Source organism: Streptomyces sp. AV19 (assembly GCF_015999245.1).
Lineage (GTDB): Bacteria > Actinomycetota > Actinomycetes > Streptomycetales > Streptomycetaceae > Streptomyces.
In genome coordinates this window covers 887,454-944,579 of sequence record NZ_JAEAMR010000022.1, presented here as the reverse complement: position 1 = coordinate 944,579, position 57,126 = coordinate 887,454, and the positions used below count along the sequence as shown (strand labels likewise).

The following is a 57,126-nucleotide window of genomic DNA, read 5'->3' as shown; positions in this document are numbered from 1 at the left end:
AGCCCCAACGCCCACACCGCCGAAACCCCCGACGCCGTCTGGACGTTCGCCGACCGCCTCGTCGTGGTGGACCACCTGGAGGAGAAGACCTACGTCCTGGCCGTGACCACCACCGGCGAGGAGGAGACCGCCGCCGCCCGCGCCTGGGTCGCGGAGACGGCACGGCGCGCCCGCGCCCTGCCGGACCCCGCCCCGGCCGGCGCGACCGCCCCGGCCGCCCCCGCGCCGTCCGAGCGGGGCATCGCCCGCGACCGCGCCGAGTACACCGGCGACATCGGCGCCTGCCTCGACGAACTGCACAGCGGCGAGAGCTACGAGATCTGCCTGACCAACCGCATCCACCTGCCGGCCGTCGAGGACCCGCTCGGCTACCACCTGCTGCTGCGGCGCCTCAACCCCGCGCCCTACGGCGCCTTCCTGCGCCAGGGCGAGGTGAGCGTCGTGTGCTCCTCCCCGGAACGGTTCCTGCGCATCGACCCCGACGGCGTCGCCGAGAGCAAGCCGATCAAGGGCACCGCGCCCCGGGGCAAGGACCCCGTCAGCGACGAGGCGCTGCGCGCCTCGCTGACGAAGTGCTCCAAGACCCGGGCCGAGAACCTCATGATCGTCGACCTGCTCCGCAACGACCTGGGCCGGGTCTGCGAGGTCGGCTCCGTCGAGGTCCCCGCCTACATGGTCACCGAGACCTACGCGACGGTGCACCAGCTGGTCACCACCGTCCGCGGCCGCCTGCGGCACGACGTGGACCCGGTCGCCTGCGTCCGGGCGTGCTTCCCCGGCGGCTCGATGACCGGGGCCCCCAAGCTGCGGACGATGGCCATCATCGACCGGCTGGAGCAGGAGGCCCGCGGCATCTACTCGGGCACCATCGGCTACTTCGGGCTGTCCGGCGGCGCCGACCTCAACATCGTCATCCGCACCGCCGTGACCTCCGGTTCCGGCACGGTGATCGGCACCGGCGGCGCCATCGTCCTCGACTCGGACCCGGACGAGGAGTTCGACGAGGTGCTCCTCAAGGGCCACGCCCTGGTGCGGGCCCACGGCCTGCTGGACGGAGCCGGCGTACCGGCCGGCCCGCGGGCGGCCGCCCGGTGATCCGCCGCGGAGCCCGTGCCCCCACGGGCTCCAAGATCGCATCAAGTTTCGTCGCACAGAATGCGGGGCGGCAGCTCGCTCCCGTACGCCGAGGGAAGGACCGAACATGTCGACCACCGCTCACTTTGAGCCGTCCTGGGCGGATCTGCCGTACCTGGACTTCACCGACCCGCAGTTCGCCTGGGACTCGCCCGCGGTGGCCGAGGCCCGCGAGAAGTCCTGGGTCGCCCGCACCCCGCTGGCCCTGCTCGTGCTGCGCTACGCCGAGGCCGACCAACTCGCCCGCGACAAGCGGCTGATCTCCGGCTTCCGCGGCCTGGTGGAGACGGTCGGCACCCCCGAGGGCCCGGTGCGCGACTTCATGGTCGACTTCCTGCAGAGCCTGGACGGCGCGGACCACCGCCGGCTGCGCGGGCTGGCCACCCACCCGTTCACCCCCCGCCGGATCACCGAGGTCCGGCCGTTCGTCCGCTCCACCGTCGAGGAGTTGGCCGCCAAGCTGCCCTCGGGCGAGTTCGACTTCGTGCAGCACTTCGCCCACCCGCTGCCGGCCCTCGTCATGTGCCAGCTGCTCGGCTTCCCCCTGGACGACTACGACGCCGTCGGCCGCCTGTCCATGGAGACCAACCTCGGGCTGGCCCTCTCCAACGACCGGGACGTGCTCGCCAAGGTCGAGCAGGGCCTCGGCCGGATGTTCGACTACCTGGTGGCCGCGATCGAGAAGCGCAAGGCCGACCCGGGCACCGACCTGACCTCCGACATCGTGCGCGCCTTCCACGACGGCGTCCTGGACGACTACGAGCTGCGCACCCTCGTCGCCACCGTGCTGGTCGCCGGGTACGAGACCACCCTCCACCAACTGGCCCTGGCCATGGTGGACTTCGCCCAGCACCCCGACCAGTGGATGCTGCTCCGGGAGAACCCGGAGCTGGCCCCCCAGGCGGTCGAGGAGGTGCTGCGCTGGAGCCCCACGCTGCCCGTGACGGCCACCCGGATCGCCGCCCAGGACTTCGAGGTCAACGGCGTGCGCATCCCCAACGGCACCCCCGTCTTCATGTGCGCGCACGCGGCGCAGCGCGACCCGCGGGTGTTCGCCGACGCCGACACCTTCGACATCACCGTCAAGCGCGAGGCCCCGGCCATCGCGTTCGGCGGCGGCCCGCACTTCTGCCTGGGCACGGCGCTGGCCAAGGTCGAACTCGCCGAGGCCCTCGCGGTGCTGCCCTCCCTCCTGGACCCGCCGCGGATCACCGGCGAGATCACCTGGCGTCACGAGCTCGGTGTCGCCGGGCCGGACGTTCTGCCGCTGCGCTTCGGCGCGTGACGCCGGGCCGATGGTGAACCACCGGGGATCCGGCGCCCTCGACGGCGGGTTCACGAGGCCCTGAACTCCTTCCGGAGGTCCTGGCCTCCTTCGCCCGCACCTCCTTCGCCTCCACCTCCTTCGCCTCCACCTCCTTCGCCTCCACCTCCTTCGCCCGAATCTCCTTCGAAGGGCAGCACGTTCGACATGACCAATGACGCCAAGACGCTCGACTACCTCAAGCGCCTGACCGCCGAGCTGCTGGACACCCGTGAGCGCCTGCGCACCGCCGAGGCGGCGGACCAGGAGCCCGTCGCGGTGGTGTCGATGGGATGCCGCTATCCCGGAGGCGTGGCGTCGCCGGAGGAGCTGTGGCGCCTGGTGGCGGACGGGACGGACGCGATCGCGCCCTTCCCGTCCGACCGGGGCTGGAACACCGAGGACCTCTTCGACCCGGACCCCGACCGGCCCGGCCGGACGTACACCCTCGAAGGCGGATTCGTCGACGGCGCCGCGGAGTTCGACGCGGACCTCTTCGGGATCAGCCCGCGCGAGGCCGGCGCGATGGACCCCCAGCAGCGGCTGCTGCTGGAGACCGCGTGGGAGACCTTCGAGCGGGCGGGCACCGACCCCGAGTCCCTGCGCGGCCGGCCCGTCGGGGTCTTCGTCGGGTCCCTCTTCGTGGCCGGCGGCAGCGGCGTCGGCGTGGCCGAGGGCGCCGAGGGCTACCACATGACCGGCAACGCGGCCAGCGTGCTGTCGGGGCGCCTGGCCTACGCGTTCGGCCTCGAAGGCCCCGCCGTCACCGTGGACACCGCCTGCTCGGCGTCCCTGGTGGCGGTGCACCAGGCCGTCCAGGCGCTGCGGCAGGGCGAGTGCGCCCTGGCGCTGGCCGGCGGGTCCACGGTGATGACGACGCCGGGCGTCTTCACCGAGTTCAGCCGGCAGCGCGGGCTGGCACCGGACGGACGGTGCAAGGCGTTCGCGGCGGCGGCGGACGGCACCGGGTTCGGCGAGGGCGTCGGCCTGGTGCTGCTGGAGCGGCTGTCGGACGCGCGGAAGAACGGGCACCCGGTGCTGGCCGTCGTCCGCGGCTCCGCCGTCAACCAGGACGGCGCCTCCAACGGCCTCACCGCCCCCAACGGCCCCTCCCAGCAACGGGTGATCCGCGCCGCCCTGGCCGCCGCCCGGGTCCCCGCGGACGAGGTCGACGCCGTGGAGGCGCACGGCACCGGCACCGGGCTCGGCGACCCCGTCGAGGCCCAGGCGCTGCTGGCCACCTACGGACAGGACCGGCCGGCCGGCCGGCCGCTGTGGCTGGGCTCCATCAAGTCGAACCTGGGCCACACCCAGGGCGCGGCCGGCGTCGCCGGCCTCATCAAGATGGTCATGGCCCTGCGGCACGGGGTGCTCCCGAAGACCCTGCACATCGACGAGCCCTCCGCGCACGTGGACTGGGAATCCGGCGCCGTCCGGCTGCTGACCGGCAACCGCGACTGGCCGGAGACCGGCCGCCCGCGCCGGGCCGGCGTCTCCTCCTTCGGCATCAGCGGGACCAACGCCCACCTGATCCTCGAACAGGCCCCGGAGGACGAGGAGGCGGACCCCGGCGCCGTCGTTCCCGCCCGGATCCCGTGGGTGCTCTCGGCCCGCGGCGACCAGGCCCTGCGCGGCCAGGCACAACGGCTGCTGACCGAGGTCCGGGACCGGGCGGAACTGCGGCCGGTGGACGTCGGCCACACCCTGGCGACCGCCCGCGCGGCCCTCGACCAGCGGGCCGTGGTGTGGGCGGACGGCCGCGACGGCCTCCTCGCGGGCCTCGAAGCGCTGGCCGGCGACCGCCCCGCCCCCGGCGTCGTCCGCGGCACGGTGGGCGACGGCCGCCTGGCGTTCCTCTTCTCCGGCCAGGGCAGCCAACGGCCCGGCATGGGACGTGAGTTGACCGAGGCGTTCCCGGTGTTCGCCGAGGCGCTCGACGAGGTGTGCGGCCACTTCGACCGGCACCTGGACCGGCCGCTGCGGGAGATCCTCTTCGCCGCCGAGGGCACGCCCGGGGCCGCGCTGCTGGAACGCACCGCTTACACCCAGGCCGCGCTGTTCGCCCACGAGGTGGCGCTGCACCGCCTCCTCGCCCACTGGGGGATCGCCCCCGACCTGCTCCTCGGCCACTCGATCGGCGAGCTGACGGCCGCGCACGTCGCCGGCGTCCTGTCACTGGAGGACGCCTGCGCCCTGGTCGCCGCCCGCGGCCGGCTGATGCAGGAACTCCCCGGCGCCGGCGCCATGGTCGCGGTCCAGGCCACCGAGGCCGAGATCCTGCCGTGGGTGACGGACCACGCGGACGAACTGTCCGTCGCCGCCGTGAACGGACCGGCCTCGGTGGTCGTCTCCGGTGCCGAGACCGCCGTCCTGGAGTTCGCCGAGCACTGGAAGGCCCAGGGCCGCAAGACCAAACGCCTCCGGGTCAGCCACGCCTTCCACTCCCCGCAGATGGACGGCATGCTCAAGGAGTTCGGCCGCGTCGCGGAGAAGCTCACCTTCCACCCGCCCCGCATCCCCGTCGTCTCCAACCTCACCGGCGAGATCGCCACCGCCGGCCAGCTGTGCTCGCCGGCGTACTGGGTCCGCCACGCCCGCGAGGCGGTGCGCTTCCACGACGGGATACGACGGCTCGTCGCGGAAGGGGCGCACACCTTCCTGGAGGTCGGACCCTCCGGGACGCTGACGGCCATGGCCCAGGAGTGCCTCGCCGGAGAACCGGGCGCCGTGACCGCCGCCGTGTCGCGCGGCGGACGGCACGAGGCCGACGCCGCGCTCGCCGCGGTGGCCGAGGCGTACGTCCACGGCGTCCGGGTCGACTGGGACCGGTTCTTCGCGGACACCGGCGCCCGCCGGGCCGACCTGCCCACCTACGCCTTCCGGCGCCGCAGCTTCCCCTGGGCCCGTCCGGCCCAGGACGCCGACGTGGCCTCGGCCGGCCTCGCCGGGCTCGGACACCCGCTGCTCGGCGCCTCGTTGGAGCTCGCGGACTCCCAGGGCGTCGCCCTCAGCGGGCGGCTGGCGCGGCGGACGGAGACATGGCTCGCCGACCACGTCGTCCTCGGCTCCGCGCTCGTCCCCGGCACCGCCGTCGTCGAGATGGCCGTCCGCGCCGGCGCCGAGACCGGCTGCGGCCGGCTCGCCGAGCTGACCCAGGAGGCGCCGCTGGCCGTGCCCGAGCGGGGCGCCGTCCACCTCCAGGTGCGGGTCGGCCCGGCGGGGGAGCGGGGGCACCGTCCTCTGGGCGTGTACTCCCGGCCCGAGGACGCCGGGGCGGACGACCCCTGGGCGTGCCACGCCCGCGGCGTCCTCGCCCCGGAGACCGCCCCCGCGCCCGCCGGCCACGGCGGCGCCTGGCCGCCCTCCGGCGCAGAACCCGTCCCGCTCGACGGGTTCTACGAGCGCCTGGCCGCCGACGGCTTCGCGTACGGCCCCGCGTTCCGGGGACTTGCCCGCGCCTGGCGGCTCGGCGACGAGGTGTTCGCCGAGATCGCGCTCCCCGAGGGGGCACGCTCCGGCGCCGACCGCTACGGCGTCCACCCGGCGCTGCTCGACGCCGCGCTGCACACCGCACTCCTCGACAGCGAGGCCGACGCCGCGCAGGTGCGCATCCCGTTCTCCTGGCACGAGGTGTCCTTCCACGCCGGGAGCGCCCCGGCGCTGCGCGCGCGGCTGACCCGGACCGGGACCGACACCGTCTCCCTCGCCCTGTGGGACGAACACGGCACCCCGGTCGCGTCGGTCGGTTCCCTGGTGAGCCGCCCCGTCTCCGCCCAGCAGCTCCGCGCGGGCCGCACCCACGACACCCTCTTCCGCCTCGACTGGGTCGAGACCACGATCGCCCCGGCGGCCGTGAGCTGCGCCGTTCTCGGGGACGACGAGTTGGCCGCCGCCCTGTCGGCCCCGGCCTTCGCGACCCCGGCTTTCGCGGACCTGGGCGCGCTCGGCTCCGCCCTCGACTCCGGCGAGCCCGTGCCGGACCTGGTGCTCCTGCCCTGCCATGCCGGAGCCGGTGACGACCGCGCGGCCGCCGCCCGCGCCCTGACCGCCCGCGTCCTCGACGTCCTCCGGTCCTGGCTCGCCGACGACCGGCTGGGCTCCGCCCGCCTGGCGCTGGTGACCCGCGGCGCCGTGCCCGTCGCCGACGGGGAGCCGGTCGCCGACCCGGCCGCCGCCGCGGTCTGGGGGCTGGTGCGCTCGGCACAGGCCGAGCACCCCGGCCGCTTCGTCCTGGCCGACACCGACGGGCACGCCGGCTCGACGGCCGCCCTGCCCCGGCTCCTGGCGGGGGACGAGCCCCAACTCGCCCTCCGCGAGGGCCGGGTGCTCACCCCCAGGCTGGCCCGCGGCATCCCGTCCGGCACCCTCGTACCCCCGCCGGGAACCCGCGCGTGGCACCTGGACCTCACCGGCGGCGGCACCGTCGACGACCTCGCCCTCACCCCGTTCCCCGAGGCCGCCGCCCCGCTCGCGCCGGGACAGGTCCGGGTCGCCGTGCGCGCGGCCGGGCTCAACTTCCGCGACGTCGTCATGGCGCTCGGCATGGTGCCCGACCAGCGGGCACTGGGCGGCGAGATCGCCGGCGTGGTCACCGAGGCCGGGCCGGACGTGACCGGATTCGCCCCCGGCGACCGGGTGTTCGGGATCGCCGACGGCTGCGTCGGCCCGGTCGCGTCCGTCGACCACCGCCTGATCGCCAGGATCCCCGAGGGCTGGTCCTTCCCGCAGGCCGCGTCCGTCCCCGTCACCTTCCTCACTGCCTACTACGGCCTGGTGGATCTCGCCGGGGTGCAGCCGGGGGACCGCGTGCTGGTGCACGCGGCCGCGGGCGGCGTCGGCATGGCCGCCGTGCAGCTCGCCCGGCACCTGGGGGCCGAGGTGTTCGCGACGGCCGGCCCCGCCAAGTGGGACGCCGTGCGCGCGCTCGGCGTCGACGACGCGCACCTCGCCTCCTCCCGCACGGGCGAGTTCGAGACCCGCTTCGCCGCGGCGGACGGCGGCCGGGGCATCGACGTCGTCCTCAACTCCCTCGCGGGGGAGATGGCGGACGCCTCGCTGCGGCTCGTACGGCCGGGCGGCCGGTTCGTCGAGATGGGCAAGACCGACATCCGCGACGCCGACGAGGTCGCGGCCGCGTACGACGGAGTCGCCTACCGCGCGTTCGACCTGATGGACGGCGGGGCCGGGCGCATCGCCGGGATGTTCGCCGAGCTCCTCGCGCTCTTCGCCGACGGGAAGCTCCGGCTGGCCCCGGTGACGACGTGGGACGTCCGCCGGGCGCCCGCGGCCTTCCGCCACTTCGCCCAGGCCCGGCACATCGGCAAGATCGTCCTCACCGTGCCCCCCGCCTGGGACCCCGAGGGCACCGTCCTGGTCACCGGCGCCTCCGGAGGCGTCGCCGCGCACCTGGTGCGGCACCTGGTCGGCACCCACGAGGTGCGGCACCTGCTGCTGGCCAGCCGCCGGGGACCCGACGCCGAGGGAATGGCCGAACTGGCCGCCGAACTACGGGAGTCGGGCGCGCGCACGGTCGACGTCGTGGCCTGCGACTGCGCCGACCGCGACGCCGTCGCCGACCTGCTGGCCTCGGTGCCCGACGAGCACCCGCTGACCGCCGTCGTGCACACGGTCGGAGTGGTGGACGACGGCGTCCTGGAGACCATGACGCCCGACCGCGTCGACACGGTCTTCCGGCCCAAGGCCGACGGCGCCTGGCACCTCCATGAGCTGACCCGCGACCGGGAGCTCGCCGCCTTCGTCGTCTGCTCCTCCGTCGCCGGCACCCTCGGCGCCGCCGCCCAGGCCAACTACGCGTCCGCCAACGCCTTCCTCGACGCCCTGGCCGCCCACCGCCACGACCTCGGCCTGCCCGCCACCTCCCTGGCCTGGGGCATGTGGTCCGGCACCGCGGGCATGGCGGCCAACCTGGACCGGGCCGACCTGGACCGCATGAAGCGCTCCGGCATCACCGGCCTGTCCACCGAGGACGGCCTTGCCCTCTTCGACGCGGCCCTCGCCGCCGGCCGGCCGGTCTGGCTCCCGGCCCGGCTCGACACCAAGGCCCTGCGCGCCGCCGCCGAGGGCGGCACCCTCCCGGCCCCGCTGCGCGGCCTCGTCCACGTCCCCGCGCCGGAGACCGGACCCCTCCCGGCCGCCGACGCGCTGCGCGCCCGCCTGGCCTCGCTCGCGCCCGAGGAACGCCACGAGGCCGTCCTGGACCTGGTGCGCGGCCAGGTCGCCCTGGTCCTGGGCCACGGGACGCCCGAGGGCATCGACGACCGACGTGCCTTCAAGGACCTCGGGTTCGACTCCCTCACGGCCGTGGAACTGCGCAACCGCCTCAACGCCGCCACCGGCCTGACCCTGCCCGCCACGCTGGTCTTCGACCACCCGACACCGGCCGCCCTCACCGACAGCATCGAAACCGCGCTCCTGGCCGGCCTCGGCTCGCCGGCCGACCCCCTCCTCGCCCGCCTCGACGACTGGGCCGCGGGACTCGCCGCCACCCCCCTCGACGACGACGGACGCGCACAGGTGGCGGCCCGGCTGCGCGCCCTCGCCCTCCAGTGGGGCGGGGAGACGGACGCACAGGACGACACGACGACCGTCGCCGACGAACTCGACGCGGCGACCGACGACGAAGTCATCGACTTCATCAGCAATGAACTCGGCATCTCCTGACCCCGTGTCGCATCCCGGATGCGAGGGGACGACGATGACTTCGACACGAGGTGGTTTCTGAAATGGCTACGGATGACAAGATCCGCTACTTCCTCAAGAAGGTGACCGCCGACCTCCACGAGACGCGCGGCCGCCTCAAGGAACTGGAGGACGCCGCCGCCGAACCGATCGCGGTGGTGGCGATGGGATGCCGCTTCCCCGGGAACGTCCGCTCCCCGGAGGACCTGTGGCGCCTGGTCGTCACCGGACAGGACGCGGTCACGCCCTTCCCCGACGACCGGGGCTGGGACCTGGACGGCCTCTACGACCCGGACCCCGACCGCCCCGGCCGCACCTACGCCAAGGAAGGCGGCTTCCTCGACGACGTCGCCTCCTTCGACGCCGGCCTGTTCGGCATCACCCCGCGCGAGGCCCTGGCCCTGGACCCGCAGCAACGCCTGCTGCTGGAGGTCTCCTGGGAGACCTTCGAACGCGCCGGGATCACCCCGTCCGCCCTGCGCGGCAGCCGGACCGGCGTCTTCGTCGGCACCAGCAGCCAGGAATACGCCTACCTGGTCCGCGAGTCCCGGGAGAACCTCGAGGGCTACTCGACCGGCTTCCTCGCCTGTGTGCTCTCCGGCCGCCTCGCCTACACCTTCGGCCTCGAAGGCCCCGCCGTCACCGTCGACACCGGCTGCTCCGCGTCCCTCGTCGCCATGCACCAGGCCGTCCAGGCACTGCGGCAGGGCGAGTGCGGCATGGCCCTGGCCGGCGGAGCCGCCGTCATGGCGACACCGGGCATGTTCGTCGAGTTCAGCCGGCAGCGCGGCATGGCGGCCGACGGCCGCTGCAAGGCGTTCTCCGCCGCCGCCGACGGCACCGGCTGGGGCGAGGGCGTCGGCATGGTGCTCCTGGAGCGGCTGTCCGACGCGCGGAAGAACGGGCACCCGGTGCTGGCCGTCATCCGCGGCTCCGCCGTCAACCAGGACGGCGCCTCCAACGGCCTCACCGCCCCCAACGGCCCCTCCCAGCAACGCGTCATCCGCGCCGCCCTCGCCAACGCCCGGCTCGCGGCGTCCGACGTGGACGCCGTCGAGGCCCACGGCACCGGCACCTCCCTCGGCGACCCGATCGAGGCCCAGGCCCTGCTCGCCACCTACGGCCAGGACCGCGCCGACGGCGAACCGCTGTGGCTCGGCTCGCTGAAGTCCAACACCGGCCACACCCAGGCCGCCGCGGGCGTCGGCGGCGTGATCAAGATGGTGATGGCGCTGCGCAAGGGCGTCCTGCCGCCCACCCTGCACGCCGACGAGCGCACCCCGCACGTCGACTGGGCCTCGGGCGCGGTCGAGCTGCTGACCGAGGCACGCGACTGGCCGGGCACCGGCCGCCCGCGCCGGGCCGGCGTCTCCTCCTTCGGCATCAGCGGCACCAACGCCCACCTGATCCTGGAACAGGCCGAGGAGACTCCCGCGTCCGAGGAGACCCCCGCGTCCGAGGAGTCCCCCGCCGCCGAGGAGGCCGGCGACCAGGGCGGCCCCGCCCCCTGGCCCTGGGCCGTCTCCGCGCGCAACGCCCGCGGACTGCGCGAGCAGGCGGCCCGGCTGCGCGACCACGTCTTCGACCACCCCGAGCTCTCCCCGGCCGACGTCGGCCACTCCCTGCTGGCGTCGCGCACCCTCTTCGACCACCGCGCCGTCGTCCTGGGCACGGACCGCGACGACTACCTCACCGGCCTCTCCGCCCTCGCCGAGGGCAGGAGCGCCCCCGGCACCGTCGAGGGCGTCGCCGCCGACCCCGGCAAGCCGGTCTTCGTCTTCCCCGGCCAGGGCTCCCAATGGGTCGGCATGGCCGCCGAGTTGTACCGCGACTCGGCCGTCTTCCGCGACAAGCTCCACGAGTGCGCCGCCGCCGTGGAACCCCACGTCGACTTCTCGCTCGTCGACGTCGTGTGCGGCGCCGACGGCGCCGAATCCCTCGACCGCGTGGACGTGGTCCAGCCCGCGCTGTGGGCCATGATGGTCTCCCTCGCCGCACTGTGGCGGTCCTACGGCGTCGAACCCGGCGCCGTCGTCGGCCACTCCCAGGGCGAGATCGCCGCCGCCTGCGTCGCCGGCGCGCTGTCCCTCGAACACGGCGCCCAGATCGTCGCCCTGCGCTCCCGCCTCGTCGCCAAGCGCCTCTCCGGACGCGGCGGCATGGCCTTCCTCGCCCTCCCCGCCGACCGGGCCCGCGAACGCCTCGCGCAGTGGGGCACGCGCCTGTCCGTCGCCGCTGTCAACAGCCCCTCGTCCGTCGTCGTCTCCGGCGAACCCGAGGCGCTCGACGAACTCCTGGCCGCCGCCGAGGAGGACGGAGTACGGGCCATCCGCGTCGCGGTCGACTACGCCTCCCACTCGGCCCAGGTCGCCTCCCTGGAGGCCGAACTCGCCCCGCTGCTCGCCGGAATAGACCCCCGCTCCTCGAAGATCTCGTTCTCCTCGACCGTCACCGGCGACCTGCTCGACACCTCCGGCCTCGACCCCGCCTACTGGTACCGCAACCTGCGGCAGACCGTCCGCTTCGACCCCGCCGTGCGCCGCCTCGTCGAGGCCGGCCACCGCACGTTCGTCGAGATGAGCCCGCACCCGGTGATCGCGGTCTCGGTCGAGGAGGTCCTCGACGACACCGCCACGGACGGCGTCGTGCTGGCCTCGCTGCGCCGCGGCGAAGGACACCTCCGGCGCTTCCTGGCCTCCGTCGCCGAGGCCCACGTACGCGGCGTCCCGGTCGACTGGTCCGCCCACCTCGGGCCGCGCCGCCGCACGGTGGACCTCCCCACCCACGCCTTCCAGCGCCGCCGCTACTGGCTGGACGCGGCCCCCGCGGCGCCCGGGCGCGAGGCCGCGGCCCCGGTGCGGGAAGAGGAGGCCGAGGAGACCGAATCCACCGCCTTCCGGCGGCACTTGGCCGGCCTTCCCGCCGCCGAGCGGGAGCGCCTGGTCCTGGAGACGGTGTGCGAGCACGCCGCCGTCGTCCTCAACCTGGACTCCGCCGCCGACCTCGACGTCACCAAGCCCTTCACCGACCTCGGGTTCGTCTCGATGACGGCGATGGAACTGCGCAACCGCCTCGACACCGCCACCGGCGTCCGCCTCTCCCCGGCCGCCGCCTTCGACCACCCGAGCCCCGCGAAGCTCTCCGCCCACCTGCTGGCCCACCTCACCGACACCGGCGACCGTCCTGCCGAACCGGCGCGCACGGCGCCCGCCGCCGACGAGCCGATCGCCGTCGTCGCGATGGGCTGCCGGTACGCGGGCGGCGTCACCTCCCCCGAGGACCTGTGGGACCTGGTCGCCTCGGGACGGGATGCCACCTCGACCATGCCGCGCAACCGCGGCTGGGACGTCGAGGGCCTGTACGACCCGGAGCCGGGCCGGTTGGGACGGACGTACGTCGACCGGGGCGGATTCCTGCGCGACGCCGACCAGTTCGACCCCCTCCTCTTCGGCATCAGCCCGCGCGAGGCCCTGGCCATGGACCCGCAGCAGCGCCATCTGCTGGAAGTGGCCTGGGAGGTCTTCGAGCGGGCGCGGATGTCGCCCGAGTCCGTCCGCGGCAGCCGGACCGGCGTGTTCGTCGGCATCGCCGGCCAGGACTACCTGCCGCTGATGAAGGCCGCCCCCGAGGAGGACGGCGCCGGCCACCTGATGACCGGCACCTCGACGAGCGTCGCCTCCGGCCGCATCGCCTACACCTTCGGCCTCGAAGGCCCCGCCGTCACCGTCGACACCGCCTGCTCCTCGTCCCTGGTCGCCCTCCACCTGGCCGTCCAGGCCCTGCGGCAGGGCGACTGCACCGCCGCCCTGGTCGCGGGGGCCACCGTGCTCTCGACCCCGGGCGCCTTCGTGGAGTTCAGCCAGGCCGGCGGCCTGGCGCCGGACGGACGGTGCAAGGCGTTCGCCGCGTCCGCCGACGGCACCGGCTGGGGCGAGGGCGTCGGAGCCGTCCTCGTCGAACCGCTCTCGGAGGCCCGCCGCCACGGACACCCCGTCCTCGCCCTGATCCGCGGCACCGCGACCAACCAGGACGGCGCGAGCAACGGCCTCTCCGCCCCCAACGGCACCGCCCAGCGCCGCGTCATCCGACAGGCCCTGGCCAACGCCGGCCTCACCGGCCGCGACGTGGACGCCGTCGAGGCCCACGGCACCGGCACCACCCTCGGCGACCCCATCGAGGCCGAAGCCCTGCTCGCCACCTACGGCCAGGACCGGCCCGCCCACGCGCCCCTGCTGCTGGGATCGCTCAAGTCCAACATCGGCCACACCGCCGCCGCGGCCGGCGTCGGCGGCATCATCAAGATGGTGATGGCACTGCGCAACGGAGTGCTGCCGCCCACCCTGCACGTCGACGACCCGACCCCGCACGTCGACTGGTCGTCCGGCGGCGTGGAACTGCTGACCGAGGCCCGGCAGTGGCCCGACACCGGGCGGGCCCGGCGGGCCGGCGTCTCCGCCTTCGGCATCAGCGGCACCAACGCCCACGTGCTCCTGGAACAGGCGCCGGACGACGCGGACGACACGAACGGGCCGGCCGCCGTCGCCACGCTGCCCGCCCTCCCGTGGGTGCTCTCCGGCCGGACCGAGCAGGCCCTGCGCGAACAGGCCGACCGCCTGCGCCGCTTCGTCGAGGAACGCCCCGCCCTCGAACCGGCCGACGTCGCCCGCTCGTTGGCGGCCACCCGGGCCGCGCTCGACCACCGCGCCGTCGTCCTCGGCCGGGACCGGGACGAGGCCCTGGCGGCTCTGGCGCTGGTGGCGGACGGGGGCGAAGCTCTCAACTCGGTGCGGGGAACGGCCCGTTCCCGTCCCACGGTCACCTTCCTGTTCACCGGCGAGGCCGGCGCGGGCCGGGAGCTGTACTCCCGGATACCGGCCTTCGCCATGGCCGTGGACGAGGTCGCCGCCGCGTTCGCCGCGCACCTCGACCGGCCGGTGAAGGACGTCCTGCTGCCGGGCGAGGACCCGGTCCTCGCCCGGGCCGCGCTCTTCACCGAGGAAGTGGCCCTGTTCCGGCTGCTGGAGCACTGGGGGGTCACCCCCGGCTCCCTCCACGGCCACGCCGCCGGCGAGTTCGCCGCAGCGCACTGCGCGGGCGCCCTGTCCCTGGCCGACGCGGTCGCCCTCGTCGCCGCCGACCGCCCGGAGGACGTCGTCGGGAAGCTGACCGTCCACCCGCCGGCCGTCCCCGTCGTCTCCGGCCGGACGGGCCGCCCCGTCACGCAGGAGGAACTGCGCTCCCCGGAGCACTGGGCCCTTCCGGCCGCCGAGCACGTACCGGACGGGGACGACGTCGTCGTGCTGCCGGTCCCCGACGAGCGCGAACTCCTCGCCGCGCTGGCCCGGTTGCACGTCAAGGGCGTCGCGGTGGACTGGGAGACGATGCTCGCCGAGTGCGGCGCGCACCTGGTGGAGCTGCCCACGTACGCCTTCCAGCACGAGCGCTACTGGCCCGAGCTGTCCGGGGTGTCGGCCCGGCCGCAGGGCGACGCGCGTCCGGGACGTACGGAACGGGGCCGGGAGTTCCGCGAGCGCATGGCCGCGGCGGCGGAGGACGAGCGGACGGAGATCGTGGCGGGGCTCGTCCGCGCCCACGTCGCCAAGGTGCTCAGGCTCGCCGGCACCACCTCGGTGGATGACGAAACACCGCTCCCCGAGCTGGGTTTCGACTCCCTGACGGCCGTGGACCTGCGCAACCGGCTCGGGGCCGACACCGGCCTCCGCCTCGCCCCGTCCCTCGTCTTCCAGTACCCGACCGTCACCGCCCTGGCCCGGCACCTGGCCGGACAGTGGACGACGACGGGCGCGGCCTCCGAAGAGGGGGCCACTGCGGGACCGTCCACCCTGGCACCCCTCTTCGCCCGCGCCGGCGAGCTGGGCCGGGGCGAGGACTTCCAGGAACTGGTCCTCCGCGTCGCGGAGTTCCGCCCCACCTTCGACGCGCCCGAGGAGCGCTTCCGCGTCCCGCACGTCCGCCTCGCGCGCGGGGCCGAGGGCGCGAAGCTGATCTGCTTCCCGACGTTCGCCGGTGGCTCGGGGGCCCATCAGTACGCGCGGCTGGCCGCCGCGTCCGGGGGCGAACGCGACATCTGGGTCCTCCCGGCCCCCGGGTTCAGCTGGCAGGAGCCGCTCCCGTCGTCCGTCGAAACGCTGGCCCGCCTCCAGGCGGACAGCGTGGAGCAGTGCGCCGACGGCGGGCCGGCCGTCCTGGTCGGCTACTCGGCGGGCGGCTGGATCGCCCACGCCACCGCGGCCGCGCTCCAGGAGCGCGGATCGGCCCCCGCGGCCGTCGTCCTCCTGGACAGCCACCGCCCCGACAGCGCGATGCTCCCGCACCTCCACGCCCACATCGACGGGGCCCGGGAGGACGTCCTGTGGACGGAAGGCACCCACGACGACGCGTACTTGACCGCCATGGCCCACTACGCGCGCCTCTTCCGCACCTGGACCCCGCAGGACATCGACGCCCCGACCCTCCTCGTCCGCGCCACCGAGCCGCCCTTCGAGGCGGCACCGGAGGACTGGCGGCCGCACTGGCCCCTCCCGCACACCGCCGTCGACACGGCCGGCAGCCACTTCTCGATCATCCGTGAGCACGGCGAGTCCGCACTGCGGTCGGTACACGCCTGGCTCGACGGCCTCCACTGAGGACACGACGGACACGATGTCCCGACACGACAGGAACAAGATGACCACCACCACTGACACCAGCACCGACCAGCTCCTCGACCAAGCCGTCATCGAAGGGCAGTCCGGCTACACGAAGTCGTTCCTCAACCTCTACGACCTCGCGGTCTTCCGGGGCACCGCGCCGCTGGCCTGGCACTGCCCGCCGGCCGTCTCCCGGCAGATGTACGACACGTGCCTCGGGGCCAACCACGTGGAGATCGGCGTCGGCACCGGCTACCTCCTCGACCACGCCACGTTCCCCGTGGCCGACCCGAAGATCACGCTGGTCGACCTCAACCCCAACTCCCTGGCCCACACGGCCCACCGCCTCCGCCGCTACGACGTGACCACGCTCCGCGCGAACGTCCTGGAGCCCCTGCCCCTCCCCGAGCGCACCTATGACTCGGTCGGCATGAGCTACCTGCTGCACTGCGTCCCCGGCAGCATCAAGGAGAAGGGCATCGCCCTCAAGCACGCCGCGTCCGTGGTCCGCCCCGGCGGCGTCGTCTTCGGCGCCACCGTCCTCTCCTCAGGCATCCCCGTCAGCACCCGAGGCCGCTGGACGATGAACTGGCTCAACAAGCAGGGCGCCTTCCACAACCAGGAGGACAACTACGACGACCTCCGCGACCAACTCGCCCAGTACTTCGACCGCTTCCAGCTGACGTCGCGGGGTTGCGTGGGCATCTGGCGGGCTTGGACGGTGGGCTGAATCGGGGGTGAGGAGCGGGGTGCGGCCCGGGGTTCCGGGCCGCACTGCTCTGCTCTGACTGCGCGTAGCGCATGGGGCGTTGGCGGGACCGTCCATCGGAGCTATCCCAACTGTACGGGAACGACCCGGGGGAACCCTGGCACGTCCAGCGCGATGAACAATCGATCCATTACGCGCCGTTCCTCGACAACATCCGGCCATCCGGGGCTGGAAGTGCGTGCGCCACAAGTGTTCTCTCCAGTGTCATGGGCGGCCGGTGAGTGCATGACTCACCGGTGAGACGCTCAGGGAGTACCTTGAAATTCGCAAGCCCGGCGAGACGAATAACCGGCGCAGTGGCCGCCGCCACAGCGATGGCCCTGCTGATCCCGTCCTCGGCGGCCACTGCCGCCGACCCGAACAACGACGAACTGCGGGCCGAGACCTACGTCGTACCCATTGACACGCCGGCCCCATCGTTCGGCGAACTGCGGGACGGATCGGGCACTGCGCGGCTGGAGGCAGCGGCGCGAGCCGCCGCAGGCGCCGTAACTGCACAAGAGACCGTGGGTCCTGCCGCGCGGTACGCGCCCAAGGCCAAGGAGCCGTCGGCTGCGCCGGCCTTCACCGTGCCAGCGGCAAAGGCCGCTGCGGCAAAGAAGATCGACTACCCGGACCCACCCCGTTCCATGTCGCTGAAGGAGTGCCAGGACAACCTGAAGGGGGGTGCACCCTTCTACGTCAAGTCCCGATTTGCCGCCTGCACCGGCAAGGGCATCGGAGTCACCTACTGGAAGAACAAGAAACTGGTCGGCAGCAGCTTCCTGAAGTTCTACATCCGCGGCTCGGTGGCGAAGGACACCGACCGGGAGATCCGGTTCGACTACGACGTCACCGATTTCGCGGTGACCAAGACCCCGCCGACTTCCGGGCAAATGTTCAGGATCAACTACCAGATCAAGAAGATCTGGCCCGCGAGTGCCAAGGTCAAGAACGGCGGCAACATGCCGCGCGGGCGGTCCTTCGACGACCTGCGGCGAATGAAGCCGGCGCACTTCCTCCACACCGCGTATGTTGACGCCGGGCATGGCTCCGGGCCGGCGGACCTGGTGCAAGCGGTTTATGCGCCGACGGTCAAGGTGGAACTCCCGAAGCCCTATACCGGAGGCGGCACATCTCAGTTCCCTCTGCTCGCACCCAAGTGGGACGCGGCCAAGAACCCTGAAGAACTCCACCGGAGGCGGGAAGCCCGCGCGGCGCGGTGCGGCGAGCTTCTCCTACATCTCGACCTTGCACTACAGCACGAGCCCGAGGGCGCCTGAGAAGGGGGCCGCTGCCCACATCAAGAAGGCATTCACCAACCCCAAGGGAACACAGCCGCCCAACGCCAAGAAGGACGTCCCGGGCAAAGACCTCCGGAAGCCGCTGCACCGGAACCTCGACAGGAAGAGGAACGACGACAACAGAGAGGCCGCCAGGAAGAACTGCCGCAAGTACTTCGGGAAAAACTACAGCCAAGGGAACAAGTACGACTGCGATGAGTTCCCTTTTGCTGCCACCTATGAAGGTTCTGCGCAGCATGACTACGACCGAAACACTCCCGTGAACAACTTCTCGGTGCAGCCGGTCATCAAGAAAGAGAATGGTGCGGGAGGTGCGCTCCTGCTCAGCTTCTTCGCCAAGTACCGCATCCTCGAAGGCAATGACGACGCCTTCATAGTCAAGATCGATCAGCGATGAGGGGCGGTCGTCAAGGCCGCCCCTTGCTTTCGTCAGAGGGCTGCCGGCCAGAACTGCACCAGGTACTTCTCGATGCCGCTCACGGAGTCGCCCGTCTCGTACTCGACACGTTCCGCTTCCCGGCGCCCCGATGACATCGCCCGGACCTGCCAGGTGCCTCCGCTGCCTCCGAGGCGGATGACGTCGGCATCAGCGCGTCCTGTGCCGTCCCAGACGGCCAACTCGCCGCTTGTCGTGTGCAGTGTGGCTTCCTCGGTCTCTTCCCAGTTTTGGCTCGTATTCGGCTCCGGGGTACCGTCCCACACTTCGACCGTTAGAGGCGCGATGTGGGTGTGCGCGGCACTGGAGAGGTCCAGTCGGCCTTGGAACGTCTGGAGGAAGACACCGAACTCGGTGTCGTCGGGGTATTCGACGGACACGAAGGACTCGTCGGATTCTTGCATTCCGAAGCCATGATAGGAGACCAAAACTTCAAACTCTTGCTGGGTCAACCGCTGCGCCATCGCCCTGCCCTTTCGATCATTCGGATGTTCGTGACGGGTGATCGTAGGCGTGCTGACTGCGCCGGGGGAACGATGTCTTCAGCCACGAACTGCGCTCGTTCCATTGGTCCTTCGGTCAGTTGGTGATGAGGTCTCGTTCGGTCACGCGGTGCCAGGTGGGCCGGCCGGGACTCGGAGCTGGGCTGGTACACGGCGAGGGCCGGACAGTTCGTCCGGCCCTCGTGCCGGGAACCCGTTCACATGGTCGTGCTGGCGATATGGGTCAACAGGGCAGTGTTCGCGTTCACGTCATGCCCGAGGGACAGGCTGTGGCGGGGCAGTTCGTCGAGGAGCGCGAGCAGGGGTTCGGTGCCGGGGAGGCCGGCGGGCAGGAGGCCGAAGACGTCGGGATAGCGGTCTTCGGTGCTCGCGGTGAAGAAGTCGCCGGCCTGCGCGCTGCGGTCGTCGTCGAGGACAGCGGGTTCGGCGCCAGGAGTGATCCGGGGAAAGAGAACGCGGGCGGCGTGTCCTTCGGTGGCCAGAGGCAGGCCGAGCCAGGTGTGGAGCTGGTCGGGGAAGAACTGGGGCTTGAGTTCCTTGCCGGAGGTCTTCCACCGGGGTGTACGGCTGCCGGAGAGGAGGGCGTCGGTGACCTTCTGGTGCTGGGTGGGGTGGAGTTGTTCGCCGCGCTCCACGCGGTCGCGGACCTGGTCGTACCAGCCGAGGGCGGCGAGGAGGCCGAGGCCGATGGCAGCGGCGGAGGGCCAGGGCAGGACCCGCAGCCGGTTGTCCTCGCGGCGGATGAAGACACGGTCGTTGGCCAGCAACTGCCAGCCGGCCCGGGCCAGCAGGAGCCCCACGGTGGTCTTTCCGGCACCCTTGTCGCCCAGGGTCAGCACGGCCTGCCCGTCGCGGACGACGGCAGAGGCGTGCAGGATCGACCAGCCGTCAGCCGCCAGTCGGCCGCGGAGGACCTCGCGGGTGAGGCGGGCGGCGGCCAGGGCGACGGGGACGTCGTCGCAGCCGTAGATGTGCAGGGGGTCGCCGGGCCTGGCCCGGTAGGCGAGCTTGTCGTCGGGCTGGGAGGCCAGGATGGTGCCGTCGTCGTCCCGCTGGAAGAGCATGCCCGAGTTCGCGTAGACGGTCTCGCAGTGCGGGTGGTCGGCTACGCGCCGGGCGATCTCGGTGACGTGGCCGGGACTGACGTCCGCGATCACTTGTGAGTCAGCGTCCGGAGTAACGCTGGTGGCGTTCCACCAAGGGCCGAAGTACCGGCGGGCCCATTCGGTGACCACCGGCGTGTTGCTGGTGACGGTCACGGTCTGGACGGCTGTGGCGATGCGGGTAGCGGTCCTGGTCACTGGGGTCTTCTCCTTCCGCGAGGGGCGTGCGGGGACGTGCAGGCGGGCCAGCGGATCGTAGGCGTCGCGGAGTTTGACGTCCGCGGCCACCAGTTGGCGGGTCTCGCCGGCATCGAGCCGGGGGAGGCACACGGTTGGGGTTCCGGCGGTGAAACGCAAGGGGATTCCCATCCACCGGCCCGTGTGGTCGACGGACAGTTCCACCACCGCGTCGTGCAGGCCGAGGCCGGCGCGGAGGGCAGCGACGACAGCGCCGGCGGGGCCGCAGCGGGTGCGGCCGAGCCCTGAGTTGATCCGGGCCGGGCGGTCCGCCAGCTCGCGACGAACCCGTTCGACCGGCACAGCGACCGGGCGGCCGTTCACGCGGGTGGCCGATGCGCACACCACCGCCTGGTCGCCGTGCTCGCCGATCACATGCCCTTCCACGACCTCGGCGGGCACGTCGAGCAGATGAGCGAGGGCGAGGCGGTAACGGGCGGTGTCGGTGTTCGAGCCGACCCCGTAGACGCGAGGGCAGCCGGAGACTTCGGCGAACAGACGGGTCATGATGTCCACAGGGTTGGTCACCATGACCACCAGCCCTTGGAAATGGGCCAGCGCGGCCGCCAGGGCGGCGATGACAGGGGCGTTCGCCTTCAGCCCGGCCATCCGCACGTTGGTGCGGTGGGTGTTGACGAATTCGGCCCGGGGGCAGACCACCACCGCTGCGCAGGACACCAGCCGACCCGGGTCGGCGGCGTGGACCGTTCGGACGGGGGAACCGATGACCTGGCACATGTCCTCCAGATCGGTCACCAGGGCCCGGGCCGAGATGCCGCTGCGGGAGACGACATGAACGGATTCGCACCAGCCTCCGGCCGCCAGCAGCATGGCCACGCTCTGGCCGACGGCCCCGGCGCCGATCACCCCGATCGCACCGGTCTTCACCGCCGTCACCGGTTCGCCGCCTTCACGACGTCTGCCAGCGCGATCCGCCACGCAGCCTGCGGGTCCGCCCCGGCGATCAGTCCGGCGGTTGTGATCTCCAACAGGCCGCACACCGTCTCCGCCCGGGCGGTGAGCCTTCCCGCGTGCTCGGGCAGAGGCAGGTCAGGTGGGCAGGTCAGGTAGGTGCTGAGGATGTTGGTGGTGTCCATCAGCCAGAGCACCATCAAGTACCGCAGCCACTCGGCCCGCTCGTCCGGGGCGAGGTCGGCCGTGAGGACGTCGGTGAACTCCTCGATCCCGGTCGCCGTCGTCCGGGCCGTCACCAGGTCCGGGGAGGAGGCGATCAGGCCGAGCACGGTCCGGGAGATCAGCTTGGCCGGGTCGGTCTGGAGCCGTCCTCGGCCCAGGCCCGGGTCGAGGAAGACCGGCCGCCCGTCGGCACGGTCGGGGAAGACGACATGGTCCGGCTTGAGGTCGCCGTGGACCACCGGCAGGTGCCCGGCCGCCGGAGCGGGCCGCAGCCGACGGAGCCGGAGGACCACCGCGATGCACCCCGGTATCGTGCCAGTCCACACACCGGGCGCACCTGGAACCAGGTACCGCCCGGCCGCACCGACCTCCCGGACCAGCGTCCGCAGGACGTCAGTCGGCGTCGATGCGGAGCGAGGCCAAGGCCTCCAAGTGCTGTTCTTCGGTAGCGTGGGTGGTGGCGGTGAACTCCGCCGGCAACTCGATGTCCTTGCCTCGCTGGCCCGCGTCCGGTGCGAAGGTCACCGGCGGGGCGTCGGCGGCGTACGAAGCCAGGGCCGTTACGCGTCCGCTGCGGTCATAGGTGACGAAGGCTCGCATTTCTCTCCCCGTTCCCGTCAAGGCGAGATGAGGCCGAGTTCCACGTACCAGATGTACATGGTGTCGCGCCCCGTGTTCTGGACGATGATCTCGACGAACTGGTCGGGGGTGGTGCGGCGTCGCACCTCGGTCACGACCAGGGTGCGGTCCGATCCGGAGGCGTCGAACGGGTGCGCATTGACCAGGACGGCACTTTGGTTCCACCCGTAGGGGCCGAAGAAGAACCCCCGGGATGTTCCGGGCGCGAAACCGTTGCCGTCGGAGAACTCGTAGTGGAAGTGGGTGACAGTGGCCACTGCGGCCTCCTGGGGATTTCCGCCTCGGCGGCGGCGAGGTTCACCGCCTGCACGTCGATGCTGGCAGGGCTTTCGGGCGGGAGGTAACTCGGGCGTGAGTCAACCTGGTTGGTGCGTGATCGAGTTTCTGTGGCAGCTGGGTTCGGCGGCGGCGCGGTGTCGGCAGACCAATGAGCCGGGCCGGGAACTCAGGGAATCACGAGGCGGCCTTCGGGAAGAATTTTCTGATTATCGCGCTCTGTGGGGTTTTGGCCGGAAAGGCGCGGTGTCGGCCCTCCACGCCTGCGTGTGATGAGGCCCGAGCGTCACATTAGGGTGGCCGCCATGGTTGATCTCTCCACCCCCTACGTGCAGGTCAACGGCCATGCCGCTGCGACCGACCCGATGTTCCCGACCTTGATGGGCGGCTACGGACACATGACCGCCATGCAGATCCGGGACGGCCGGGTGCGGGGGCTCGATCTCCATCTGGCCCGGCTGGACGCGGCCACGCGGGAGTTGTTCGGCGAGGGGCTGGACGGCGGGCTCGTACGGCAGCGCGTCCGGCAGGGTCTGGCCGGGGCCGGAACGCGTGACGCCTCGCTCCGGGTGTACGTCTACGCCCCCGACCCCGGCGCCGGGCCGGAGACCACGGTCGTGGTGCGGCCCCCCGTACCCGAGCCGTCCGCTCCGCAGAGCCTGCGCAGCGTCCCCTATCTGCGGCCCCAGGCCCACCTCAAGCACGTGGGGGTGTTCGGGCAGGCGTACCACCTCAGGCGGGTGGCCGCCGAAGGGTTCGACGAGGCGCTGCTGGTCGGGCCGGACGGCGCGGTGGCCGAGGGGGCCATCACCAATGTGGGGTTCCTGGACGGCGACACCGTGGTCTGGCCCGACGCCCCCGCGCTGGACGGCATCACCATGCTGCTGCTCCGGCGGGAACTGGAACGGACGGGCCTGCGGTGGCGGCAGCGGCGGGTAGCGCTGGGCGAAGTGGGCCGCTTCGACGCGGCGTTCGTCTCCAACTCCAACGGCATCGCCCCGGTTTCCCGGATCGACGACGTGCGCTTCGCCACCGAAGCGGAACTGCTGGGGCAGTTGGAGCGGCTTTACGCGCATGTGTCTTGGGATGTCGTCTGACGGCCTTCGGGCCACCTGCGCCGGGGCAGCATCTAAGGTGTTCGCGCGGCACCCGCCGCACCACAAGCATCATCAACGGAGGAACTGTGCGACGCATATCCCTCGCACTCACCACAGCCGCCCTCATCGGCAGCACCGCCGCCATCGCCGTCCCGGCCCAGGCCGCCACCGCGCCGGCCCCGCGGGCCGTCACCGCGGCCGCCAAGGAGTGCCACGCGGACAACGCCGCGATCTACACCGACGGCACCCGGCTGCGCGCCAAGGCGAGCTCGAAGAGCGCGGTCAAGGGCCAGCTGTACTTCAAGGACCCGATCCGCATCCTGAAGAAGTCCGGCAGCTGGGACTACGTCCAGCTGAAGGCGAAGAGCAGGGGCGGCCTGGCCAAGGGCACCCGCGGCTGGGTGGCCCACAAGAACATCATCCCGCCGTTCTGCGGCTTCTGAGCCGGTGCTCACGTGGCGACGCCTCCTTGGGAAGCGTCGCCGCTTCAGTTTTCCGCGCCGCCAGGGCCTTGTGGGCGTGGCCGGGGACAGGCGAGGCGCAGCAGGCTGGTCCTCTCCTGTTCACCGTATGCACGGGTTCCTACCTTGTCCTCACGTACACAGACCTGATGGAAGGCGACGTGGGGGGATCATGGGGAGAGCTCGACTGAAACAGATCACCTCCACCGGGGTACCGCTGGCCCTGTTGGTGATCGTCGCGGCGGGGTCGGACGCTGTGCTGCGGGGGCGAGGCCAAGGATGGAGCCTGTCGGACTGGCTGTCCAACGTCGTGCTGGGGGCCCTGGCCACCGTGATCGTCGGTATCCTCCTGGCCCGTCGTCAGACGCGTGTACAAGAGGCACTGGCGGATCTGGAGCTGACCGAGAAGATCGCTGCCCTCAGGGTCGCTGATGCCAGGCTGCGCGACCAGTGCACTTCGGAGGCGGCGCACCGTGCCGTACTGGATTGCCGGGCCGGGCTGGCGCTGGTGCCGCTGGCCCGGGTGCCGATGCAAGAGGAGTACCTGCGGGCAGCTGTCCGGATGGTGCGTGTACTCGGGGATGCGCTGGGGTCATCGCTGGAGCCGCGCGCAACGTGGTCGGACGCCGACTGGGAGTACCTGCGGGAGAACATGGAGGAACTCCTCAAGTCCGCGGAGCACAACCTGAAGGGGGCATCGGCCATGAGGCCGATTTGGATCGACGACATCAACTCATGTAAAGGCAGGATCCTCGAACTGGCCCAGGGAGAGGTCCTCTTCACCGTATTCCGTCGCCACTTCACCCAGAGCCAGAACCGTATCCGGACCTTGCTCGACTGGAACGCACTGGCCCGGCTCGCCCCGCCCAACGGCAACGCGGTATGGGTGGAGCACCTGACCCGCCAGGTCACCGATCCGGCTGCCCTGGCCTCGTACTTCACCGTCTGGTACACCCGCAGTGACGGAACCGAGACTGAATACGACCACCCCGAAGCACGTCCCATAAGTCTCGCCAGCCTGGCCGAGGGAACATCGTGCTACCTCGGCCGAGAGCGCCGGGACCGGATCAAGGATCTGCACCGCCACTACGCCGCAAAAGTCGAGGGCAAAGACATCAGAGTCCTGATCGCCACTTATCCGGTACGCGTCGAACCGTCTGCCCCGGACGCGCGGGAAGCCGTAGTGATCCTGGACGGCAACCACCGTCTCGCAGCACTGGTTCAACTTGCCCGCGAGGGATGCCCATTCACCATTGCGGAGTTCCGCCTGCACGCCCCCGCGGACCCGGCGTTCCTGCCGGACCTGAGCCACCACGTGCCCGACACCTTCGATGGGACACCCTAGCCAGGGCCCGCCTGCGAAGGCTGTTGCCGATCTCGATCCGGGCCGGCACTCCGGCAATTCGGCAGATTCTGTCGTGCCGCCGGGACTGTGCCTACCCGCCTTCCCGTGCCCTCTCGTAAGCAGCCAGTTCGTCCGGGCTGCCGACGAAGGCGGGGCCGCAATGTGGTGGCAGGCGCTCGACGACCGCCGCTACGGCGGCCTGTGCGCTGTCCGTCTCGACGATCCGCGGGTTGTTTCGACTCGGTCCTTCCACGTAGTACCGGCCGTTTCCCAGAGTGCCGATATAGGGGATGTCCCACGTGTAGCGGATCTCCGTGCACCTGCTGAAGTGCAGCTCCCACATACCGGTCCATGGGTAGAGCCGACGTAGCTGCGGCTCGGCGTACGCCACCCGTACCATCTCGGTGAAGAGACCCGGGAGCGGCGTGCCATGTGGCCGGGCGGACTCGCCGGCAGTGGTCAGGATCTTGTGCCAGGCGGCCTGGACGATGTCAGTCATCCTGCGATTGTGCAGGTCCTGCATCCCCGTCTTCAAAGATCACCTGCGGGAAGATCACGATGGGGTGCGTGGGGCGTGAACCGACCGGCCGTGAGTGGGTGTTGCTCGCTCCACCCGCACCCGGGTCGTGACCGCGGCATGCGGGGCGGGCGGTGGTAAGGGCTCCCAGGTGGGTCACCGGTGTGCGTTGACACCTGTCATGGGCTGGATGGATGCGGCTTCCGGGGTGCCAATTCGCTGGGCGTGGCGAAGGCCCGCCCATAGGCTCGTCCAGTGCCTCCTGCGAAGACCTCGTTCGTCTGCCTGCCCTGCCGCAGGTCGTACAAGCAGCGCTTTCCTGCTCCGTACGACGCCGACGAACGGAGTTGCCCGCGCTGTGGTGGGGCGTTGATCCATGTCGGGGCGGCATTCCAGCCACCGCCCAGGCGTGACAGGGCGGGCTGGCGGGTCCTGGCCGTCCTGCTCGATGCAGGGGTCCGTTTCCCCATGGGCTGCAGTACCGGCCCGGGCTACCGCCCCCGGACGATCGCCGAGGTGCGCGAGCGGATGGCCCATGCGCGGCGGATGGGCGAGCCGTTCGCCCGCGCGCTTGTCCGCGAGGAGCTTCCGTAGAAGGTCCTGTTGAGCCATTGCGAAGAACGTGCCGGGGGGTTCGCCGGTTTGTCGCCGGGGCGGTCATATGTCGGAGCGGGGTCACTCCGACGGGGCGTCGGGTAACCGCACCGAACGGTACGGCTTGACCTCAGCATTACCTTTGCTTTGTTGGAACTTTATGACAGAGTGTCCAGTCAAGGCGGCCGAATCCGCTTCAAATGCCGCCGAAGTCACCCGGTGTTCGAGTGCGGCCACTCTTGGGAATGCTGTGTCCGCACTCGCTGGTGAACATGAAATTCAACCAGTGGGAGTGCCATGTCTCGTAGCCGTCATGCAAAGCTGCTCGCCGCCACCGGCGGTGCACTCGTCCTGCCGTTTCTGGTGAGTTCCCCGGCGGTCGCCGCCCCGTCGCCGATCGTTGTGTACGACGCCAAGGCCCCGCAGAACACCGCCAAGGTCGGTGAGCTCATGAAGTCGTTCTGCGACCCCCAGCGTGCGGCCGGCGTCAATATCGGCGGTGACGGGGCGCTGCTCGTCGCCCCGAGCCCTTGGCAGATAGACCAGAAGGTGTTCCCAGCCACCGAAGGGCTCTGCGAGGTGAAGGTGGTCGGGTCGAAGAAGGCCGATCCGGACGTGGTCAAGGACCAATGGCGGAGGCTCTTCCAGTTCACCAACCGGGGTTCCACCGAGTCCACGGCGGTGAGCAACGAATCCGTCATGAACTCCAGAAAGCTCGGCTTCACCATCGGCCTGTCCGGAGACCGGAGCTGGTTCGAAAACCCCGTCAAGACGGCGCTGTCCGCCTCCTTCAATTACGAGGAGGTCTCGCAGACCACCAAGACGAAGGAAGTCCGTCACCCCGTCGCTCCCCGGACGCGGGCCACGGTGTACCAGGTGCCGGACGTCACCGAATACACGCTCCAGGTGAAGATAACCACCAAGCTCCGCAAGGGAGTCGAGCCCACCGCCGACAACACCGACGTGGGCGCCGACGGAAGATTCCGCTTCCGAATCGACAACTTGACGGTACGGGACGTCAACTTCAACGCGAACAGCCCCGTCTACGAGGCGGTCGAGGAGAAGCTGAGCTGATCAGCGCGGTGCGCTGCCGGTGGGCGGGGCGGCCGCCCACCGGCAGCGCACTCACCCCATGGAGCCGTCCGGACCCGGGACCGGCCAGGACGAGAACACCGGGACGATGCCCTTCGCGGCCTCCGCCAGCGGCGAGTTCGCCATCTTCGCGGTCCGCTCCACCGCCCCGTAGGCCCACCCGGCCAGCGACACGGCCAGGACCCGCAGCCCGTTGTGCCCGTAGGCCGCGGCCACCTCGTCAGCCACGCTCAGCGCCTCCTCCGGGACGTCGTGGTCGCCGCCGTCCGTGAGCCGGGACATCAGCCGCACGACGTGGTGCGCCGCGAACGACTCCAGGAACGACAGCTGCATGCGCTCCAGGCACCAGGCCCGCAGCTCGGCCCGTTCGTCCTCCGCTGCCTCTTCTTCCGAAGGAGCCTCCGGCCCCGCCCCGTCCCTCCGCGCCGCGGCGGCCATGAGCTCCGTCTGGTAGAAGTCGACGAGCTGTTCCGGGCTATGTCCCGTGATATCGGCGAAGTCGTGACTGACCCCGATGAGCATGTTCGCCAGGGCCAGGGCGAAGGCCCGCAACCCGTCCGAGCCCAGCTGCGCCTCGATGCCCATGACCGTCCCCAGGCTCAACACGGGCACCACCGCCGGCTCTTCCACCGCGAGCCCCGCGCGCATCAGCTCGAGCACGGTGCCCTGAGCCTCCGCCTTGAGCGGCTTCAACCGCCTCTGCTCGGCTTGCACGACGCGCACCTGCTCCTCACGCTCCTTGCCGGCCACGCTCATTCCCCTTCCGCTTGCGCACGCTGCCGGTGCGCACCGTACGGGTTGCGGCCGGTGCAGGAGAGGCGTTCGCGCATTCCGCCGTAATCCGCAGGGGACGATCAAGGCATCACGATCAACTCTCCCAGGGCCAGCGGGCGTCCCGGCCGCTCTCCAGCAGCGGCACCATGCGGAACGCCGCGTCGGTCAGCCCGCCGAACGTGTGCCGCTCGGCGGATCCCGACGGGCCGTGCCCGGGCCGGTAACCGGCGAGATTCCACGTGTACACCGGGACGTGGGCCGGAACCTGCTCCGTGGGGTCGCCCGCGTAGTGGTGGACGGCCTGTTCGTCGGTGACGATCAGGACCCGGTCGTGACCGCGGTAGTGCCGGCGCACCGCCTCCGTGGTGTCGGTGCCGCCGAGGCTCCCGAACCGTTCCAGCACCTTGAGCACCGACTCGCCCCGGCGGAAGGCCACGGGCGCGCTGCCGGTCCCGAACTGGACGAGATCGGCGTCGGCCGCGCGCAGCGCCACGGCCGTGCCGAACACCGCCGCCGCGTCGGCACGGTCGAGCTGCGAACGGGCGGACAGCGGCGACCACATGGAGCCGGAGCGGTCGACCAGGACCAGGGTCCGCCCGGGCAGCGCGGGCACGTTCGCCAGGGAGTGACCAAGCGCCCGCTCCAGCGGGTGGGCCCAGCGCAGCGAGGGCGCGTGCCGGTACGCGGACAGATACCGGAAGGGGAACTGCCGGGACCGCGCGACCTCTTCCGCGTCCGCGATCCGCGCGGCCACGTGCCGCGCGGCCACGTGCCGCGCGGCCACGTGCCGCGCGGCCTCGTCGGAGACGCCGGCCTCGTCGAAGTTCCGCAGGTTGCGGACTAGGGCCATGGTGCCCATGGAGGGGATGACGGCCTCCCAGGCCGCCGCGTCCATCGGGCCCTGCAGCCACCCCGCCAGCGCCTCCCAGGTCATGCCCGCCTCGGCCAGGCGCCCGGCGCCGCCGGGACCGGTGACCAGGGCGCGGCGTTCCGCGACGGGGACGGCCATCAGCGCGTGGTGCGCGGTGAGGACGCGGTCCGAGGCGAGCGGCCGGGCGGAATCCGGGTTGTGCCGGCGGTCCAGGGCGTACCGGAACAGGTCGCCCTGCCACGGCTTGCCGGGGTCGGGCGTGGGGTGGACGAGATTGAGGACGTCACCGAAGCGGTAACCGCGGGAAGCGGTGTCGTACTTGAGGAGGTTGCGGCCGGTGTACAGGCGCCGCAGGGCATCGGCGATGCCCCGCTTGACCGGCTTCGGCACGTTCCGCCCGTACATCGAGGTCCAGTAGGCCAGCAACTCGCCGGGCTCGTCGGCGCGGCGCAGCACGGAGTCGACGACCTGGCGGTTGGACGGGCCGTCCGTGGCACCGGCGTCGAGCCGGGCCCTGACGTACTCGACGGCGCCCACCAGGGAGGCGGTGCGCATCTGCCCGTCGCCGCGCAGCCACCCGAGGAGACCGGCGGTCCACGCGGCGTCCTCGACGGCGAGCCTGCGCACGAGCGCGGCGAAGCGGTCGTCGCGGGCGGCACCGTCCTCGTGAAAGGTCTGCTGGGAAACGAAGTCGGCGACCGCGAGCAGGAACAGCTCGGAGCGGGCGTCCCGCGCGTACCCCTTGCCGCCGAGGTGGGTACGGGTGCGCCCGGCCGTGGTCACGGGCGAGGCGGGAGCCGCCGCCCTGCTCGTGCGGACGTTGAAGCGTGCCATGTGAATTCCCCCCGAATCCATCGAGGGAAGCACGGCGGAGGACGTCCGAGATCAGGGGTCGGCGACGGTACACAATGTCAGCCGCTCTTCCTGACCGAGCTGCACCAGCCTGTGGCCGGGACGGGATTCGAACCCGCGACCTGCTGATCCCCGAAGTAACCGTCACCTGCGCCCCGGACGCCCCGGTGCCGCGCCTCCCGAGCTCAAGTCGGCCACGGCATGGGATTCGATCATTAGCGAAGCAGCCGTGGCCCGCGCACCGGGAGGTGCGTGAAGCATGCGTCCAGAGATCGAGGCGGCGGAACCGACATGGCGCTCTGGCCTGCTGAGCTACACCGGCCTGTGTGCCGGCGGCGGGATTCGAACCCGCGACCTCCCGATGAAGAGTCGAAGTAGGTCCTGCCTTCGCACCTGGACGACCGTCACTCTAGGAGAGCGGACGTCCGCGCCGCCAAGGGTTTTCCCACGGTGTCCGTCGCCCCGCCCCGGGGAAGGGATCCCTCCGCACGCGGCGACCCGGCGGGAGGACACAGTGGTTACGGACCGGCACGCCCACACGATGACGCACACCGGTGCCGATGCCGTGCGGCACTACGAGCAGGCCCTCGACAGTCTCCTCTTCTTCCGTGAGGAAGCCGCCGCGCAGGTCGAAGCGGTCCTCGGCGCCGCGCCCCGGTCCGCCATGGGCCACGTCTTCCGGGCGTACCTCGGGCTGCTGGGCACGGAGGAGAAGGACGCGGCCGCGGCGGCCACGGCGTTCGAGGCGTACCGGCGGGACGTGCCCGTGGCCGGTCTGTCCCCGCGCGAGCGCATGCACGTCGAGGCGGCCTCCACCTGGCTGGGCGGCGACATGCACGGGGCCGGCCGCCTCCTGGCCGAGCTCGTCGTGGCGCACCCGAGGGACGCCCTCGCCCTCGCGGTCGGCCACCAGATCGACTTCTTCACCGGTGACGCCGTACTGCTGCGCGATCGCATCGGCGGCGCGCTGAACGCCTGGGACCGGGAGGATCCGCACTTCGGCCTGCTCCAGGGCATGTACGCGTTCGGCCTGGAGGAGGCCGGGCACTACACGCTGGCCGAGGGCGTGGGGCTGGAGGCCGTGGAGCGCAACCCGCGCGACGTGTGGGGCATCCACGCCGTCGTGCACGCCTACGAGATGCAGGGCCGGCACGAGGACGGCATCCGCTACCTCGACGCCCGCGCGGACGACTGGTCGACCGGCAACTACCTGAACGTGCACAACTGGTGGCACTACGCCCTGTACCTCCTGGAGACGGGCCGCACGGACAAGGTCCTGGCCGTCTACGACGCCGCCCTGCACCACGAAGGATCGGGCGGCGCGGCGATGGAACTCCTGGACGCCGCCTCGCTGTTGTGGCGGCTCCACCTGGCGGGCGCGGACACCGGCGGCCGCTGGCCCGCGCTGGCGGACGCCTGGGCACGGCGGGACGACGGCGCGTACTACGCCTTCAACGACGCCCACGCCGTCATGGCCTACGTCGGGGCGGACCGCGTCTTCGACGCCGAGCGGCTCATCCGCGACCGGGAGGCCTGGCTGCGGGACGCGGGCCCCGGCCGGCCGGGGCACTCCAACGTCCCGATGACCGCCGAGATCGGCCTGCCGGTGTGCCGGGCGCTCGTGGCGTACGGGCAGCGGCGGTACGCCGACGCGGTCGGTCTGCTGCTTCCCCTGCGGCACCGCTTCCAGACGTTCGGCGGCAGCCACGCCCAGCGGGACGCGCTGCAGAGGACCCTCGTCGAGGCGGCCCTGCACGCCGGACGGCACGACCTGGCCCGCACGCTGCTGAGCGAACGCATCAACCTGCGCGCCCGGTGCCCGTACAACCAGGACGCCTGGGCCCGGCTCGCCCGGGGGACGCGCTAGGCCCGCGGCGGGCCGCTCCCGGCCGGTCCGTACAGGTCCAGGAGCCGGGTGCGGGCGGCCCGCAGGCGCTTGCCGATGGTCTCGGCCACGTACAGGAGCAGCGCGTGGTCGAGCTCGCGGTCGTGTGCGCACAGCTCGCGGACCTTCTCGGCGTCGAACTCCCAGGCGCGCACGGGGCCGGTGGCCTCGGCGCCCAGGTGCCACTGGCGGGGCGCGAACAACCAGGACCAGCCGAGCAGTTCGCCGGTGCCGACGGTCTCGATGACGGCGGGGCGGCGGCCGGGGACGTGCAGGTCGAGGGCGACGGTTCCGGTGTGCAGGATCCAGAACCGGTCGGCGTGGCCGCCCTCCTCGAAGATACGGGTCCCGATGGGGAACGACACCTCGCGGGCGGTGGCCAGCAGCGCCTCGCGGCGGCCCTCGGGGAGGACCGCGAAGACACCGGTTGCCATGGCCGCTCCTGGGCGTCGCAGGGGTGTCCTTACAGCGTGACGACGGCGTCCCGGGCGCGCATCCCGAGTGTGGCGGGAGGGTGTCGCGGGCGTGCTTTTCCGGGTTATCCGCCGGGTTGCTCGCCTACTCGCCGGGTTGCTCGCCCGGAGTGGCGGAGTCCGCCCGGAGCGAGTGGGCCACCTCGTGGCGCGGTTCGTACAGCCGGAGTTCGCCGCCGCCCGGCAGGCGCAGCGTGGTCAGCAGCCCCCACCCCTCCTCGGTGACCGGGCGGCTGAACTCCACGCCCCTGGACTCCAGTTCGGCGACGGTGGACGCGATGTCGTCGCACATCAGGAACAGCTCGTGGGCGCCGGGCTCGTCCGAGGGGTGCACGGCCACCTCCGCCGGCGGCAGCCGGAAGATCAGCCAGCCGCCGCCCGCGTCGACGTGCGGATACCCCAGGACGTCCCGGAAGAAGGCCCGGTCCGCCTCGGCGTCCCGGCTGAAGACGACGACGTGAGCACCATTGATCATGACCGTGCCCTTCCGCGCGGTGCCGGCGGGCGCGCGACGGGTGCCGTGCAGCGACGCCCGGCCCGCCCTTCCGGCATCATCACACACGGCGTCGCGGGGCGCCCGGGCTGATGAGCCGCAGCCGCGGGACCGACGCGTTGTGCCGACCGCGGCAGGCGCGCACGGCCGCCCGCGCGCCCGCCCCCGCACCGCGCTCCCACGCCCACTTGCATAGGTATTGCAGGTGGTAATCGGCCGCGCCTACGGTGTGCCCTCCCTGGTACGCCGAAGGAAGGGAAACCTGCGATGACCACTGGTTCTTCCACTGTCACGGGCATACGGCCGTCCCGCTGGCGGCGTGCATCGGGGGCGATTTCCCGCCATGAGTGGCGGCGGCTGGGCGGCATGGCCGCCGTCATCGTCGCGCTGCACGTCGTCGGCTGGATCACGCTCGTCGCGTTCGTGGCCCCCGAGCACTACAGCCTGGGCACGCAGACCTTCGGGATCGGCATCGGGGTGACCGCCTACACGCTCGGTCTGAGGCACGCCTTCGACGCCGACCACATCGCGGCGATCGACAACACCACCCGCAAGCTCATGTACTCCGGCCGGCGGCCGCTGTCGGTCGGATTCTGGTTCTCCCTCGGCCACTCCAGCGTGGTGTTCGGGCTGGCCTTCCTGCTCTCGCTCGGCATCAGGCAACTGGCGGGGCCGGTGGAGGACGACGGTTCCGAGCTGCACGAGGTCACCGGCTGGATCGGCACCACCGTCTCCGGCGCCTTCCTCTACGCGATCGCGATCATCAACATCGTGATCCTGGCCGGGATCTGGAAGGTCTTCCGGCGGATGCGTGCGGGCCACTTCGACGAGGCCGAGCTCGAGCGACAGCTCGACAACCGCGGCTTCATGAACCGGCTGCTGGGCCGCGTGATGAAGTCGATCACCCGGCCCTGGCAGATGTACCCGCTGGGCCTGCTGTTCGGCCTGGGCTTCGACACCGCCACCGAGGTCGCCCTGCTCGTGCTGGCCGGTTCGGGCGCCGCCTCCGGCCTGCCCTGGTACGCGATCCTGTGCCTGCCCGTGCTGTTCGCCGCGGGCATGACGCTGCTGGACACCATCGACGGCACGTTCATGAACTTCGCCTACGGCTGGGCCTTCTCCAAGCCCGTCCGCAAGGTCTACTACAACCTCACCGTCACCGGCCTGTCCGTCGCCGTCGCCCTGATCATCGGCACGGTCGAGCTCCTGGGCCTGCTCGCCGAGAAGTCCGACCTCCACGGGCCGTTCTGGGACTGGATCGGCGGCCTCGACCTGAACACCGTGGGCTTCGTCATCGTCGGGCTGTTCCTGGCGACCTGGATCCTCGCCCTGGTCGTGTGGAAGGCCGCCCGCATCGAGGAGAAGTGGAGCGAGCACGTCCCCGCGGAGCGCGTGGGCGTCGGCGACTGACGCGCCGGGGCGGCTCCGGCGGGCGGGTCCCCGGAGCCGCCACCCGGGCTGCCCTCCGCTCCCGCCTGTGCTTAACCTGGAGGATGCAGCTGGTTCGCCCCCGTCCGCCAGACGGGACGCGTCGCAAGAGGGAACCCGGTGGGAATCCGGGACTGCCCCGCAGCGGTGAGCGGGAACGACCGCCGTCATCGAGCACTGGGTCCGCACGGGCCCCGGGAAGCGACGGCCAGTAGGACCACGGAAGGCGCCCGCGAGTCCGAAGACCTGCCGCTGCCCGCGCGTGGCGGTCACGCGCGGCCCGACCGGCGGCCCCGAGGGAGGGCGACGCGGGGACGCGCCGGCACGCACCCAGGTGCGCCGGGCCCTTCGCGCCCGCCCGGGGTCCGCGACGCGACGCGCGAAGGAGAGTTCCGTGCCGTGGCAGCCGACTGCCCCGACCGGAGGATCGTCCATGACGGCCGGATCGTCCATGACGACCGGAGGATCGTCCCGAGCCTCCCTGCCCGCCCCCTGCGTCCTCCTCAAGCCCGGCGAGGCGTTCCTCAAGGGCCGCAACCGGGAGCGGTTCGAGCAGCGGTTGCAGGACAACCTGCGGTACGCCCTGCGCGGTGTCGGCGGCTCCACCTGGATCAAGACCACCCAGAGCGTGACCGTCCTCGGCGGCGAGGTCCCCGTCGAGGAGCTGGTGGAACGGGCCCGGAGGGTCATCGGGTTCAGCGCCGTGGAACCCGCGGTCCGGGTGCCCAGTACGGTCGAGGACATCGCCGCGACGGTGCTCGGCGCCCTGGACGGGCTGCGGGCCGAACGCCCCGGCCTCACCTTCGCGGTCCGCGCCCGCCGCCGGGACAAGGACTTCCCGCTGACCTCCACCCAGCTCGAACGGCACGTCGGAGGCGTCGTCCACGAGACCCTCGGCCTGCCGGTCGACCTCCGTAACCCCGGCGTCCGCGTCTCCGTCGAAGTCGGCAGGCACGAGACCTACCTGTCGTGGGAGCGCCACAAAGGACAGGGCGGCCTGCCCGTCGGGACCAGCGGCCGCGCCCTCGTCCTGCTCTCCGGGGGCTACGACTCGCCCGTGGCCGCCTACCGGGCCATGCGCCGCGGACTGCGCTGCGACTTCGTCCACTTCACCGGCGCCCCCTACACCAACGCCGCCTCCGTCTACAAGGCGTACGCCCTCGCCCGCGAGCTCAACCGCTACCAGCCGGGGGGCCGGCTGCACGTCATCGCCCTGGGGACGGCCCAGAAGCAGCTGGCGATCGCGGGCGCCGGGAAGTTCCAGGTGGTCGCCCAGCGGCGGTTGATGATCCGTACGGCCGGCGCCCTGGCCCGGCAGACCGGGGCCGAGGCCCTCGTCACCGGCGACAGCCTCGGCCAGGTCGCCAGCCAGACCCTCACCAACATGGCGACCATCGACGAAGCGGCCTCCCTGCCCGTCCTCCGCCCGCTGCTGGGCTGGGAGAAGCAGGAGATCATCGACGAGGCCCACACCATCGGCACCGCCGGCATCTCCGTCCTCCCCGACGAGGACTGCTGCAAGCTCCTGGCCCCCGAACGCGTCACCACCCGGGCCTACGTCCCCGACGTGCAGAGGGTGGAGAAGCGGCTCGACATGGACGAGGTCATCGAGGGGCTGCTGCGCGGGGCGCAGTGCCTGCGGCCGGGGGCGGACGACGCCGCGACGGGCCTCGCGGCCGCGGCGGACGGCGCGTGCGGCGTCCAGGCGGTGCCCTCCCGGTGAGTGTTCCCTGGGTACACCTACTCAGCTCCGGTTGAGCACGTCACCCCTGTCGACGAGCAGGCCCCATGGCGTGGAATCGCCTCATGAAGACAAGCACGCCCCAGGAGCCGACCGCCGCCACCCCGACCGCAGGGGTGAGTCGCAAGGTGGTGGTGCGGCGGTGGCTCATCGGCCTGGCCGCGGCCGCGGCGATCTTCTGGGCGTGCTCCGCGGTGTCCGGCTTCTTCGAGAACCTCGGGGGCGGCCCGATACGTTCCGCGGCGGACTACCGCGAGCAGGACATCAAGACCCGGGAGGCCGGAAGGCGGGCCATCGGTGGCCTTCGGCCGGGCGCCGGTAACGCCGACTGGATGACGGAGGAAGGCAGCACCTCGTGCGTCGACGACCTGGGCTTCGACGGTGACGACGTGAGCAGGAAGCAGCCCCGCTACGAGTGGAATCTCCGCTACGCCGGCAAGGCCGAATACCTGGCCGACCTGGGCAGGCTCCGCGCCGCCTGGGGGCGCCGCGGCTGGAAGACCGAGGACAAGCCGGCGCCCGAGCCCGTGAACCCCGACCGCCCGACACTGCGATGGCCCGGCATCCGGACCACCGACGACCATGGCGTCACCGTCGCCGTCGGCATCGACCGGTACACGGGCAAGCCCGTTCTGTCGGCCGACGGCGGCTGCGTCCGCTACCGGAAGGACGACGGGGTCGCCGCACGCGAACGCACGGGCGCGGCCGGAGGCAAGTCCCCGGCCCGGAAGGGGACCGTCACCTACGACGACGGCGTCGAGGTCTCCATGGGCCCCGCCCGGCCCTTCACTCCGGCCCCGGGAGGCACCGACGCACCGGCCGCGCACACCTACCGCGTGCCCGTCACCGTCACGAACCGCAGCGGCGCTCCGGTGGACCTGCGCAGCCACGACATCGGGAGCTACGCGGATGCGAAGTCGGGCCTCAGAAGGCTCACCGGCTACCCGGCGGAGCTCGGCGCGGGCGGACCGCACCGGGTGCCGGAGGGCGAGTCGATGCGCGTGGAGTACGTGTTCACGGCGGAAACCGAACCCTCGCATCTGGAACTCGCGTACGGCCCCGGCGAGTTTCACACGTCCTGCACGTGGAGGCTCTCCGTCCCCTGGACGAGTAGTTCCGATGTGGCTCAGTGGTCGTAGGCGATCAGTGACCTGGTAATCGGTGCGCCGATGAGGCGGTTGTGCCAGATTGCGCAGGTCACCGCCAGGATCCGCTGGGCTGCACGGACGCCGACGCCCTCGATGGTGCGGCCGCCGTGCTGTTCGAGGTCGAGCTGGCCCTTGAGGGTGTTGTTGACCGACTCGATCGGCCGGCGCACGGTCTTGAGCAGGACTTCCCGGCCCGTGGCGGGGTGCCGCGGTGGCGGTAGGAGGGGCGCAGCAGGCCGACGCCGCGGGCGGCGAGGAAGCCCTTGTCCGCCGGGATCAGCAGCCCGGGCCGGCTCGGCCTCGAACAGGGCGGCCAGGACCTGCCGTTCGCCGATTTTGGGGTCGGCCAGGGCCCGGGTGGGGGGCCACCGTCTGCCGGCTGTCGGAGAGGAAGGCCCGGCGGAAGCGGGCGATCGCTTCGGGTCTGCCGCCGAGTCGCGCTACCTCGCGGCGTACGCCGGAACCGCCCGCTGCGCCGGCCCCGTATAAGCCCCCAACGGCCGGATCAGCGCATTGTGGGCGAGTTGTTCCGTGATGTGCGCCGTCCAGCCGGTGATGCGGCTCATCACGAAGATCGGTGTGAACGCCGGGACGTCGAAGCCCATCAGGTGGTAGGCGAGCCCCGCGGGGTAGTCGAGGTTGGGGTGCAGGCCCTTGCGGCGCAGCATGGCCGTGCTCAGGGCGGAGTGGAGGGCGGCCAGGCGGGCCGTGCCGGGGGCGTCCGAGCGGGCGGTGAGCCGGTCCGTCGCCTCCTGCATGATCGGGACGCGGGAGTCGCCGTGCTTGTAGACGCGGTGTCCGAAGCCCATGATCTTGCGCCGGGCGGCCAGCGCCTCGTCCAGCCACCGGTCGACGTGCCGCGGCTCGCCGATCTCCCGGAGCATGTGCAGCACGGCCTCGTTGGCCCCGCCGTGCAGGGGTCCCTTGAGCGCGCCGATGGCGGCGGTGACCGCGCTGTAGAGGTCGGAGAGGGTGGAGGTGACGACCCGGGCGGTGAACGTCGAGGCGTTGAAGCTGTGTTCGGCGTAGAGGATGAGGGAGACCTCGAAGCAGCGGACGACCTCGGGGTCGGGGACGGCGCCGAAGCACATGTGGAAGAAGTTCCCGGCCAGTCCGAGGGACGGGTCCGGCGGGATCGGCGCGAGGCCGTGCCGCCGGCGGTGGTCCGCGGCGACGACCACCGGCAGCTTCGCCAGCAGGGTCAGGGACTTGGCGCGGTTGGCGGCGGGGCTGCCGTCGTCCTCCGCGGGGTCCTCGGCGCCGAAGAGGCTGACGGCGGTGCGCAGGACGTCCATGGGGTGGCAGGTGTGCGGCAGCCGGGTCAGCAGCTCGGCCGTCGTCCGGTCCAGGGGGCGCAGGGCCCGTTCCCGCGCCCGGAACTCCACGAGCTGGTCGCGGTCGGGCAGTTCGCCGTGCCACAGGAGGTGGGCGACCTCCTCGAAGGAGCAGTGCGCGGCGAGGTCCTGCACCGGATAGCCGCGGTAGGTCAGGGAGTTGGTCTCGGCGACGACGGTGGAGATCGCGGTGCTGTCGACGACGACGCCGGCGAGCCCGCGGTGGATCTCGGGCAGGGTGGTGGTCATGGGGGCCTCCGGTGCGGGGATCAGGTGCCGGGCGGGAGCGTGAAGTCGAAGACGGCCGAGTCGAAGGCCGCGTACTCCTCGTAGCCGAGGAGTTCGTACAGCCGCGAGCGGCTCTGCATGCGGGGGAGGAGCGATGCCTGGGTGCCCTCGGCGGCCAGGACGCGCAGACCCTCCTCGACCGCGCCCATGGCCAGGCGCAGCAGGGTGACGGGGTAGAGGGCGATGTTGTAGCCGAGGTTCTCCAGGGTGCGGGCGTCCAGGAGCGGGCCCTTGCCGAACTCGGTCATGTTGGCGAGCAGCGGTACGTCCACGGCCGCGCGGAACGCCGCGAACTCGGCCTCGTCCGCGAGAGCTTCGGGGAAGACGGCGTCGGCCCCGGCGTCGACGTACGCCTTCGCCCGGTCGATCGCGGCCGCGAGCCCCTCGGGGCCGCGGGCGTCGGTGCGGGCCATCAGCAGGAGGTCCGGGTCGCGGCGGGCGTCGGCGGCGGCCCGGATCCGGCGGGCCATCTCCTCGCGCGGCACGACGGCCTTGCCGTCGAGGTGGCCGCACCGCTTGGGGTTGACCTGGTCCTCCAGGTGCAGCCCGGCCGCGCCGGCGTCCTCCAGCAGCTGCACGGTCCGGGCGGCGTTCATGGGCTCGCCGAAGCCGGTGTCCGCGTCGACGAGGAGCGGGAGGCCGGTCACGCGGGCGATCTGCCGGGCGCGGTCGGCGAGTTCGCCGGCCGTCGTCAGGCCGATGTCGGGCAGCCCCAGGTCCGCGGAGAGTACGGCGCCGGACAGGTAGACGGCGTCGAAGCCGGTCTCCTGGACCATCCGGGCGGAGAGCGGGCTGAGGGCGCCGGGTACGCGCAACAGCCGCCCTGAGGCGAGGAGTTCGCGGAAGGAGCGCCGGCGCCCGGCGGGCGTGGTGCGGGTGTGGAGCATCAGAACAGCCCTCCGGGCAGCCCGGCGTCGTACGCGGCGACGGCCTCGGTGTCGACGGCGGGGAAGAGCGCGTCCAGTCCGCCGGTGCCGAGCGTGGGCAGCCGGTCGGCGGCGGACAGGAAGCGGTCCTGCGCCTCCGCCGTGACCCGGCCCTCCGTCAGGGTCCGGAACTTGGCGGTGTATCCGGCGCGGTCGAAGGGCCGTGCCCCGGCGGGGTGGGCGTCGGCGACGGCCAGTTCGTCCTCGATGACCGTGCCGTCGTCCAGCGTGATCACCGCCCGGCAGCCGAAGGCGCGCCGCGCCGGGTCCGGATCGTGGTAGCGGCGGGTCCACCGCGGGTCCTCGACGGTGGTGACCTTCCGCCACAGCGCCACGGTCTCCGGGCGGCGGGCCCGCTCGGGCGCGTACGAGCGCTCGTGGTGCCACACCCCGTCCTCCAGGGCCACCGCGAAGACGTACGGCACGGAGTGGTCCAGCGTCTCGCGGGACGCGGACGGGTCGTACTTCTGCGGGTCGCCGGAGCCGGACCCGATCACGTGGTGGGTGTGGTGGCTGGTGTGCAGCACGACGGAACGCACCCTCCCCCAGCCTCCGGCCGGGGGTGCCCCCACCAGTGGCCCGGCCTTCTCCCGCAGCCGCCGGGCCAGGTCGATGACGGCCTGCGCCTGGTACTCGGCGGAGTGCTCCTTGGTGTACGTGTCGAGAATGGCGCGCCGCGGCTCGCCGGGTGCGGGGAGCGTGACGGTGTACGTGGCCTCGGGGCCGCCCAGCATCCAGGCGAGGAAGCCGTCCTCGCCCTCGTAGACGGGCGACGGGGCGCCCTCGCCGCGCATCGCGCGGTCCACGGCCTCGATCGCCGCCTTCCCGGCGAAGGCCGGCGCGAACGCCTTCCAGCTGGAGATCTCGCCCTTGCGGGACTGCCGCGTGGCGGTGGTGGTGTGCACCGCCTGCTGCACGGCCTGGTGGACGACCTCGGTGGGCAGCCGCAGCAGCGCGCCCAGGCCGCAGGCGGTGGCCGCGCTCAGGTGGGCGACGTGGTCGATGCGGTGCTCGTGCAGGCAGATGCCCTTCACCAGCGCGACGTGCACCTCGTACGCGGCGATGATGCCGCGCAGCAGGTCGGCGCCGGAGCGGCCGGCGTGCTGGGCGACGGCCAGCAGGGGCGGGATGTTGTCGCCGGGGTGGGAGTAGTCGGCCGCCAGGTAGGTGTCGTGGAAGTCCAGCTCCCGGACCGCCGTGCCGTTGGCCCACGCCGCCCACTCGGGAGAGACGCGGACGCCGGGCGCCGCACCGAGGACCGAGGCGCCGGGCGCGGCGGTGTGCGGGAGGGCCTGGGCGCGGGCGACCGCCACCGGGCGGCGCAGCAGCGAGGCGACGGCCACGGAGGCGTTGTCGACGACGCGGTTGACGGCCATGGCCGCGGCGGCCGGGTCGAGGTCCCGCGCGTCCTGGGTCGCGGTGGCGACGGCCGCGAGCTTCCAGGCGAGCTGCTCCTCGCGGGGCAGCCGGGCCGAGCTGGGACGGACGCGTACCTGATGGTCGATCACGGGACTCCTCGGGGGAGGGCGAGGGGGCTGGTCGCTCCGAGCCTTCCCCGTCGGCGCCCGCACCGCGAGCCCTCCACTCTGTGGAATCAGTCCAGGCCGGCGGTGTGAAACTGCGAATCCTGCGAAAGATGCGAATGGTAACTTCGCAGGAACGCCGACGGTGGGGAGGAGCGGTGCACCGCATGGGACGCCCGGAGGGCCGCAAGGTCTACGCACACGCCAAACTCCGCAGACTGCGCCGCGAGCACGGGCTCAACCAGGTCGAGCTGGCCCGCCGGCTGGGCATCTCCACCAGCTACCTCAACCAGATAGAGCACAATCAGCGCCCGCTCACCGCCCCCGTCCTCCTGCGCATGGCGGAAGTCCTCGGCGTGGACGCCGAGTTCTTCTCCGAGGCCGAGGAGGAGCGCCTGGCCACCGACCTGCGCGCGGCGCTGGGCGACGAGGCCTGCGGGGTCGCGGTGCCCGCCGGGGACGTGGCCGACGTGGCGCGCGACCACCCCGAGGTGGCCCGCGCCCTGGTCGCCCTGCACCGCCGCTACCGCGACGCCGCCGAGCGGGCCGCGGCCCTCGCCGCCCCGGGCGACGCGGCCGCCGCCCTGGTGCCGGCCGAACCCCACGACGACGTACGGGACTTCTTCTACGCCCACCACAACCACTTCGAACCGCTCGACGCCGAGGCCGAGCGCACCGCCGACGCCCTGGGCCTCGCCGGAGCGGGCCGCGCCGCCGACGCCCTCGCCCGCCGCCTGGCCGCACGCCACGGCGTGACCGTCGTCCAGGCCGCGCCCGAACGGGCCGCCGACGTCCGGCGCTTCGACCCCGGCCGCGGACTGCTCTTCCTCTCGCCCTGGCTCGACGACGGCCGGCGTGCCTTCCAACTCGCCACCCAGCTCGCTTTCCTGGAACACGGCCCCCTGCTCGACGCGCTCGTCGCCCGGGCCGACGTCGGCCCGGGCCCGTCGGCCGCCCTCGCCCGCATCGGCCTCGCCGACTACTTCGCCGGCGCCCTGCTCATGCCGTACACCGCCTTCCACGCCGCCGCCGAGGAGCTCCGCTACGACATCGGGCTCCTCCAGGCCCGCTTCGGCGTCGGCTTCGAGACCGTCTGCCACCGCCTGAGCACCCTGCAGCGCACCGGACGGCGCGGCGTCCCCTTCTCCTTCCTGCGCGTCGACCGGGCGGGCAACATCTCCAAACGCCAGTCCGCCACCGACTTCCACTTCTCCCGCCTGGGCGGCACCTGCCCCCTGTGGACCGTCTACGAGGCGTTCTCCGCCCCCGGCCGCGTCCTCACCCAGGTCGCCGAAATGCCCGACGGCAAGCGGTACTTCTGGATCGCCCGCACCGTCACCCGCGGCGGCTCCGGCCACCGCGCCCGCCGCGCCGAGTTCGCCGTCGCCCTCGGCTGCGAACTCCGCCACGCCCACCGCCTCGTCTACGCCGAGGGCATCGCCCTCGACGATCCCCGCGCCGCCACCCCGATCGGCCTCGGCTGCCGCATCTGCGAACGCCGCGACTGCGCCCAGCGGGCCCGTCCGCCGGCTGGCGGCCGGCTGGCGGTGGACGCGGACCGGCGGACGCAGGTGCCGTATCCGGTGGTGGACGGCGGCCGATGATGTCCGTACCTGCCGTTAACCTGCGCGTATGGATCTTCATGTAGTGATCGGCCACGGGCCCGCCGGGGCGGCCACCGCCCGGCTCCTGGCCGAACGGGGGAACGCGGTACGAGTGATCACGAGGTCGCCGGGGCGGGCGGCACCCGGGACCGAGCGCGTCGCGCTGGACGCGGCGGACGCCCCGCGGCTGACCGAGGCCGTGCGGGGCGCGACCGCGATATACCAGTGCGCCGCGCCGCCGTACCACCGCTGGGCGGCCGACTGGCCGCCGCTCGCCGTGTCGGTCGGCGCGGCGGCGGAGGCGAGCGGCGCGGTGCTGGTCATGCTCGGCAACCTCTACGGCTACGGCCCGGTCGACGGCGCGATGGCCGAGACCTCGCCGCTCGCGGCCGCCGGCCCCAAGGGGCGCCTGCGGGCCGGCCTGTGGGAGCAGGCGCGGTCCCTGCACGAACAGGGCCGTATCAGGGCCGTCGAGATCCGCGCCTCGGACTTCTTCGGCCCCGGCGTCCTCGACGGAGGGCACCTGTCCGCACGGGTCGTCCCCAACATCCTGCGCGGCAAGCCCGTCCTCGCCCTCGGCGACCCCGACGCCCCGCACAGCTGGACGTACCTCGACGACGTGGCCCGGACGCTCGTCGAGGCGGCGGCCGAGGAGCGGGCCTGGGGACGCGCCTGGCACGTCCCGACGGCACCGCCGCTGTCCGTCCGCGAGATGGCGGACGGGCTCGCCGGACAGGCCGGGGTCGCGCCGGTCCGGGTGCGCGGGCTGCCCGCGGGGGTATTCGGCGCCCTCTCCCTCTTCTCGCCGCTGATGCGCGAACTGCGGGAGATCCGCTACCAGTTCGACCGGCCGTTCATCATGGACTCGACCGCCTGGACCACCGCGTTCGGCACCACCGCCACGCCCCTGGAGGAGCAGCTCCGGGCGACGGTGGACTGGTGGCGCCAACGGCTCGTTGGCGGGTGACGGTCCCTCACCCGCCGCTCCGGATCCGCCGGTACGCCGCGCGGTAGCCCGGCGGATCCCACGTCGTGGCGCCGCCGCTGTCGGCCGCCGTCGCGATGCGCACGGGGCCGTGCAGCCGCTCGGCGGCCTGCCGGAGAAGGCGCGGTTGAGCTCGTCGACGAGCTGCCGGCCCTGCTGGGCCGGCGGTTCGGGGACGGTGGCCGTCTGGAACCGGCGGCTCTCGATGCGCTGGGAGGCGGACGGACCGCTGTCGCCCGCACCGATGCTGAAGGGAGCGCCGGCCCCCTCGCGGCGCGTCCCCGTTCCCGAAGGAAGCGGACGGCACCCATTCGCGGTGCCACCACGGCCCGTACTCCGAGTCCGGACCGAAATCCTCCTCGTCCTCCTCGTCCCCCATGACGCTCATCCGCATGCTCCAGGTATCGGCTATGCCTTGGGAGCCGGGCAGTTGCCAGTGGGAGGGGACGGGATTCGCGAGGCCGCTGCCGTCGTTTACGCAGCAGTGACTCGACCAGTGGGCCGGGGAGCCGGGCACCCAAGGTGGCCGCGGTCGCGGCCAGGGCGTCCGGCCCGGCCGGCGGGGCGAGCTCGGCGAAACCGGCAGGGGCGTGCCGCAGCAGCGCCTTCTCGATCCGCGACCACGATTGCGCGATGGACGATGTCATGCGGCGCATGCTGCCACCCGCCACTGACAATCGACCGTTTGCCCAGGTCGGATCCCCTGCGCGAACAACGCTGCGCGAGGCAGAGGTTGGCCCCTCAGCCGCTTCGGACTCCAGGAGTCCGACGAGTCGTCGGTGCCTGTCGAATACCCTGACCGGACCGAATTCGGTGTCTTCGTCCAGGTGTTCCAAGGACGTCTGGACTCCTTCGGTGCCGCGGCACATGCAACATCGCCCCTCTGGCAGTTGAAACGTGGACGTGCCGATGGCCACGGCCTTGCCGGCGCGGCCGCACATCCCTTGCTGTGTTCGTCGCCGGTGATGAGGATGGAGCCATGCCCACGCTCACCGCGGCCGACGGGACGGAACTCGCCTATCACGTCATGGGCGAAGGGGAACCGCTGCTGTGCCTGCCCGGCGGACCGATGCGCGCGTCCGCCTACCTCGGGAATCTGGGTGGCCTGTCGAGGCGGCGGCAGTTGGTCATGCTCGACCTCCGTGGCACGGGTGACTCCGGCATACCCGGCGATCCGGCCACGTACCGCTGCGACCGGCAGGTCGACGACGTCGAGGCCCTCCGCGATCACTTCGGATGGGACCGCGTCGACGTTCTCGCGCACTCGGCCGGCGGCGATCTCGCCATCCTCTACGCGGCCCGGCACCCACAGCGCATCCGCACACTGAGCTTGATCACAGCCCGCGCCCGCGCCCTCGGTGTCGACTTCACCGCAGAACACCGCCGGGAGGCGGCCGCGTTGCGCACGGCCGAGCCGTGGTTCGAGGACGCCCGCGAGGCCTACGAAGCCATCTGGGCCGGAACCCCCGCCGACGCCGACTTCGACGCCGCCACTCCTTTCTTCTACGGCCGTTGGCACGCCGTCGCCCAGGCGCATGCCGCGGTCGAGGTCACGCAGACCAACGAACCGGCAGCGGACCGCTACGCGTCCCCGGGCGCCTTCGACCCCGCTGCGACCCGCGCCGCCGTCGCCCGCCTGGCCGCGCCGGTGCTGGTGCTCGCCGGCGAACTCGACGGCGGCCCGCGTCCCCATGTCGCCGCCGGCATCGCGAAGTTGTTCCCTCGCGCCGAGCTGACCGTCCAGCCGGGCGCCGGCCACTACCCGTGGCTCGACGACCCCGTCCGCTTCGCACGGGCCGTCGCGTCCTTCCTCAGTCGCCCTTGAACGGGTTGTCGTGCCCGCCGCGGCACACCGTCCCGTCCGCCGGCCGCCTCCCCGTCAGGAAGTACGTGGACACGTGGTTGACGCTGCACCTCGTCACGGCACCGTGGCCGAAGCCCTCGTTGACGACGAGCCGTGCTCCCGGCCCCATCGCGGCCCGCATGGCCTGCGCCCACGCCAGCGGAGTGGCGTTGTCCCAGCGCTCGTTGACGATCAGCGGGCGGGTGGAGGACCGGTTCCACGGGCCCGTGTACTTGTAGCCGCGCGGCTGGTGGGCCGGCCAGCCGGCGCACACGGCGTTGTCGAGGACGCGGAACGCCCCGAACACCCTGCTGTCGCGCTCCGCGCCGCGGACCCGGCGGAGCCACCAGCCGGGATCGGCGGGCGCGGCCGGGAAGTCCAGGCACAAGGTGGCGTTGCGGCTGTCGTACATGTTGAACGAGTAGCCGTCCGGGTCCCGGCGGTACGGAGCCGGGAGCCGCCAGGTGGGCAGCGCGATCTCCGTCTCGGGGAGCGCCTGGCGGTAGGGACGGTTCTGGAACACCGCGCCGTACATCGCCTGGAGGTCCCTGGCCGCCTCCCGCGCCGTCGTGCCCGGAGTGGAGACCACCAGGGCGTCGTGCACGAGACGGCGCCAGGTGATGCGCACGTCGGGCACCTGCGCCCCGGCGGGGCGCAGCCGGCCGACGAGGCGGTCGAACTTGCGGTTCGCGCCCCCGGCGAAGGCGCAGTCGCCGGGGTGGGCGTCGCAGGCCCGCAGCGCCGCCCTGAGGGTGCGTTCGCCCTGCACGGTGTCGCTGCGCATGAAGCCCGGGAGGTCGTTCAGCCACAGGCGCGCGTCGACCACGCCGTGCAGGACCATCCTTCCGGTGCTGCCGGGGAAGCGGTTGGCGTAGACGGCGCCGATCACCGTCCCGTAGGAGAAGCCGATGTAGTCGAGCTTCGGCCGGCCCAGGGCCCGGCGCAGCCGGTCGAGGTCGTGGACGGTGTCCATCGTCGACATGTCGGACAGCAGGGACCCGGCGTTGGCCCGGCAGAGGCGGGCCGTCTCCTGGTCGGTGCGGATCTTCTCCCGGACGCCCTTGTCGGTACGGGTGTCGGCCTGGTGCGTGTAGAGCTCCTCCATCCGCTCCTGGGGGCCGCAGCGCAGCGACGGCCTGCTGTGCCCCACGCCGCGCGGATCCCACGTCACCAGGTCGTATCGTTCGGCGGTTCTGCCGACGACGGTCTGGAACAGGCCCGTGAAGCTCAGGCCGTCGGCGCCGGGGCCGCCGGGGTTGCCGAAGAGGACGCCCAGCCGCCTGCCCGGTCCGCGGGCGGGGCGGCGCGCGAGCGCGAGCCTGACGGTCTGCCGGCTCCCGGTCGCGTAGGAGAGCGGGACCTCCAGGGTCCCGCACTGCCAGCCCGCCGCGACGGATCCCTCGGACAGCCGGGGGCACGATCCCCAGACCACGGAGGGGGCTTTGCCGGCCGGTTCCTCCGGGAGGCGCTCGCCCGCCGCCGTCGCGGGAGACAGCCACGCGGTCAGCGTCAGCGGAAGCACCAGGGCCGAAATCACCGAAAGCCGTCTCACGCGCCGCTCCCTTCAGGATGATCGGATCCGACATAAACACATGGAAGGGAAATCTCGTCGATCTTCGGTGCGCCGAACAGGTGAATGCGCGGACTGTGCTTCCCTTCCGGAATGACCATCAGGAGCTTTGAGATATGTGGTGGGCGGCCGGGGCCTGCCGTCCGCGCCAGGACCGACGGCGATATCGAGGAGTGCGCGCGTGTCCTCGCGGAGGTCCACCGGCGGGACGGGTATCCGGTGAACTGGCCGGACCGGCCCGGCGATTGGGTCGCGGAGGCTGCCGCCCTGGGGGCCTGGGTCGCCGAACTCGAAGGCCGGGTCGTGGGCCACGTCGGCCTGTCCCGGAGCGGGGAAGGGGATCTGGCCCCCGGGGTGTGGAGCGAGCGGAACGGCGCGGGGCGGGAACAAACCGCGGTGGTCGGCCGGTTGTTCGTCGCTCCGGGGGCGAGGGGACACGGCGTCGGCGCGCTGCTGATCGGCCGGGCCGTCCGGGAAGCCCGCGGCCGCGGCCTGCAGCCGGTGCTCGACGTCGTGGCGTCCGACACCGCCGCCGCGGCGCTGTACGAGCGGCTGGGATGGGAGCTGATGGCCACGGTCGGGCAACAGTGGGGACCGCGGCGGACGGTGACCGTCCGTTGCTACGCCGCGCCGTCGTGACGCGGCCCCGGACCGCGTCCGACCTGCGGTTCACGGCCCGGGCGGACCCGTTGTCAGTGGGTGCGTGCATCATCGTCTCCATGACTCAGAGCATCACCGACGCACTGCACGCGCTCGCCCACCAGCACCTGCCCGACGACATCGCCGAGCGCTGGATCGGCCTGCTGCGACCGGGGCTGGCCCTGGACACGGCCGCGGGCACGGATCCGGTCGTCGGCCGGCTCGGCGGCCTGCCGGAGCTGCCGGAGAACGAGGAGTGGCCGATATGGGAGGGCCACGGCCCGCTCTCCTTCGTCGCCTCCCTCGACTGCGCCGCGCTCCCCTCCGCCGGCCTCGACATCACCCTGCCGACGGACGGCACGCTGGCCTTCTTCTACTTCGACGGGCAGGTGGACGACGGGGTCGCGGTGGTCGCGCCCGACGATCCGGACAGCTGGGCGGGGGCGCGCGTGCTGTACGTGCCCGAGGGCGTCCGCGTCGTCGAGCGCGCGGCCCCGGAGGGAATCGGGGCGTACCCGGAGATCCCGCTGACGGCCCGCGCGGAGACCACCGCCCCGTACCTCTGGCACCCCGCCGTCTACCGGGAGTTCGCGCCGATGCCCGACGACCACCCGCTGTGGTCCGAGGAGTTCCAGGACGCCCTGTGGGACCACTCCGAGGGCGCCGGACACCGCGTCGGCGGCCACGCGGACCCGGTGCAGGACGAGGTGGAGACCGAGGTCGCCCACGGCGCCCTGCACGGCCCGCCGTGGGACGACCCCCGCATCCAGGAGGAGGCCCTCGGATGGACGCTGCTCGCCCAGTTCGACTCGGACGACGACGCCGAGATGATGTGGGGCGACTGCGGCACCCTCTACTGGCTCATACGCCCCGAGGACCTGGCCGCGCGCCGCTTCGACCGCGCGATGTTCACCTGGCAGTGCGGCTGACGGGACCCCTGCCTGCCTGAACGAGATCGAACGGGTCCGGGGCGCGGCCCGCCCAGATCCGGCGGGACGCCTGTTCCGGGTAGGGCACGGTCCTCGACTCGGTGTCCAGGACGCGGGTGAGCCGCCGGCCGGGCCGGTAGGCGGCCCAGCCGGGGTCGCCGGTCGTGGCGAAGCGGACCCACGCCTGCTGGAGCTCCCGGGACACCGCGAGGGCCTCGGGGGCGGGCGGGTCGCCGAGGAGCTGTCGGCCGGCGGGGCTGTCCGGGGTGCCGAACGCGAGGGGGACGTCGAGGCTGTGGCAGGCGCCCAGCGCCCCTCCGAGGGCCAGTTCGAACAGGAAGGAGGTGCCGCCGGCCGCGGCGTTCGCCTCGGCCAGCAGCAGCGAGGGCATCCGGAAGAGGGCGTCGGAGTACACCGACTCGACCAGCTCGTCGGGGGTGGCCCCGGGGTGGGCGGCACGGTAGGCGTCCGCGCCGTCCGGTGCGGGGGCGAACAGGTCCAGGGCGGTACGGGCTTCCTCGTCGGTGAACGTGCCCAGCCGTCCGGTCATGACGCTGAACAGGCGGAATTCGTCGCGGGTGTGGCCGACGAGGAGCTCGGCCCCGTTCGCGCGGCCGCCGGTCAGCGCGGGCCAGGGCGTTTCGGGGAGGACCTCGCCGTCGACGACGGGGCAGACGGCGATGCCGACTTGGGCGAGCCGTCCCCAGCTCGCGCGGCGGGAGGGGAGGTCGGCGCAGAGGGCCGTGAGCTCGTCGGCCAGGCGCCGGGGTGCGACGTCGGAGAGGGCCTCGGCGGTGGGTGCCGTGCCGAGCCGCTCCGCGAGCGCCGCGGCGACCTGCCGCGCCAGCGCGGGGGCGCAGTGCCAGCCCGGCACCGAGTGGGTGATGGCCCGCCGGAACAGGCCGCGCGCCGGCTCCATCGTCAGCAGGGCGGCGACCGACCCCGCCCCGGCGGACTGTCCGGCCACGGTGACCCGGCCCGGGTCCCCGCCGAAGGCGGCGATGTTCCGCTCCACCCAGCGCAGCGCCGCGATCTGGTCGAGGAAGCCGCGGTTGGGCGGGGCACCCTCCAGGAGGGCGAAACCCTCGGCGCCCACCCGGTAGTTGACGCTGACCACGACCAGCCCCGCCGCGGCCGGCGCGGTCGGGTCGTACATCGGGTCGCGCGTGTCCGCCGTCACGTAGGCGCCGCCGGGTATCCACACCAGTACCGGCAGCCCCGCCGCGCCCGGATCGGGGGTGCAGACGTTGAGGGTCAACCAGTCCGTGTCCTCGGCCGAGTTCGCCCCGGCCGTAGGGCCGGACTGCGGGGCCGTGGGGCCGAAGTCCACGGCCCGCCTCGTCCCGTCCCAGCGGCGCGGCGGAGCCGGCGCGGCGAAGCGCAGCGTTCCCACCGGCGGTTGGGCGTACGGGATGCCGCGGAACACCGCGTGCCCCCGGCGCCGGCGGCCCTGGACCGTGCCCTCCGCGGTGCGCACCTCGGGGTGTTCGAGCATGTCGCCTTCCTTCCTCCGCAGGGACTTCCAGGGTTATCGGCCAGTTGTAATATGTCAACCGTAATGTAAAGAGTGACGGGAGGAACCGGCGATGCCGAAGCAGGTGGACCACCGCGAACGCCGCGAAGCGATCGCCCGAGCACTGTGGCGGGTGGTGGAACAGCGCGGCGTCACCCACCTGACCGTGCGTGAGGTCGCGCGCGAAGCGGGCTTCTCCCACGGGCATCTGCAGCACTACTTCGCCACGCGGGCGGAAATGCTCTCCTTCGCCATGGACTTCGCGTCCGAACAGACCTCGCTGCGCGTCGCCCGGGGCCTGGAGGAGCTCGGCGACCGGCCGCACCCCCGCGACGTGCTCCGGCTGATGCTCACGGAGATGCTCCCCCTGCACGCCGACACCCGCGCGACCAGCCGGATGAGCGCCGCCTACGTCCTGGAGGCGCTGCACGACAGGAACATCCACGCCCGGGCACGCGAAGGACTCGCCCAAGGGCGTGCCCTCGTCGAGCAGTTGGTCCGCCAGGCCGTCGCGGACGGGCACATCCGACCCGACCGCGACCCGGTGACCGAGACGAACCTCCTCCTCGCCCTCACCGGCTTCACCACGCTCCTCGAACTGGACGTGATCGAGCCCCGGGAGGTGCTCACCGCCATCGACGAGCACCTGGACAGGCTGTTCACCGGAAACGGCGCCGGGTGACGGGCGTCCGGGCCCGGCCTACCGCGCCGTGTACGTCAGGCAGTCCGCGGAGTCCTGCAACGCCGCCACCGTGATCCCCGGCGCCTGGCACTCCAGGTCCTGGTTGTGCAGGCACCCGGCCATCTTGCACGCCCCCACGCGGCCGGTCGCGGTCGCGTCGCCCCCCTTCGTGGGAAAGGTGAAGAACGTGTCGCACTGCGCGTGCGTCGCGTCCCCCACCGTGATGGCCAGGGCGTGACACGCGCTGTCCTGGTTGTAGGCGCACACGTCCACCTCGCACACGGCCACTTGCGGCATGTCCACTGGGTTCTCCTCCGGCAACTCGGCAACGGCGTCCGACGATGTGTTCCTCCGGCGGCGCGCGGCGACACCGCGCGTCCCGACGGTTCACCCGGAAGCCCGTTCGCCCGCGGCTCAATCCGCCCAGGGCGCAAAGCGTGGGGGCGAAGACGGGAGCCCGCCTACCGTGGCGGCATGACGAAGCTTCAGGCGCGGCAAGTGACGCCGGACATATGGATGTTGGAATTCACCGTCGGCCAGGCCTACGCCGTGCGCCTGCCGGACGGCTGGGCGATGGTCGACACGGGGCTCGGCGGTCCCGGGCAGGCCGAGGCGGCGCTCGACGCGCTGGCCGCCCTGCCCGGCCCCGGGGAGCTGCGGGAGATCGTGCTCACCCACTACCACCTCGACCACCGCGGCAACGCCGCCGCCCTCGCCGAGGCCACCGGGGCCCGGGTGCTGGCCGGCGCGGGCGACGCGGCCGTGATCCGGGGCGAGGCCGAGGAGCCGCCGCCCGTTCTGGAGGAGTGGGAGGTCCCGGTGTTCGGGAGCGTCCAGGCGGTCATCGCCGATGCCGGGACGCCGCCCCCGGCCCCCTGCCGGGTGGACCGTGAACTGGCCGACGGGGACGCCCTGGACTGGGGCCAGGACGTGCGGATCGTGGGCGTTCCGGGCCACACGGCCGGCAGCATCGCCCTCCATCTGACCGGGAGCCGCGCCCTGTTCACGGGCGACACCATCGCCCGGCACCTGGAGGTGATGCTCGGCCCCTTCAACATCGACCGCCCGCAGGCCGTGGCCTCCTTCCGGCGCCAGGCGGCGCTGGACGTGGACGTGGCGTGCTTCGGCCACGGCGCGCCCCTCGTGGGCGGGGCGGGGAAGACGCTCAGGGAGGCCGCCGAGCGGCTCGGGGGCTGACGCGGGCCCGGCCGGCTCCCGGTGCGCCCGGGCCCGCCACCCGCTACCGGCCGGCGTACGGCAGCAGCGCCATCTCCCGCGCGTTCTTGATCGCCGCGGCGAGCTGCCGCTGCTGCTGCGCCGTGACGCGGGTGACCCGGCGGCTGCGGATCTTGCCGCGGTCGGAGAGGAACTTCCGCAGCAGATCGGTGTCCTTGTAGTCGATGTACGTGATCCCGGCCACGTCGAGGGGGTTGGGACGCGGTCTCGACGGAGTGCGGGGGTTGTGACGGCGGGCCATGGGGGCCTCCTGATGGTTCGTACGGGGTGGTTTCGCGCGGGGTGGTCGCGCGGGGTTACGGGACGGGGTCGAGGAGCGGGGCGAAGGCGGCCGGGAAGCTCTTCCACCCCTCGCGGCCGGACGCGTACTCCGCGTCGGTCAGCAGGCAGGAGTCGAGCAGCCGCACCAGGCCGTCCCGGTCCAGGCCCGGGGACGTGAAGACCAGGTGCTGGCAGCAGTCGCCGTGCTCGGCGTCCCAGTCCAGCGCGGCGGCGGCCCGCCGCAGGGCCGGGACCATCTCCCAGGCCGCGTCGGGCAGGGCGGCGAGCCACGGGCCCGCGCTCTCCACGCACAGGGCGCCGCCCGCGCAGTCCCAGCCCAGCAGGGTGTCCGGGCGGTCGGCGAGCCAGAACCGGCCGCGGCTGCGGGCCGCCGCACAGCTCAGGTCCTCCAGCGCCGCGTGCAGCCGCTCGGGGTGGAACGGCCGGCGGCGGTGCCACACCAGGGTGGCGACCCCCGCCTCGTCCGCCTCCTGGGGCAGGAGGGCGCAGGACGGGTGCTGGGCCGCGGCGGCCGTCTCGACGTCGAAGCCGCCGAAGGCCGCGGCCGCCAGCTCACCCGAGCCGACGCGGACGAGGCGGGCGGTCGGGTGGAGCTGCGCCAGCAGCGCGCGGTCCTCGTCGTCGGCCTCCTCGCCGTCGACGACCGCGAGCACCGGGGCGTACTCCAGCTGCCGCGCCCAGGTGTCCGCGACCGTGCGCCGGTCGGTGACCGCGGCCGCGAGACCGGCCTCGGCCAGGTCGTCCCCGTCGCCGAGGTACGGGAGGACGAGCGCGGGGTCGACGGCCGTGATCACACCGGTGAGTTCGAACGGTCCGGCGTGGGCCGCGACCACCTCGGCCATGGCCTTGGGCTCGACGGAGTCCCACAGCTCGACGACGGCCAGCCGGGTGGTGCCGCCGACGGCCAGGCGCTCCAGCTCGGGGACGAGGTCCTCCCGCAGCGCGCAGCAGGCGCAGTCGTTGACCAGCGGCGCCTCGCCGGAGTCGGCGACGCCGACGGCGTCCCGCACGGTGCGCAGGACCCGGCCCTCGGCGGCCGACGACAGGTCGTGGTGCAGGGCGACGCTGCCGGGCACCGTGCGCAGCAGTTCGTCCACGGCCGCCCGGCGGGCGGCGGCGTGCAGGCCGCCGACGAGGGCGACGGCCAGTGCGGAGGGGTCCCTCATCGGCCGGCCCCCCGCGATCCGTAGCGCCGTTCGAAGCGCTCGACCCGTCCGGCGGTGTCCACGACCCGGGCGTTGCCGGTGTAGAAGGGGTGGCTCGCCGAGGAGATCTCGACGTCGACGACGGGGTAGGTGTTGCCGTCCTCCCACTCCACCGTCTTGTCGCTGGTCATGGTGGAACGGGTGAGGAAGGCGAAGTCGGCGGCCTTGTCACGGAAGACGACGGGGCCGTACGGGGGGTGGATTCCGGGCTTCATGGCGGGTGTTCCTTCTCCGGGGACGGGATGTGCTCGGCGCGGCGGTCAGCGTTCTTCGCGGTAGTCCACGTGCCGTCGCGCGACGGGGTCGTACTTGCGCAGGGTCAGCCGGTCCGGGTCGTTACGGCGGTTCTTGCGGGTGACGTAGACGTGGCCCGTGCCCGCGGTGGAGCGGAGCTTGACGACCGGGCGCAGTTCGTTGCGTGCCATGGGCGCTACTATACGGCAATGGAAATCATTTCCATCTACGTTCTCCGTGCGGAGAGCTCCGAAGAGAGGCAGGTAACACCTTGTCCGCCCACTGCCAACTGACCGGCGCCCGGCCGGGCTTCGGCAACACCATCTCCCATTCGCACCGGCGCACCTCCCGCCGGTTCGACCCCAACATCCAGCGCAAGCGCTACTGGCTGCCGAGCGAGGGACGGTACGTCCGGCTGACGCTGAGCGCCCGGGCGATCAAGGCGGTGGACGTCATCGGCGTCGAGGCCGCCGTGGCCCGCATCCGCGCCCGGGGGGTGAAGGTCTGATGGCCAAGAAGAGCAAGATCGCGAAGAACGAGAAGCGGCGGGAGATCGTCGCGCGCCACGCGGCGCGGCGCGCCGAGCTCAAGGAGATCATCCGCCGGCCGTCCACGCCGGAGGAGGAACGGGCCGCTGCCGTACGGGAGTTGCGGCGACAGCCGCGCGACGCCAGCGCCACGCGGGTGCGCAACCGTGACGTCGTCGACGGCCGTCCGCGCGGCTATCTGCGGAGGTTCGGACTCTCCCGGGTCCGGCTGCGGGGGCAGGCGCACGCCGGGATGCTGCCGGGGGTGACGAAGTCGTCCTGGTGACGGGTGGCGACGCCGGCCGGGTTCGCTGATGTGGAAATGGGATCCATTTTCATATAGCCTGGCCGGCGTCACCTCATCCGACCCAGGAGACTCCCCATGGCCGTCCCCAAGCGCAAGCTCTCCCGCAGCAACACCCGCCACCGGCGCGCCCAGTGGAAGGCCACCGGCGTGCAGCTGGTGCCCGTCATGATCGACGGCGTGTCGTACCGGGTGCCGCAGCGGCTCGTCAAGGCGTACGAGCGCGGGCTGCTGCGGCCGGAGGGCTGAGCGGGCGGCCCGCCTTGGACCCCGCCGTCAGGGCCGTGACGACGGCGCGGATCGTCGGGCGGCCGTGGAGCCGGCTCCACGGCTCCTTCGGTCCGGGCGGCGAGCGCGTCGTCGCACCGTGGGCGGTTCATCCCGGTCACGGCCCCGGGCCGGGGAGCGCGCCTCCGGTTCCTGAACGGGCCCTTGTTTCCCAGCTGTTGAGCAAGGCTCAGCTCTCCGGTTCCGTCCTGCCTTCAGGACCTCGCCCCGCGCCCCGCATCGTGGCTGCGCCCGCCTGGCGCCCCATCTCCCTGAAGGGGTCCGTCACAGGCCCGACAGCCCCCTCAGGACTCCCCCCGAGTGATCGCCAGCAGCGCCATGTCATCCGTGATGCGGCCACCCGTGTGCCGGCCGACGTCCGTCAGCAGCGTGTCGAGCAGTTCGTCAGGGCCCGGGAAGTCCTCTCCCGTCAGGGCCGCGACGGGGTCGAAGAACGTTCCCGTGCGGTCCTTGGCCTCCGTCAGGCCGTCGGTGTACAGCAGGAGGGTCGCCCCGGGAGGGAAGCGGACCGTGTCGGTGGGGGCCTCGCCGGGGGACAGTTCGCCCAGACATAGAGGGAGGGACGGTTCGGACGGCTCCAGGGTGCGCACCCGGCCCCGGCGCTCGCGCAGCAGCGGGGGCGGATGGCCGCGGCTGACCAGGCGCAGTTCGTCGCCGGAGGACGGGAGCTCGGCGAGTACGGCCGTGACGAACTCCTCGGGGCGGGCGTCCCCCGCGCCTTCCCGGAGCAGGGCGCGTTCGAGCCTGGCCGCGACCCGGGTGAGCGTGGGTTCGTCCTCGGCGGCCTCCCGGAACACGCCGAGCACGACGTCCACCGTCTTGACCGTCTCCATGCCCTTGCCCCGGACGTCGCCGACCAGACAGCGCACGCCGTACGGGGTGTCCTGCACGCCGTAGAGGTCGCCGCCGATCTGCGCCTCCCGGACGGCCGCCTGGTAGCGCACGGCGATGCGCAGGGGGCCGATGGCGGCCGGCGGCCGGGGGAGGACGGCGCGCTGGACGGCGAGGGCGATCTCGCGCGCGGACTGCAGCCGTACGTCGCGGTAGCGCATGAGGCGGTTCACGACGACGGCGAATGTCGAGACGGTGGCCACCGTCGCGAGCTCGCCCTGCCCGCTGGAGTTGTCGAGGAAGCCGAAGTGGGTGAGCGACGCCGCGTCGGCGGCGCAGGCGCCGATGCCGGCCAGGATCGTCGCGCGCAGGGACAGCAGGGCGGCGGCCGTCATCGGCGCGGCGACGTAGAAGGCCTCCGGGCTGAAGTGCGGAGGGGTGTAGAAGTCGATGAGGACGCCGGTGGCCAGCAGGAGGAGGGGGACGAGGCGGAGGTGGCGCAGGAACCAGGGCACCAGGGCGCCGCTCCCTGTGCCCGGTGTCCTCACCTGCCCGCTCCCGGTGTCTTGTGCCGCAGTCGTGCCGTACGCCGAGCTCAAGCATCGTCGGGCCGGGGCGCGCATGCCACCGTGGGGATGCCGTACGGGTGCCGGTGAGCATCCGACCGCCGCGCCCACCGTCGAGGAGTCCGCGCTGCGGGACGTATTCGCTGAACTGCTGGAACGCGAGCGGGGCAGACGGGCCCCGACGGCGACTCGGCTGGGCCTGCCCGGATTGCACCGACCGCGCGGCGCCGGAGGCATCGTTCCGCTCGCCGACGCCGTTGCGCATGCGTTCGCCGTGCGGCTGGAGGGGCGGCGCCGGCGATGAGGGACTCCCGGTCGGTGCCCGTGGACCGGTGGTGGGTGGTGCCGGCCCTGCTCGACGACGAGGGCGGGGAACTGCCCGTTCCGGGGGCCGGCGAGGAGGCGGTGGAGCTGCGGCGGGCCCGGGGCGGGGCCGATGCGGGAGATCGGTGGGGCGTTGGGGGAGTGGCCCCTCATAGATGCTGATGGTTCGTCAACTTCTCTGCGTCGGTTGGGTGATGATGCGCCGTGCAGGGGTGGGTCGGTTTGTGGCGGGGCGGTTCGTCGGGTTGTGGGTGGGTGGGGGACGGTCGGTGGCGCAGGGGGTGGGGTCGGGGGCGTCCAGGGTGGGTCGGCGTGGGGGTGAGCGGTGGGTACGGCGGAGGGATGCCCCGGTCCCGCCCTTTCTCCGTTTCCCGGGGGCCCCCGGGCCCCGACCGCCCTGCGGGCGGTGATGGCGGGGGCTGCGCCCCCCCCCCGCCCGCGCCGTCCCCCGGCCCGGGGCGGGGCGCCGCCCCCAGGGCCCCCCCCATGCGGCTCGCCGCGTGGACCCGGGCGGCGCCCCGGGCCCACGTACCCGGTGGGCACACCTCGCCCC

At 72.7% G+C, this 57,126-nt stretch carries 47 protein-coding genes, 2 pseudogenes and 1 riboswitch (1 of these 50 cut by a window edge); of the genes and pseudogenes, 27 read left to right on the top strand and 22 right to left on the bottom strand.

The features are described from left to right. From pabB to I5Q34_RS32250, 7 genes and pseudogenes are all read left to right on the top strand, one after another. On the top strand, positions 1-1,095 hold the 3' portion of the coding sequence (pabB, locus tag I5Q34_RS32280) for an aminodeoxychorismate synthase component I (RefSeq protein ID WP_199895988.1). Its footprint begins 1,008 nt before the window's first position; 1,095 of the gene's 2,103 nt are visible here — the last part of the coding sequence; the start codon falls outside the window, past its left edge; its stop codon occupies positions 1,093-1,095. A gap of 106 nt (positions 1,096-1,201) precedes the next feature. Beyond that, positions 1,202-2,419, top strand: a complete 1,218-nt coding sequence (locus tag I5Q34_RS32275; protein WP_199895987.1) for a cytochrome P450 — start codon at positions 1,202-1,204, stop codon at positions 2,417-2,419. A 267-nt stretch (positions 2,420-2,686) separates the two neighbouring features. Continuing rightward, positions 2,687-9,118 (top strand): annotated as a pseudogene (locus I5Q34_RS32270) (type I polyketide synthase); the annotation flags it as partial. Between the two features lie 68 nt (positions 9,119-9,186). Continuing rightward, positions 9,187-15,783: pseudogene (locus I5Q34_RS32265) on the top strand (type I polyketide synthase); the annotation flags it as partial. A 40-nt stretch (positions 15,784-15,823) separates the two neighbouring features. Then, positions 15,824-16,516, top strand: coding sequence for a class I SAM-dependent methyltransferase (locus I5Q34_RS32260; RefSeq protein WP_234429728.1), 693 nt, complete (start codon positions 15,824-15,826; stop codon positions 16,514-16,516). 335 nt (positions 16,517-16,851) lie between these two features. Next, positions 16,852-17,817: a hypothetical protein gene (locus I5Q34_RS32255; RefSeq protein WP_199895983.1), complete on the top strand. Its 966-nt coding sequence runs from the start codon at positions 16,852-16,854 to the stop codon at positions 17,815-17,817. Continuing rightward, complete coding sequence (locus tag I5Q34_RS32250; RefSeq protein ID WP_199895982.1) at positions 17,786-18,235, top strand: hypothetical protein; 450 nt, start codon at positions 17,786-17,788, stop codon at positions 18,233-18,235. Before I5Q34_RS32255 ends, I5Q34_RS32250 begins: the two co-directional genes overlap by 32 nt. Positions 18,236-18,267: 32 nt before the next feature. Here the strand turns inward: I5Q34_RS32250 and I5Q34_RS32245 are convergent, their stop codons facing one another. The 5 genes from I5Q34_RS32245 to I5Q34_RS32220 form a co-directional block, all read right to left on the bottom strand. Beyond that, positions 18,268-18,738: a hypothetical protein gene (locus I5Q34_RS32245; RefSeq protein ID WP_199895981.1), complete on the bottom strand. Its 471-nt coding sequence runs from the start codon at positions 18,736-18,738 to the stop codon at positions 18,268-18,270. Positions 18,739-18,974: 236 nt separating this feature from the next. Further along, entirely contained in the window at positions 18,975-21,014 is a 2,040-nt protein-coding gene (locus I5Q34_RS35920) for a hypothetical protein (RefSeq protein WP_307811764.1), read from the bottom strand. Then, positions 21,011-21,580 carry a hypothetical protein gene (locus tag I5Q34_RS32230; RefSeq protein ID WP_199895980.1) on the bottom strand — a complete coding sequence of 190 codons (570 nt, stop codon included), beginning with the start codon at positions 21,578-21,580 and terminating at the stop codon, positions 21,011-21,013. Before I5Q34_RS32230 ends, I5Q34_RS35920 begins: the two co-directional genes overlap by 4 nt. 67 nt (positions 21,581-21,647) lie before the next feature. Beyond that, positions 21,648-21,854 carry a hypothetical protein gene (locus I5Q34_RS32225; RefSeq protein WP_199895979.1) on the bottom strand — a complete coding sequence of 69 codons (207 nt, stop codon included), beginning with the start codon at positions 21,852-21,854 and terminating at the stop codon, positions 21,648-21,650. Between the two features lie 17 nt (positions 21,855-21,871). Then, complete coding sequence (locus I5Q34_RS32220) at positions 21,872-22,150, bottom strand: hypothetical protein (protein ID WP_199895978.1); 279 nt, start codon at positions 22,148-22,150, stop codon at positions 21,872-21,874. Between the two features lie 324 nt (positions 22,151-22,474). On the opposite strand from I5Q34_RS32220, the gene I5Q34_RS32215 reads away from it, so the two are divergent. From I5Q34_RS32215 to I5Q34_RS32205, 3 genes are all read left to right on the top strand, one after another. After that, positions 22,475-23,266: an aminotransferase class IV gene (locus tag I5Q34_RS32215; RefSeq protein WP_199895977.1), complete on the top strand. Its 792-nt coding sequence runs from the start codon at positions 22,475-22,477 to the stop codon at positions 23,264-23,266. Between the two features lie 86 nt (positions 23,267-23,352). Next, positions 23,353-23,709: an SH3 domain-containing protein gene (locus I5Q34_RS32210; protein WP_199895976.1), complete on the top strand. Its 357-nt coding sequence runs from the start codon at positions 23,353-23,355 to the stop codon at positions 23,707-23,709. A gap of 190 nt (positions 23,710-23,899) precedes the next feature. Then, positions 23,900-25,072, top strand: coding sequence for a hypothetical protein (locus I5Q34_RS32205; protein WP_234429726.1), 1,173 nt, complete (start codon positions 23,900-23,902; stop codon positions 25,070-25,072). A 91-nt stretch (positions 25,073-25,163) separates the two neighbouring features. On the opposite strand, the gene I5Q34_RS32200 is transcribed toward I5Q34_RS32205, so the two are convergent. Then, on the bottom strand, positions 25,164-25,571 hold the full coding sequence (locus tag I5Q34_RS32200) for a DUF6193 family natural product biosynthesis protein (RefSeq protein ID WP_234429725.1): 408 nt from the start codon (positions 25,569-25,571) through the stop codon (positions 25,164-25,166). 273 nt (positions 25,572-25,844) lie between these two features. Between I5Q34_RS32200 and I5Q34_RS32195 the strand changes: the two genes are divergently transcribed. Then, on the top strand, positions 25,845-26,183 hold the full coding sequence (locus I5Q34_RS32195) for a deoxyxylulose-5-phosphate synthase (RefSeq protein ID WP_199895974.1): 339 nt from the start codon (positions 25,845-25,847) through the stop codon (positions 26,181-26,183). 297 nt (positions 26,184-26,480) lie between these two features. Next, positions 26,481-27,257 (top strand): hypothetical protein, encoded by a 777-nt coding sequence (locus I5Q34_RS32190; RefSeq protein ID WP_199895973.1) that lies wholly within the window; start codon positions 26,481-26,483, stop codon positions 27,255-27,257. 51 nt (positions 27,258-27,308) lie between these two features. On the opposite strand, the gene I5Q34_RS32185 is transcribed toward I5Q34_RS32190, so the two are convergent. After that, positions 27,309-28,025, bottom strand: a complete 717-nt coding sequence (locus I5Q34_RS32185) for a hypothetical protein (RefSeq protein WP_199895972.1) — start codon at positions 28,023-28,025, stop codon at positions 27,309-27,311. Between the two features lie 118 nt (positions 28,026-28,143). After that, positions 28,144-29,754: a TROVE domain-containing protein gene (locus I5Q34_RS32180; RefSeq protein WP_199895971.1), complete on the bottom strand. Its 1,611-nt coding sequence runs from the start codon at positions 29,752-29,754 to the stop codon at positions 28,144-28,146. Positions 29,755-30,313: 559 nt separating this feature from the next. Between I5Q34_RS32180 and I5Q34_RS32175 the strand changes: the two genes are divergently transcribed. After that, complete coding sequence (locus I5Q34_RS32175; RefSeq protein WP_234429724.1) at positions 30,314-31,639, top strand: tetratricopeptide repeat protein; 1,326 nt, start codon at positions 30,314-30,316, stop codon at positions 31,637-31,639. Here the strand turns inward: I5Q34_RS32175 and I5Q34_RS32170 are convergent. Together I5Q34_RS32170 and I5Q34_RS32165 are read right to left on the bottom strand one after the other, a co-directional pair. Next, on the bottom strand, positions 31,636-32,091 hold the full coding sequence (locus I5Q34_RS32170; protein ID WP_199895969.1) for a Crp/Fnr family transcriptional regulator: 456 nt from the start codon (positions 32,089-32,091) through the stop codon (positions 31,636-31,638). The two genes, I5Q34_RS32175 and I5Q34_RS32170, sit on opposite strands and share 4 nt — an antisense overlap. Positions 32,092-32,215: 124 nt before the next feature. Continuing rightward, complete coding sequence (locus I5Q34_RS32165) at positions 32,216-32,605, bottom strand: VOC family protein (protein ID WP_199895968.1); 390 nt, start codon at positions 32,603-32,605, stop codon at positions 32,216-32,218. Between the two features lie 351 nt (positions 32,606-32,956). On the opposite strand from I5Q34_RS32165, the gene I5Q34_RS32160 reads away from it, so the two are divergent. The 3 genes from I5Q34_RS32160 (at position 32,957) to I5Q34_RS32150 (ending at position 36,931) form a co-directional block, all read left to right on the top strand. After that, positions 32,957-34,033: a HoxN/HupN/NixA family nickel/cobalt transporter gene (locus tag I5Q34_RS32160; RefSeq protein ID WP_374193084.1), complete on the top strand. Its 1,077-nt coding sequence runs from the start codon at positions 32,957-32,959 to the stop codon at positions 34,031-34,033. A 125-nt stretch (positions 34,034-34,158) separates the two neighbouring features. Continuing rightward, positions 34,159-34,299: riboswitch (cobalamin riboswitch) on the top strand. A 185-nt stretch (positions 34,300-34,484) separates the two neighbouring features. Beyond that, a complete protein-coding gene (gene thiI, locus I5Q34_RS32155) occupies positions 34,485-35,774 on the top strand; it encodes a tRNA uracil 4-sulfurtransferase ThiI (protein WP_234429723.1) in 1,290 nt (429 codons plus the stop codon). Between the two features lie 83 nt (positions 35,775-35,857). Then, a complete protein-coding gene (locus tag I5Q34_RS32150; RefSeq protein WP_199895966.1) occupies positions 35,858-36,931 on the top strand; it encodes a hypothetical protein in 1,074 nt (357 codons plus the stop codon). On the opposite strand, the gene I5Q34_RS35300 is transcribed toward I5Q34_RS32150, so the two are convergent. From I5Q34_RS35300 to I5Q34_RS32130, 4 genes are all read right to left on the bottom strand, one after another. Next, entirely contained in the window at positions 36,919-37,110 is a 192-nt protein-coding gene (locus I5Q34_RS35300; protein WP_374193079.1) for a hypothetical protein, read from the bottom strand. The two genes, I5Q34_RS32150 and I5Q34_RS35300, sit on opposite strands and share 13 nt — an antisense overlap. A 270-nt stretch (positions 37,111-37,380) precedes the next feature. Continuing rightward, the gene (locus tag I5Q34_RS32140; RefSeq protein ID WP_199895965.1) at positions 37,381-38,523 is read right to left on the bottom strand and encodes a bifunctional 2-methylcitrate synthase/citrate synthase; all 1,143 of its coding nucleotides are present in this window, start codon (positions 38,521-38,523) and stop codon (positions 37,381-37,383) included. A gap of 20 nt (positions 38,524-38,543) precedes the next feature. Then, positions 38,544-39,449 (bottom strand): methylisocitrate lyase, encoded by a 906-nt coding sequence (gene prpB / locus I5Q34_RS32135; protein ID WP_199895964.1) that lies wholly within the window; start codon positions 39,447-39,449, stop codon positions 38,544-38,546. Then, complete coding sequence (locus I5Q34_RS32130) at positions 39,449-40,996, bottom strand: MmgE/PrpD family protein (protein ID WP_199895963.1); 1,548 nt, start codon at positions 40,994-40,996, stop codon at positions 39,449-39,451. Before I5Q34_RS32130 ends, prpB begins: the two co-directional genes overlap by 1 nt. 182 nt (positions 40,997-41,178) lie before the next feature. On the opposite strand from I5Q34_RS32130, the gene I5Q34_RS32125 reads away from it, so the two are divergent. The 3 genes from I5Q34_RS32125 to I5Q34_RS32115 all read left to right on the top strand — a co-directional run bounded on the left by I5Q34_RS32125 (position 41,179) and on the right by I5Q34_RS32115 (position 45,425). Then, positions 41,179-42,615: a short-chain fatty acyl-CoA regulator family protein gene (locus I5Q34_RS32125; RefSeq protein ID WP_199895962.1), complete on the top strand. Its 1,437-nt coding sequence runs from the start codon at positions 41,179-41,181 to the stop codon at positions 42,613-42,615. Positions 42,616-42,643: 28 nt separating this feature from the next. Further along, positions 42,644-43,582, top strand: a complete 939-nt coding sequence (locus tag I5Q34_RS32120) for an NAD-dependent epimerase/dehydratase family protein (protein ID WP_199895961.1) — start codon at positions 42,644-42,646, stop codon at positions 43,580-43,582. Positions 43,583-44,579: 997 nt separating this feature from the next. Next, on the top strand, positions 44,580-45,425 hold the full coding sequence (locus I5Q34_RS32115) for an alpha/beta fold hydrolase (protein ID WP_199895960.1): 846 nt from the start codon (positions 44,580-44,582) through the stop codon (positions 45,423-45,425). Here I5Q34_RS32115 and I5Q34_RS32110 read toward each other — a convergent pair. Continuing rightward, complete coding sequence (locus I5Q34_RS32110; RefSeq protein WP_199895959.1) at positions 45,412-46,995, bottom strand: alpha/beta hydrolase; 1,584 nt, start codon at positions 46,993-46,995, stop codon at positions 45,412-45,414. The genes I5Q34_RS32115 and I5Q34_RS32110 overlap by 14 nt on opposite strands. Positions 46,996-47,106: 111 nt before the next feature. Here I5Q34_RS32110 and I5Q34_RS32105 point away from each other — a divergent pair, with 111 nt between their 5' ends. Continuing rightward, complete coding sequence (locus tag I5Q34_RS32105) at positions 47,107-47,652, top strand: GNAT family N-acetyltransferase (RefSeq protein ID WP_199895958.1); 546 nt, start codon at positions 47,107-47,109, stop codon at positions 47,650-47,652. A gap of 80 nt (positions 47,653-47,732) precedes the next feature. After that, positions 47,733-48,581 (top strand): YwqG family protein, encoded by an 849-nt coding sequence (locus tag I5Q34_RS32100; RefSeq protein WP_199895957.1) that lies wholly within the window; start codon positions 47,733-47,735, stop codon positions 48,579-48,581. Here the strand turns inward: I5Q34_RS32100 and I5Q34_RS32095 are convergent. Then, positions 48,562-50,076, bottom strand: a complete 1,515-nt coding sequence (locus I5Q34_RS32095; RefSeq protein WP_199895956.1) for a carboxylesterase/lipase family protein — start codon at positions 50,074-50,076, stop codon at positions 48,562-48,564. The genes I5Q34_RS32100 and I5Q34_RS32095 overlap by 20 nt on opposite strands. 91 nt (positions 50,077-50,167) lie before the next feature. Between I5Q34_RS32095 and I5Q34_RS32090 the strand changes: the two genes are divergently transcribed. Continuing rightward, complete coding sequence (locus I5Q34_RS32090; RefSeq protein ID WP_199895955.1) at positions 50,168-50,776, top strand: TetR/AcrR family transcriptional regulator; 609 nt, start codon at positions 50,168-50,170, stop codon at positions 50,774-50,776. A gap of 18 nt (positions 50,777-50,794) precedes the next feature. Here I5Q34_RS32090 and I5Q34_RS32085 read toward each other — a convergent pair whose 3' ends face one another. Further along, positions 50,795-51,073: a DUF1540 domain-containing protein gene (locus tag I5Q34_RS32085; RefSeq protein ID WP_199896085.1), complete on the bottom strand. Its 279-nt coding sequence runs from the start codon at positions 51,071-51,073 to the stop codon at positions 50,795-50,797. A gap of 177 nt (positions 51,074-51,250) precedes the next feature. Here I5Q34_RS32085 and I5Q34_RS32080 point away from each other — a divergent pair, with 177 nt between their 5' ends. Then, complete coding sequence (locus tag I5Q34_RS32080; protein ID WP_199895954.1) at positions 51,251-51,973, top strand: MBL fold metallo-hydrolase; 723 nt, start codon at positions 51,251-51,253, stop codon at positions 51,971-51,973. A gap of 43 nt (positions 51,974-52,016) precedes the next feature. Here I5Q34_RS32080 and rpsR read toward each other — a convergent pair whose 3' ends face one another. Genes rpsR through rpmG form a run of 4 tightly spaced genes read right to left on the bottom strand, consistent with a single transcriptional unit; the run spans position 52,017 to position 53,924 of the window. Then, complete coding sequence (gene rpsR / locus I5Q34_RS32075) at positions 52,017-52,253, bottom strand: 30S ribosomal protein S18 (protein ID WP_199895953.1); 237 nt, start codon at positions 52,251-52,253, stop codon at positions 52,017-52,019. Between the two features lie 55 nt (positions 52,254-52,308). Beyond that, positions 52,309-53,460, bottom strand: a complete 1,152-nt coding sequence (locus tag I5Q34_RS32070) for a GTP-binding protein (protein ID WP_199895952.1) — start codon at positions 53,458-53,460, stop codon at positions 52,309-52,311. Next, entirely contained in the window at positions 53,457-53,714 is a 258-nt protein-coding gene (locus I5Q34_RS32065) for a type B 50S ribosomal protein L31 (protein ID WP_199895951.1), read from the bottom strand. The genes I5Q34_RS32070 and I5Q34_RS32065 overlap by 4 nt, the downstream gene beginning before the upstream one ends. A 45-nt stretch (positions 53,715-53,759) precedes the next feature. Next, a complete protein-coding gene (gene rpmG, locus I5Q34_RS32060; RefSeq protein WP_199895950.1) occupies positions 53,760-53,924 on the bottom strand; it encodes a 50S ribosomal protein L33 in 165 nt (54 codons plus the stop codon). Between the two features lie 80 nt (positions 53,925-54,004). On the opposite strand from rpmG, the gene rpmB reads away from it, so the two are divergent. From rpmB to rpmF, 3 genes are all read left to right on the top strand, one after another. Then, on the top strand, positions 54,005-54,241 hold the full coding sequence (gene rpmB, locus I5Q34_RS32055; protein WP_199895949.1) for a 50S ribosomal protein L28: 237 nt from the start codon (positions 54,005-54,007) through the stop codon (positions 54,239-54,241). Next, entirely contained in the window at positions 54,241-54,546 is a 306-nt protein-coding gene (rpsN, locus tag I5Q34_RS32050) for a 30S ribosomal protein S14 (RefSeq protein ID WP_199895948.1), read from the top strand. Before rpmB ends, rpsN begins: the two co-directional genes overlap by 1 nt. A gap of 96 nt (positions 54,547-54,642) precedes the next feature. Then, entirely contained in the window at positions 54,643-54,813 is a 171-nt protein-coding gene (gene rpmF, locus I5Q34_RS32045) for a 50S ribosomal protein L32 (RefSeq protein ID WP_199895947.1), read from the top strand. A 323-nt stretch (positions 54,814-55,136) separates the two neighbouring features. On the opposite strand, the gene I5Q34_RS32040 is transcribed toward rpmF, so the two are convergent. Beyond that, on the bottom strand, positions 55,137-56,198 hold the full coding sequence (locus tag I5Q34_RS32040) for a PP2C family protein-serine/threonine phosphatase (protein ID WP_277965427.1): 1,062 nt from the start codon (positions 56,196-56,198) through the stop codon (positions 55,137-55,139). Between the two features lie 351 nt (positions 56,199-56,549). Here I5Q34_RS32040 and I5Q34_RS32035 point away from each other — a divergent pair, with 351 nt between their 5' ends. Next, positions 56,550-56,735 carry a hypothetical protein gene (locus I5Q34_RS32035; protein WP_199895945.1) on the top strand — a complete coding sequence of 62 codons (186 nt, stop codon included), beginning with the start codon at positions 56,550-56,552 and terminating at the stop codon, positions 56,733-56,735. The last annotated feature ends 391 nt before the right edge of the window (positions 56,736-57,126 follow it).

What these genes read in the sequence shown, in the direction of transcription:
- I5Q34_RS32275 (WP_199895987.1), top strand. Translation starts at nt 1,202, where the DNA reads ATGTCGACCACCGCTCACTTTGAGCCGTCCTGGGCGGATCTGCCGTAC.
- I5Q34_RS32260 (WP_234429728.1), top strand. Translation starts at nt 15,824, where the DNA reads ATGACCACCACCACTGACACCAGCACCGACCAGCTCCTCGACCAAGCC.
- I5Q34_RS32245 (WP_199895981.1), bottom strand. Translation starts at nt 18,738, where the DNA reads ATGGCGCAGCGGTTGACCCAGCAAGAGTTTGAAGTTTTGGTCTCCTAT.
- I5Q34_RS32225 (WP_199895979.1), bottom strand. Translation starts at nt 21,854, where the DNA reads ATGCGAGCCTTCGTCACCTATGACCGCAGCGGACGCGTAACGGCCCTG.
- I5Q34_RS32215 (WP_199895977.1), top strand. Translation starts at nt 22,475, where the DNA reads ATGGTTGATCTCTCCACCCCCTACGTGCAGGTCAACGGCCATGCCGCT.
- I5Q34_RS32205 (WP_234429726.1), top strand. Translation starts at nt 23,900, where the DNA reads ATGGGGAGAGCTCGACTGAAACAGATCACCTCCACCGGGGTACCGCTG.
- I5Q34_RS32200 (WP_234429725.1), bottom strand. Translation starts at nt 25,571, where the DNA reads ATGACTGACATCGTCCAGGCCGCCTGGCACAAGATCCTGACCACTGCC.
- I5Q34_RS32190 (WP_199895973.1), top strand. Translation starts at nt 26,481, where the DNA reads ATGTCTCGTAGCCGTCATGCAAAGCTGCTCGCCGCCACCGGCGGTGCA.
- I5Q34_RS32180 (WP_199895971.1), bottom strand. Translation starts at nt 29,754, where the DNA reads ATGGCACGCTTCAACGTCCGCACGAGCAGGGCGGCGGCTCCCGCCTCG.
- I5Q34_RS32175 (WP_234429724.1), top strand. Translation starts at nt 30,314, where the DNA reads ATGACGCACACCGGTGCCGATGCCGTGCGGCACTACGAGCAGGCCCTC.
- I5Q34_RS32170 (WP_199895969.1), bottom strand. Translation starts at nt 32,091, where the DNA reads ATGGCAACCGGTGTCTTCGCGGTCCTCCCCGAGGGCCGCCGCGAGGCG.
- I5Q34_RS32165 (WP_199895968.1), bottom strand. Translation starts at nt 32,605, where the DNA reads ATGATCAATGGTGCTCACGTCGTCGTCTTCAGCCGGGACGCCGAGGCG.
- thiI (WP_234429723.1), top strand. Translation starts at nt 34,485, where the DNA reads ATGACGGCCGGATCGTCCATGACGACCGGAGGATCGTCCCGAGCCTCC.
- I5Q34_RS32150 (WP_199895966.1), top strand. Translation starts at nt 35,858, where the DNA reads ATGAAGACAAGCACGCCCCAGGAGCCGACCGCCGCCACCCCGACCGCA.
- I5Q34_RS32140 (WP_199895965.1), bottom strand. Translation starts at nt 38,523, where the DNA reads ATGACCACCACCCTGCCCGAGATCCACCGCGGGCTCGCCGGCGTCGTC.
- prpB (WP_199895964.1), bottom strand. Translation starts at nt 39,449, where the DNA reads ATGCTCCACACCCGCACCACGCCCGCCGGGCGCCGGCGCTCCTTCCGC.
- I5Q34_RS32125 (WP_199895962.1), top strand. Translation starts at nt 41,179, where the DNA reads ATGGGACGCCCGGAGGGCCGCAAGGTCTACGCACACGCCAAACTCCGC.
- I5Q34_RS32120 (WP_199895961.1), top strand. Translation starts at nt 42,644, where the DNA reads ATGGATCTTCATGTAGTGATCGGCCACGGGCCCGCCGGGGCGGCCACC.
- I5Q34_RS32115 (WP_199895960.1), top strand. Translation starts at nt 44,580, where the DNA reads ATGCCCACGCTCACCGCGGCCGACGGGACGGAACTCGCCTATCACGTC.
- I5Q34_RS32105 (WP_199895958.1), top strand. Translation starts at nt 47,107, where the DNA reads ATGACCATCAGGAGCTTTGAGATATGTGGTGGGCGGCCGGGGCCTGCC.
- I5Q34_RS32100 (WP_199895957.1), top strand. Translation starts at nt 47,733, where the DNA reads ATGACTCAGAGCATCACCGACGCACTGCACGCGCTCGCCCACCAGCAC.
- I5Q34_RS32095 (WP_199895956.1), bottom strand. Translation starts at nt 50,076, where the DNA reads ATGCTCGAACACCCCGAGGTGCGCACCGCGGAGGGCACGGTCCAGGGC.
- I5Q34_RS32090 (WP_199895955.1), top strand. Translation starts at nt 50,168, where the DNA reads ATGCCGAAGCAGGTGGACCACCGCGAACGCCGCGAAGCGATCGCCCGA.
- I5Q34_RS32085 (WP_199896085.1), bottom strand. Translation starts at nt 51,073, where the DNA reads ATGCCGCAAGTGGCCGTGTGCGAGGTGGACGTGTGCGCCTACAACCAG.
- I5Q34_RS32080 (WP_199895954.1), top strand. Translation starts at nt 51,251, where the DNA reads ATGACGAAGCTTCAGGCGCGGCAAGTGACGCCGGACATATGGATGTTG.
- rpsR (WP_199895953.1), bottom strand. Translation starts at nt 52,253, where the DNA reads ATGGCCCGCCGTCACAACCCCCGCACTCCGTCGAGACCGCGTCCCAAC.
- I5Q34_RS32070 (WP_199895952.1), bottom strand. Translation starts at nt 53,460, where the DNA reads ATGAGGGACCCCTCCGCACTGGCCGTCGCCCTCGTCGGCGGCCTGCAC.
- I5Q34_RS32065 (WP_199895951.1), bottom strand. Translation starts at nt 53,714, where the DNA reads ATGAAGCCCGGAATCCACCCCCCGTACGGCCCCGTCGTCTTCCGTGAC.
- rpmG (WP_199895950.1), bottom strand. Translation starts at nt 53,924, where the DNA reads ATGGCACGCAACGAACTGCGCCCGGTCGTCAAGCTCCGCTCCACCGCG.
- rpsN (WP_199895948.1), top strand. Translation starts at nt 54,241, where the DNA reads ATGGCCAAGAAGAGCAAGATCGCGAAGAACGAGAAGCGGCGGGAGATC.
- rpmF (WP_199895947.1), top strand. Translation starts at nt 54,643, where the DNA reads ATGGCCGTCCCCAAGCGCAAGCTCTCCCGCAGCAACACCCGCCACCGG.
- I5Q34_RS32035 (WP_199895945.1), top strand. Translation starts at nt 56,550, where the DNA reads ATGAGGGACTCCCGGTCGGTGCCCGTGGACCGGTGGTGGGTGGTGCCG.